The sequence below is a fragment of the Enhygromyxa salina genome (assembly GCF_002994635.1).
GTDB classification, from domain to species: domain Bacteria; phylum Myxococcota_A; class Polyangia; order Nannocystales; family Nannocystaceae; genus Plesiocystis; species Plesiocystis salina_B.
Map to the genome: position 1 here is coordinate 1 of NZ_PVNL01000042.1, position 57,671 is coordinate 57,671.

Consider the following 57,671-nt stretch of genomic DNA (forward strand, 5'->3'; position numbering starts at 1 on the left):
CAGCAAATCACTCGTGATTTGCTGACCGCCTCGTTCCCCAGTCAGCCCGACCTCGAGCCGAGCGAAGCGAGGTGGCGACACGCGCGGAGGCGAAGCCGAGCACGAGTCGCGTCGGGCTGACTGGGGTCTAAAGAGCCCGCATCAGGGGCTGGGTCTTGCGAGCGCCCATCGCGACCTTCTGATCGCCGTCGAGCGCGGCTTGGGCCCATACCATGGCGTCGGCGCGCTCGTTGAAGAACCCATACGGGACCGCGGGCGGCTGCAACGCGTACAGCGCCCGGACTCGCTCGCGCGTCATGGTGCCAGTCACGAACGCGATGCCGCGGTGCAGCTGACCGATCGCCTGGGCGCGGCTGAGCTGCCACCGCTGGTTCGGCACCTCGACGATTCCGAGGTTAGGTGCGCTGCCGTCGATCACCATCGCGAAGGGCTTCCCCCTCGCCAGGTTCGCGTCGAGGCTGCGCAGGTAGCTGGAGAACTCGTCCTCGCCGAGCCGGCCACCGAGCACGAACACAGACACCAAGGGACTCACCGTCGACATGCCGTCATGCATGACATGTTTTACTGAAGGTGTATAGAAAAATTCTCGAGGGCGAATCCACCCCAAACGCCGGCCAAAGGACCGCCCCATGCCGTTTGGGACGGTGGGAGGGTTGGCTACCAATGAGCGTACTAAAGTCCAATTGATGTTATCACCAGTCCCAAAAATAGTGGATATGCCACACCCAAAGTTGGGGACGTTTACGGTGATGACTCATACCGACCACATGTTCCAATGGAGGTTATATATTTACAGGATAGGTGCGCGTTCACGCGGCCTCGCGGGTGGGGCAAATCGCCCCACTGTGATGGGTGTGGGCGTCCCCACCCAAAGATCATTAATCTCATTTGCGCGGAGATCTCCCGCGGCGCGGACGCGCGAAAGATGCGCCGCTTGTTGGCCCGTGGGCAAGGCGATACACCCCGCCGATGCAGCCGTGGGAGACCCTGGCCGAGGCCGACGCGCCCGATGGTGCGCGCCTCGAGCTGCGTCGGCGAGGGCACGAGTACCTGATCCGGGCGGGAGGCTGGGATCTGATGTCGAGCCGCGACGACAGCTCCGCCCGGGCGCTCGCCACGATCGGGTGCGCGGGTCTCACGAGCCGCGCGGGCGTGCGGGTGCTGATCGGCGGCCTGGGCATGGGCTACTCGCTCGCCGCGGCCTGCGAGCTGCTCGGTCCCGACGCGCAGATCGAGGTCGCCGAGTTGGTTCCCGCGATCGTCGAGTGGAACCAGGGCCCGATCGCCGCGCTCGCTGGTCGCCCGCTCGACGATCCCCGCGTCCGCGTCCACCACGGCGACGTCGCCACGCGGATCGAGCAGGTTCGTGATCACTTCGACGCGATCCTGCTCGACGTCGACAACGGCCCCGACCCCCTCGCGCACGATCACAACGCGCGACTGTACGGCGCCGCGGGCCTGCGCGCGGCCCACCTCGCGCTGCGCAGCTCGGGCGTGCACGCGGTGTGGTCGTACTCGAGCGCTGGCAGCTTCGCCCGGACCCTCGAGCGCGCTGGCTTCGAGGCTTCCGTGCATCCGGTCCCCAACCATGGTCGCGATCGCGGCAGCACCCACGCGATCTGGCTGGGCCGCCGCCGCGCGCCCAAGCGACGCTGACCAGTGCGAGTCGCGTTTGCGATGCTGCGTCGCCAGGAACCTGTGCTGATGACCTGCGCCCACTCAGCGCGTGAGCAGCTGCTCGAGGTGCTTCTGGACGTGACCTCGCGTCAAGCGATGCCCATCGAAGCCGGCGAGCACGGGGGCCGTGAGCTCACAGACGAGGCTCGTCAGGGTCGACAGCGACTCGACGGAACTCGCCACGAATTCGACATCGGCGCTGACCGTATCGATTGTCGACTGCCCCTGTGCGTGGTCCCACGCGTCCGGCCAGCCCGTCAACCTGCGACCCCGCAGGCCCGACCATCGCGCGAAAAAATCGACCGTGGCCTCGGGGACGCCGAGCGCGGCGGTGTAGCTCGCGACGTGCAACAGAGCCTCGCCCACACGCCACACGGGCAGGCTCACAGAGAACGCGGTCCCGAGCTCGATCCGATCGGGGTGGCTGTCTTCGTCGTAACCGCGAAGCAAGTACAGATTGCCGTCGTTGGATGTCAGCCAGTAGTCCGAGTGCGCGGGGCTGCGGTCCTGGTTCTCGAACATCCAGCACTCGACCTCCGATAGGCCCGACCCGTGATCTACGATTCGCGGGCGGATCTCGTCGCGGGTCGGGACCCACCACGGCCGCCAGCCGGTATAGCCGTGGATCGCGGCGAGCCGCTCGAGAACCTCGTCACCGGGGAGCCGCGGGTGCGGCGCTTCAAACCGGTAGCCGAGCTCGTAGGTGCCGTGGACGTAGCGGCTGGGGGCGTCGGCGTGCTCATCGAGGCGCGCCTCGAAGCGCTTGCGCATCGCCTCCAGAAACCCGCTTCCGTCGACCTCCCCCCACGGCCGATGCCATTCGACTTGAACGATCGGACCGAGGATCGAGTACGTGTCGGGGGCGAGATCCGCGAAGCGGCGCCCCAGCCAGCTCGGCACGACGAAGACCAGCGCGCCGAGGCCACCCCAGTGGGGCAGGAGATCACGCGAAGCGTTGAGGTCGCGCAGCTGGGCCTCGTGACGCTCGGCCTGCGTTGGCGCAGCCTGGGATAGATCGAGAACCACCAACAACGGCCGTGAGTCCTGCTCCGCACCTGAGCTCCACGCCTTCCGAGCCTCGTCGATGGTCGCGGGCTCGACAGCCAGATCCAGCCACTGGACCCGCCAGGTTGTCCTGGAGTCCAGCAAGACGGTTCCAACGAGACGCTCGACAGCCTCGCGCCCGCGCCGAGGGTCGTCGATGATCACGAGCGCAGTCGTGGGTATCGGAGATGCTGCGAGACCTCGAGCTGCGGCCTCGAGCGTGGCGAGTGGGTCACCCATGGCTCCGCTCTAGCCGAGCTGCGCGCTCAGCTCGGGGTGACGATAAAGGGCAGGGTTGAGGTCCGCCCAGTCGTCGGCGTTTTGATACATCATGATCACGCTGTTGCTGAGCAACACCCCGAAGCGCTGAAGCTGGTCCTCGCTTGGAGGCAGGTGATCCTTGGTCTTGTGAACGTGAACGAGGGTCGGGTAGTCCGCCTGCGAGATTACCCGCGTATACCGAGCTGCGCGCTCACCTAGAGCGGCATCGAAGCGCTTGTCGCTCAGCGGCGTGCCCCAGTCCCGCGCCTGGCGAAGCATCTCTTGCAGCATGGCGACGAGCTCGCGGGGATAGCCGGCGGACGCCTGGATCATCGTCGCTACTCGCCCATCTCGCCGAATATCGTAGCGCTTCACCCGCTCGGTCAGGCCCCGCATCTGTGCCCGAGCCTTCTCGACGAACTCCGTCAGCGAGGACGCGACGTGGGTTCGCATCGCCGCACGAAACGACGGATTGCTGCTGAGTTCGAAGACCAACTTCCCGGCGTCGACACCAACGTCGAACTTCTGAAGCTCGACGCTCGTGCCGTTGAGCCAGTGCCACAACCGCGCCATCACGGACTCGTGTCCCGTGGCGTCCGGATCGAGCGCCTCGAGCTCGAGAACGGCGCGCTCGGTCTCGTACAGGATGACAAACAGAAGATCGACGATGCTCAGCGGTGAGTTGCGATCGATCCGTGACCCCGCATCGATGAGCACGGGGAACAGAGCCGCGCCCGCGGGATCGCGCAGCTTCTCGGCGATCCGCCGCAGCTCCGTCGACTTCCCCGCGCCGGGAACACCCGTGAAGAACAAGATCTTGGTCTGGTCCGCCCCCGCGAATTCGTTGGCGATGCGCCGGGCCCACGCGTGCCGACGCGGCGCCTCGTCGCGCTCGATGCGATCGATATCGACGTAGCGGTCGGCGCCCGGCTCGAGGACCTCGTGAGGGTCGCAGAGACTGATCAGGGCGTAGAGTTCATCCGGGGTCATGCGCGTGACGGCGCGATGGTAGCAAGCGGACGAGCGCGTGCGGAGCACCGAGCTCACTTCTCAGGGCGAGCGGGCCTGAAACCGCCTCACTTCCTGGCGCAGTGCACGCCCCCCGTGCGAGTCCGCGATCGTTGGGCTCAGGCGCAGGCTCGACAACGACCGGACTTCCGGCTTGGCCGCACGCACGCCACCACTCAGCCGACCGGCGGCGGCAGCTCGTCGCAAGAGTCTTGAATGACCGACAGCGCCTGATCGAGCGCCTGCGAGAGATCACCCTGGCAGATGTCCCCCAGCACCCCGTTGGGCGCGAGGTTGGTGAACGCATGCAGGCTCGGCGCCGCGGTGGCGCTGCCGAAGTTCGAATTACAGCTGCCGTTTTGCGGGCCCGCGATCGTCACGATCACATAGCGATCCTCGCCCTGCGCAAATTCGTCGAGGGTGAATTTGGTGTCGGCCGGCGTGGTCGTGGTGTTGTTGGCGTCGTCGTCTTCGTCGGTCAAGATCACGATCACGAACAGCGACTGGTCCCCGCGATAGAACCCTTCGTTGACGCCGCCCGGCCCCGACTTGGCGATGAACTGCTCGATCGTGTCGAGCGGTCGCTCCTTGCCAATGTCGCTGCAGTTGTTGCACGAGCTCTTGGGTAGCGGGGCGGCGCAGCTGAACGTGTCCGAGACGCTGGGCGCGGGGCCGTCGATCCACAGCTTGCCCTGCATGTCGCAGTTGGGCCAGAGTCCGCCGCCGCCCTGACCGTCGTAGAGCGCGCCGTCCAGGCCGAAGGTCGACTGGCCGTCGAGGTTGTTGACGATCGACGAATTGGTCAGGCCCAGCCGGTAGCCCAGCGCGGCGGTCATGGGATCATTGACGTAGTCGTCGAGCACCTGCACGAAGCTGGGAAAATTCGCGTTGAGGTTGGCCTTCTCCTCGCTCATCGACGCCGAGATGTCGACGATGAACAGCACGTCGATGTACTGACACCCCTCGTCACCACCGGGCCCATCGTCGACGCCCGTGTCGGCCGGCAGCACGTCGAGCTTGGGGCCGCCGTCGGTGTCGCCGTCACCGTCTCCGTCTCCAGGATCGCCGTCGCCGTCGCCGTCTCCGTCGCCGTTGGTCGCGCCGGATCCCTGGGTGCCCGACTCGTCCGCGGTCGCGCCAAACGTGACGCCCGCGTCCGCGCTCGTGAACACGCTGCTCTCGTCGTTGGTGTCGGGGGAACAGGCGAGGACGGCGAGGGCACAAGGGAAGATGAGGGTTCGACGTGACATCAGCGGCTCCGATCAGGATATTTGTACGATTCGTTGGCTTGGCGCGGGGGATTGTTGGAATTAATAGCCGTCATTGAGTCTGCAACCTGATCGGCGTGTGTGTGACACTATCCCGATGCGCCAGCCGCACTCCACCTCGATCTCCATTCTCGCGCTCACGCTGGTCTTGGCCGGCTCAGGCTGCAAGAAGAACGAACCGACCGCGGCCCCAGAAGACGACACGTGGGTGCCCGACGAGAGCCTCGAGCCCGCGGCCACCCCCACCGCTGCCGCGCCGGAGCTCTCGGAAGAAGAGCGGCTCGAGCAAGCCAAGGCGCTCTACATCCAGGCCGAACAAAAGGCGGCCGCCGAGGACTGGACCGCGGCGGTCGACCTCTACGAGCAGGCCTACTTCCTGGTCCCCGGCAAGCACGGGTTCGCGTTCAAGGTCGGGGTCGCGGCCGACAAGGCGGGCGACTGCAAGAAGGCGACCCAGTACCTCGAGCACTTTGTCACCTACGCCGAGGCCGACAAGTATGGCGACGATCTGAAGCAGGCCAACAAGACACTGGCCGCCCTCAAAAAACAGGGCTGCAGCGACTGAGCTGCCCCGCGACTCGGGCCGCTACCCCGGCAGGTACTCCGGCGGCCAGAACCGCTCGCACCAGCGCCGAAATTCGATGATCGGCCCGTCTTCGGCCAGCGGCTTGGGGTTTTGCAAGAACTTGCGCCGGGTCCAGATCATCTCGTCGCCGTCGAAGTCCTTGGTGGCGATCGCCAGGAACACCCGGGCCAGCAGATCCTCGAGCCCGCGGCTGATCACCCGTCGCGCGAGCTTGTTGACCGGGTTGTCGATCGTGCGCTTGACCGAGCTGACCACGCGAATGTGGCAATCGGTGGGGCTGACCGGCGTGATCAAGATGATGTTCATGATCTGCAGGTTGCCCTGCTCGGGCCCGAGCGTGGCGAGCGACAGCGCCATGCCCGGACCGAGCACCCGAATGTCGAATTCGAACGGGGTCTTGATCGACTTGCCAAGCCGCTGCAGCAGCGGGCTCGGGCTCTGCGCGCCCAGGGTCCAGGTCACGCGCAGGATCGCCGAGAAGTCGCCGTCCTCGTCCTCGGACGGGTGGCGGTCGATCCCGTCGAGCTGCCAGAAGTGGACGGCGTAGAAGTGCTGAATGTCGACGATGTTCTCGGTCGGGAAGAACACGTTGGTCGGCTTGAGCGGGCGCCCGGCGTTGGTGACCGGCTCGCTCCAGCCGTCGAAGAAGTCAGGCTCGAGGAAGCGCAGCGGCCGGTCCGGATTGGCGCGATCTGCGCCATGCCAGATGAAGATCGAGGCGGCGACCTCGTGGACCGTCCACGGCACCGACTTGACGTGGCGCAAGCTGGTCGCGTCGGCGACGAAGTCTCCCTTGACGCACTGACCGTCGCCGTTGAAGTACAGGCCGTGGAACGGGCAGCGTACGCAGCCGTCGACGACGCGCCCGCCGACACCCCGGTGCGCGCCGAAGTGCGGGCACTGGGCGTCGAGCACGACGACCTTGCCGGCCGCATCGCGAAACGCGATCAGCTCGTTGCCCATGTACGTGAAGTTGGTGATCTTGCCCGCGACCACGTCGCTCGAGCGCAGCGGCGAGAACCAGTCGTGCACGTACTGCGGCGGCGGCCGCATATACCGTTTGGAGGCGTTCTTCGCCGTGGCCATTGCGGCCGCAGGCTACCACGAACCACGCAAGGCATAGACACAGGCCCCTCAGCTGCTAAAAACGCTCCCGCATGGCCAACAAGGTCCTCGTCACCGCCGCGCTCACCTACGCCAACGGGCCCGCCCACCTCGGGCACGTGCTCGAGGCCATCCAGACCGACGTGTACGTACGCGCCCGGCGGATGATGGGCGACGAGGTGATCTTCATGTGGGCCGACGACACCCACGGCACGCCGATCCAGATCCGCGCGCTGCGTGAGGGCATCGATCCCGAGCAGCTGATCGCGCGGGTCTACGACGAGCACGTCAAGGCCTACGACGGGTTCCAGATCGGCTACGACATCTTCTACACCACGCACAGCGAAGAGAACCGCAAGCACGCGGCGGCGATCTTCGAGGCGCTGCGCGAGCGCGGCGACATCGAGGAGCGCGACGTCGAGCAGCTCTACAGCGAGGTCGATCAGATGTTCTTGCCCGACCGCATGGTTCAGGGCACCTGCCCGGTGTGCAAGACGCCGGATCAAGACGGCGACTCGTGTGAGAGCTGCGGCAGCACGTATCGTCCGACGGAGCTGATCGAGCCGCGCTCGGTGATCTCGGGCGACACCCCGGTGCTGCGCAGCTCGGAGCACCTGTTCGTGCCGCTGGCCCGGCACGAGGCGTTCTTGCGCGAGTGGCTGAAACCGGTCTCGGACGGCGGCACCACGATCCTGCAAGACAGCGTGCGCAACTTCGTGCTGAGCTGGGTCGACGGCGGGCTGCGCGACTGGGACATCTCCCGCGAGGCGCCGTACTTCGGCATCGAGATCCCGGGGTACCCCGGCAAGTACTTCTATGTGTGGTTCGACGCGCCGATCGGCTACATCGCGGCGACCGAGAAGTGGTGCGAGCTGCACGGCCAGGATCTGCAGGACTGGTGGAAGGCTCCGCCCGGGCGCGGGGACGGTCAGACCGAGATCGTCCACGTGATCGGCAAGGACATCGTGTACTTCCACTGCCTGTTCTGGCCGGCGATGCTCCACGCCGCCGGCTACACCGTGCCCTCGCGGGTTCAGGTCCACGGCTGGCTCAAGGTCAACGGCGAGAAGATGTCGAAGCGGCGCGGGACCTTCATCCTGGCCAACACCTACCTCGAGCACGCGGATCCGGCGTACCTGCGCTACTACCTGGCCGCGCGGCTGTCGAGCAACCAAGACGACTTCGACCTGGCGATGGACGACTTCGTGGCGCGGGTCAACGCGGACCTGGTCGGCAAGGCCGCCAACCTGGCCAGCCGTAGCATCAAGTTCATCAACTCCAAGCTCGGCGGCACGCTCGGCCCGATCCCCGAGGACGGCGTGCCCGTGATCGACGCCGTGCGCGAGAAGCTGCTCGAGGTCCCGGATCTCTACCGCAACTTCGACAGCGCCAAGGCCCTGCGCCTGGCCATGGAGATGGCCGAGACCTGTGACGCGTACATCAACGAGCACGCGCCCTGGAAGGTGATCAAGACCGACCCCGAGCGCGCGCGGGCGATCCTCACGGTCGGGGTCCAGGTCAGCAAGATGGTCGGCGCGGTGCTGCAGCCCGTGATCCCCGAGTGGGGTGAGAAGATCGGGCGCATGCTGAAGCTCGAGCAGCCGTTGACCTTCGCCAACGCGGCCGAGCCGCTCGCCGAGGGGCTCGAGCTCGGGGCCTACGAGACCCTGGCCGAGCGACTGCAGAGCGCGACCCTCGACGCGCTGATCGAGGCCAGCAAAGCGGACGTCGCGGCCGATCGGGCCGTGGGCGCCGCCCCTGAAGACGCGCCGAGCTTCGCCTACGAGGTCGAGCCGCTCGCTCCGGAGGTCGGCATTGAAGCGCTGGGCCAGATCGATCTGCGGGTCGGCAAGATCGTCGAGTGTGAGCCCGTGCCCAAGGCCAAGAAGCTGCTGCGGCTGACCGTGGATCTCGGTCCGCTCGGGCAGCGCAACGTGTTCTCGGGCATCTCGCAGAGCTACGCGCCCGAGCAGCTGCTGGGCAAGCACGTGGTCATGTTCGCCAACCTCAAACCCCGAACCATGCGCTTTGGCGTGAGCGAGGGCATGATCATGGCCGCCGGTCAGTCCGACGACAAGGTCACCGTGATCGAGCTCGACCCCCGCTCGCTGCCGGGCGACAAGATCAGCTAGCGTTGGGCAAGCCCGCACATCAGTGGGAGACGCGACGGCACCAGGCGCTCCGGGTGCCCGAGCGTCCGTTCGAGGACGACCCGCGGTCCGAGGCGTTCACCCTGGTGTTCCGCGACGGGCACCGGGGCTGGGCCAAGTGTGGGCTCGCGCGCCAGCAGGTCGACGAGCACGGCGCCGCCGACCCCGACATGACCCACGCGATCTCGGCCTGGCTGATCGCCAGGGGCGCCCGTCAGATCGCGCTGTGCGGGCCCGGGGGTGAGGCGCTCGCGGCTGGCCCGATCTCACCCGCTGCCCTCGAGCGGCCTAGCTTGGGTCAGGTCGCTCGGCTGATCTCGATCTGCCCGTCCAACCTCGAGGCGATCGCGGCGCTCGGCTGCTTCGACCGGGTGATCGCCTGCGAGAACAGCTCCGACTATCCACCCGAGGTCACCCAGCTCGAGCGGCTCGGGCCCGACCTTGGTCCCGACCTCGATCGCATCGGGGAGCTCGCGCCCGATCTCGTCGTGTCCTCGCTGACGGTCCCGGGCATGGAGCGCAACGTGACGGGCCTGCGCGCGCGCGGGATTCCGCAGCTGGTGCTCGCGCCGCGCAGCATCGCCGATGTGCTCGCCGAGCTCGAGCTGCTTGGCGCGGCGCTTGGCGTCGAGCGCCGGGCGGCGAAGGTGGTCGCGGACATGCGGGCCCAGATCGCGCAGCTCGAGCGGACGGCGGGTCAGCGGGAGCCCGCGCGGGTCTACCTCGAGTGGTGGCCACGCCCCATGTTCACGCCCGGCTCCGCCTGCTACAGCAACGAGCTGATCGCGCTGGCGGGGGGCGTCAACGTGTTCGGCGATCAACCCGGCTCGAGCGTGGAGATCACCACCGAGCAGCTGACCGCCGCCCAGCCCGAGGTGTGCTTCGTGTCGTGGTGTGGCGTCGCGCTCGCCAACCTCGACACCCGGCGGGTGATCGACCGGCCCGGGCTCGAGCAGCTGCAGGCGGGGCTGCGCGAGCACGTGTATCCACTCGATGAGCGGTTCTCGGGTCGGCCGGGGCCACGCATGCTCGAGGCGGCGCGGATCATGGCGGCTGGCATTCAGCGCGCGCGCGCGACTTGATCGGGCTCGAGCCGCGCGAGCGCGGCCCGACTCGGTTACCCTGCCAGCGTGTTCGTGGACGACATCGACACCGACCCGCGCTGGCTCGTGATCGCGGAGGCCCTCGAGCTGCGTGACCTCGACCGGGCCAGCTCGACGCTCGACGAGCTCGCCGCGCAGATCGGCGAGCGACACCCCCGAATTCTACACGAGCGCGCGCTCGTGGCCTGGGAGCGCGAGGGGCCCGAGTCGGCGATCGCGGTGCTGGATCAGCTCCTGCGCGACGAGCCGACCAACGCCGACGCGCACTACATGCGCGCGATCGCCTGCGAGTCCGCCGATGATCGCGAGGGCATGATCATCCACTTCCTCGAGACCCTGCGGCTCGACACGCTCGCCGACGCCGACCAGGACCATCGCTTCCACGAGCAGGATCTCGACCTGATCGAGGCCTCCGCCGAGCAGGTCATGGCGCAGATCCCCGAGGAGTTCCGCGAGCACCTGCGCAACGTCCCGATCGTGCTCGAGCCTCGCCCCCACCCCGAGGTCGTGCGCGAGGGCTTCGACCCCCGCGCGCTCGGGCTGTTCGAGGGGCTCGAGCAGGGTCGGCTCGCGGCCGGCGAGCCATCCCAGGCTCCCACCCGCATCGTGCTGTTCTACGCCAACCTGCTGGCCGACGCGCCCGACGACGAGACCTTGTTCGACGAGATCGAGATCACGCTGTTGCACGAGATCGGTCACTTCTTTGGGCTCGACGAGGACGACGTCGAGCGGCTCGGCCTCGAATGACACGCCTGACCTGGCTCGTGTTGCTGGGCTGCGTGGGTGGGTGTCACGCCGAGCCTGCTGCCCCCACGCCGCCGCCGCTGGTGGCGACGCCGGCTGCCGATCCGACGCCGGAGCCCACGATTGGCACCTCCGAGACATCGGAGCTCGAGCCGCTGCCGGCGGTCGCGAGCGGGTCGCCCTGCGAGCGGTCGTGCGCCCGGCTGCACGGCTGCGTGATCGCCCAGGGCGAGCGCGGGGTCGCGGCGGCGGCCTCGATCGAGCTCGGCTGCCTCGCGGCCTGCGTCCAAGACCCTGGCCCCGACGCCGGCACCTCGCTGTTTGGCTGCGAGCTACCCCCGGCACCCTCGCAGCCAGACAGCTGCGCGCCCTTTCTCGAGTGTGTCGGTGGTGCGTGGCCGAGCAAGGCTCGTCCCCTGCCCGAGGGCGGTAGCATCCCGCTCATCGAGGCCACGGGCTGCGAGCGCGCCTGCTGGGCGTATGCCCGCTGCGAGGACAAGGCCGACACCGACGAGGACGAACGCAACATCGAGCGGTGCATCGAGAAGTGCGGACAGATCCTCGATGACGAGCAAGAGCTGATCTTGGGCCAGTGCGCCAGCTTGCCCGACTGCCGCGACATCGAGCACTGCGTGCTGTCGACACCCGGCGCCTGAATCCGGCCGAGCAGATTTTTGGGCGTTTTTTGGACGGCCGATGGCGCTGTGCCACCTTGCCCACATGCTGCTCGCCGCCCTCGAGTCCCGGATCGACGACATGGTGTCTGAACTGGCCCAGTTCCACGGTTACCGCACCGTGTGGCTCGGCGACAATGGTCAGCTGTTTCACGCCGAGCCCGACGACATGCTGGAGCTGCGCGGCTTCGTGTGCATTGCGACCGTGCTCCGCCCCACTCGTGAAGAGCTGACCGCCGCCGCGCTCAAGATCGTCACCGTCGAGTTCGACGAGCCGATGCGCCGCGCGATCGCCAGCTGGGAGACGCCGATGACGGCGCTCGAGAGCAACTTGATCCCGGCGATGTAGCCCCCGGCCGCGCTCGCTAGGGCATGAAGAAACGGAGCCCCGGCGACGCCGGAGGCTCCGTTTTTTGCGCGGGCACCCGCAGCTCAGATCGAGATCAGAGAGCTTTGACCGCGGCCTGCACGTCGTCGTAGTTGGGCTCCTGGCCCGGGTTGTCGGCGACCCACGCGAACCGCAGCTTGCCCTGCTTGTCGACCACGAACACCGAGCGCTTGGCCGCCGTGTAGCCAGCCATGCCCGCGAAGTCGGCGTGCTCGATCCCGTAGGCGCGGACGGCCGCGCGCGCGTAGTCGGACAGGATCGGGAAGTTCAGGCCGTTCTTCTCGGCGAAGGCGGCGTTGGAGAAGGGCGCGTCGACGCAGATGCCATAGACGGCGGCGTCGAGCTCGTTGAACGCCGCGAGCGAGTCGCGGAACGTGCACAGCTCCTTCTCGCAGACACCCGTGAACGCGGCCGGGAAGAACGCGAGCACCACGTTCTTGCCGCGCTGCTCGGACAGCGTGACCGCCTCGCGCTTGGTGTTGGGGAGGGTGAAGTCGGGAGCGTCGGAACCGATGTCGGGCATGAGGCGCGCAGGCTAACGCCGACGCAGTTGTCCCTCCACCCACGTGTTGAGCCCGCTCGCCCGAAATCTCTCGCGCCGGAGCTCGGTGCGTGAGCTTTTGCGCGAGAGCCTCATCACGCGAAATGCACGGTCCCGCCCAGTCGGGCGCCGCACCTGTGGCAAGGCGGACGCCTGCATGATAAGTGGGACACGGAGATCAGACATGCCAGAGCTCAAGGGATCCAAGACCGAGGACAACCTCAAAGCCGCCTTCGCGGGCGAGTCACAGGCCAACCGCCGCTACCTCTACTTCGCCAAGATCGCCGACGTCGAGGGGTACCCCGAGGTCGCGGGCAACTTCCGCGACACCGCCGAGGGCGAGACCGGCCACGCGCACGGCCACCTCGACTACCTCAAGCGCTCTGGCGACCCGGCCACCGGCCTGCCGATCGGCGACACCGCCAACAACCTCAAGGCGGGGATCGCTGGCGAGACCCACGAGTACACCGACATGTACCCCGGCATGGCCAAGACCGCGCGCGAAGAGGGCTTCGAGGAGATCGCGGACTGGTTCGAGACCTTGGCCAAGGCCGAGAAGTCCCACGCCGGCCGGTTCGAGAAGCTGCTCGACGAGCACTTCTAGCGGGCTCTGGGCAACCAGTGAGACGAGACGGCCGCCATGAGCGGCCGTTGTCGCGAGATCCCGCCGCGCGAGCATGGCCTTCTGGACGGCCACACCCGCATCCGGCGGGTTGTCGCGCAATTTGCGATTTGCACGACCGATCTCGCCGCGCCGGGGTACCCTCTAATTCAACCTCTGTGCTGTCAGCAAGCGGCGCTCGGCCGCACACCCCAAGCGGAGTCCAAGCTCATGCGCCGCATCCTGTTGTTGTGTCCACTATTGATCGCTGGCGCCACTGGCCTGGCGAGCGCCCGCGCTGACGCGTGCGGCGGCACCTTTTGCGACGGGGGCCAGGTGCCGATGCCCGTCGATCAGACCGGCGAGGACGTCCTGTTCATCCGCGACGGCGCCGAGCTCGAGATCCACGTTCGCATCCAGTACGAGGGCGAGGCCGAGCGGTTCGTGTGGTTGCTGCCGCTGCCCGCGATCCCCGAGGTCAGCGTCGGCTCCGACCCGCTGTTCGTCGCGCTGGCGAACGCGACGATCCCGGTCTGGTCGACCGTGACCAGCTTCGAGGAGCCGCCCAACGACGGCTGCCCGCCAGGCGGCTGCCTCGACCTCGACGGCGGCGGTGATCCGCCGCCGCCCGACGTCGTGTACGAGGAGATCATCGGCGCGTACGAAGTCGTGGTCCTCGACAGCGACAGCGTCGCGTCGATCATCGACTTCTTCGACCAGAACGACTACGCGTACGACCCGGCCGCCACGCCGCTGATCCAGTCCTACCTCGACGACGGCTCGTTGATCACCGCCGTCAAGCTGACCGCGGGCGCCAGCGTCGATCAGATCCACCCGCTCGCGTTTCGCCTGGTCACCGACGAGCCCTGCATCCCGCTGCGGCTCACGGCGGTGGCCGCGACCGACGACCTGAGCGTGCGCGCCTACTTCTTGGGCCAGCAGCGGTGGGCGCCCAGCAACTATCAGCACGTGGTCCTCAACCCGCTCGCGTACGACTGGAGCGGGCAGAGCTTCGGGTCCTACGGCGAGCTGCTGAGCCTCGCCATCGACGAGGCCGGCGGCCACGCGTTCGTCACCGATTACGCCGGCACCAGCGGGACCGTCTCGACCAACGGCGTGTGGCGCGAAGAGTGGGACGCGGACAGCCTCGCGGGCATGGACGCCAACATGGCCCTCGACGCGCTGGTCGACATGCAGCTGATCGTCGCCAGCCAGATCAATCCGCACGTGCTCGCGGCCCTGCGCGAGTTCCTCCCGGTTCACCCCAACTGGGGCGCCCCCGAGCTCGACTTCTGGCTCGACCACGCCCGCCACCCGGCGCTGCTCGACATGATCGACTTCGACGCCGTCGGCTTCGCGGCTCGGCTCGACGAGCGGGTGTTCGCGCCTGGCCTGCACGCCGTCGAGCTGCTCGACGCCTCGCCCTACCTCACGCGCCTCCACACGACCATCTCGCCGGCCGAGATGACCCTCGATCCCACCTTCCACCCGGCGCCGGATCTGCCCGACGTCAGGGAGCGCCGTACAGCGACCGCGCTCGTGCACGCCGACGATGACTGGGCCACTTACGAGGTCCCGTTCGCGGGTGGGCAGGGGGCCGCGACCGCGTCCGTGTGCGTCGATCGTGCCGCGGGTTGGCCGAGCCTCGAGGACCTGCCCATGGCCCTGCGCGTCGAGCAAGTCCCCAGCATGGGGCCGCCGCAGGTGACGGTCGACAATCGAGTCCAGGTCGAGCAGTGGGCCCAGACGAACTACAGCGGGTCTGCCTGCGAGACCAGCGGTGGCGCAGACACGGGCGAGTCCGGCGGCAGCGGCAGCGATGATTCACATAGCGAGTCTGGTGACCCGGGGTTGGGTCCCACGATGGGCGCCAGCTCGACGTGCGCGTGCTCGAGCGATGCTGATGGCGGTGGTTGGGGCGGCCTCGGGCTCGGGTTGTTGGTGTTGGGCGCGGCGGTTCAGCGTCGGCGGAGGTGATTGCTTCTGCGTTTAAATCCAGCTCAGCGACGGTTGAGCGTGAAGCCTGCGTGATTACCGCGCACCGCAGTGACCCGGGTCCGGGTTCACGCGAGCATTAATACGCACGCGAACTGCGGCCGACATGCCGAGCATGCTGTAGGCTTGCGTCCACGCCGGGCACGCGCACGCGCCCGCGCCCTCGAGCTCAGCATCATGTCCAGACTCGCCAATTTGCAGTTCAGCGTCAGCTTCGACAACGACCCCGATGCCAACTGGCAGGTCGTCAACCTCTCGCTCACGGAGTCGATCAACGACCACTACACCGCGAGCATCGAGGTCGAGACCGAAGACGCCCACGCCGACACCAGCGACCTGCTCGGCACCACCTGCGAGGTCTCGATGCAGCGGGGTGAGCATCCGCCGCGCTTCGTCCATGGCGTGGTCGCGCGGGTCGACTACCTCGGCCACCACGAGCACCACGTCCACGCGCGGGTCACCGTGGTCCCCGCGTTCGCGCTGGCCAAGTCGCGGATCAACTCGCGGATCTGGCAGGACATGTCGGTCCAGGACATCGTCCGCGAGGTCCTCGCCAACACCCTCGACGAGTACGGCCGCAGCGTCGAGTTTGGCCACCTGCAGCGCGGGCTCTCGACCCGCGACTACTGCGTGCAGTACCGCGAGAGCGACCACGACTTCGTGTGTCGCCTGCTCGAGGAAGAGGGCATCGCGTGGTTCTTCGTCCACGACGGTGAGCGCGGCCACGAGGTCCTGACGCTGTGCGACGACAACGAGGACTACCCCAAGCACGCCAACGTCGACGGCACGGCCACGCTCCCGATCATCGCGCACAACCCCGACGAGGCCGACATCGAGTCGCTGCAGGCGTTCGAGTGGGCCCAGCAGCTGACGACCACCTCGGTCTCGCTCAGTGAGTTCGACGCGGGCAGCCCCTCCGCGGGCGCGGCCGATCTCCAGGGTGAGGCCGACGCCCGCGGTCGGAGCCGCCAGATCGTCGATCATGGTCAGCGTCGGTTCGGCACCGGTGAGCTCGGCCAGCGCGCCCAGGACATGCAGCAGAGCCTGCGCATGTCCGGCTCGCTCGCCACCTGTGAGAGCAACGCCTCATCGGCTCGGATCGGCCATCGGTTCATGCTCGACGGCGCCAACCATGACGGCACGCCCAGCGAGTGGCTGGTGACCAGCATGCTGCACGACTACGGCGGGGATGGGGCCGGCGGCGCGCAGGTCTATCGCAACACCTTGACCTGTGTCCCTGCCACGGTCGTGATTCGCCCGCGCGAGCTCACCCCCAAGCCGGAGGTCCGCGGCCCGCAGACCGCGACCGTGGTCGGCGGCGGCGAGATCGACGTCGACGCCAGCGGTCGGATCCAGGTTCAATTCCACTGGACCAAGAACCCCGAGCAGCGCGGTGGGTCGGGCGGGACCTCGTGTCGGCTCCGCTGCGCGCAGAGCTGGGCCGGCCCGGGCTGGGGCGCGCAGTTCATTCCGCGGGTCGGCATGGAGGTCGTCGTCGAGTTCCTCGAGGGCAACCCCGACCGGCCGCTCGTGACCGGCTGCGTCTACAACGGCGCCAACGAGCCACCGTTCGCGCTGCCCGGCAACTCGACCCAGAGCGGCTGGCGCAGCAACAGCTCGCCGGGCGGCGGCGGCAGCAACGAGCTGCGCTTCGAGGACGCCGCCGGCTCCGAGGAGATCTACCTCCACGGGCAAAAAGACTGGAACACCGAGATCAAGCACGACAAGGCCCAGACGGTCGGCAACAACGAGTCGCTGCGGGTCGGCAACAACCGCCGCAAGTCCGTGCAGGCCAACGAGACCGAGTCGATCGGGGCCAACAAGAACGTCACCGTCGGCGAGGATCAACTCGAGGTCATCGGCGCCAACATGACGCTGACCGTGGGCGTCAACCAAGCCGTGGAGATCGGCGCAGACCAGAGCGTGACGGTCGGCGCCAGCCGCAGCGAGAGCATCGGCGCCAGCGCGACCCAGACCGTGCTCGTGGCCAAGACCGTGACCGTCGGCGGCATGCTGGCCACGATCGTCGGCGGCGCGATGAACACCTCGGTCGGCGCCGCGCTCCTCGAGGAGGTCGGCGGCATCAAGACAGTCGCCGTGGGCGGCGCGAGCGGAGAGAGCGTGGTCGGGCCCAAGTCCGTCGACGCGGCCTCGATTCAGCACAGCGCCCGCAGTGATCTCAGCGCCACCGCTGGCGCCAACGTCAGCGTCTCAGCCGGCAAGGACATGGCGATCACCGCCAAGGGCGAGCTCTCGATCGCCGGCAAGAAGAAGGGGCTGATCGAGCTCGAGTCCGACCTCACGATCAAGGTCGGCAAGGCCTCGATCACGCTCAGCAAGAACGGCGAGATCAAGCTCGAAGGCACCAAGATCAGCGTGAAGGGCAAAGACTCGATCACGCTCAAGGCCAAGAAGGTCAACCAGAACTGACGACCGCCGCGTGCGCCACGGCGACGTGTTCGGGATCGGGTAGAGTGGGTCCGTGTCCGGTTCAGGCACGGGTTCCCGCATGAGCGCCGCGCAGTACCTCGAGCTCGAGCGCGCCGCCTCGGCCAAGCACGAGCTGTGGCGTGGCGAGGTGTTCGAGGACCATGTTCTGGTCGCCCAGACGCGGATCCTGGTCGAGCACTATGTTCGGCAAAACGACGGCAGCTGGAGGCTGCGAGCGCTGGAAGCTGGGGATCAATTGCACCTCGCGGGCGTCGCCGGGGCGATCCTGATCGACGACATCTATCGCAAAGTTCCGCTCCCGACTGACCGCTGAGTCCCCCGCCCCGCTCGACCAAACCCTGGGTCTGGCAGCCGACTGGAGTGCCACGAACGGTCGCAGCGCCGATATTCGCGAGGTATGATGCCATTCCCATTGGCGGGAGGAGACCGCGTGAAAGTTCGACGAGACGATGCCTGGATGACGTTCAATGCGGCCACGGACGCCGACGACTTCAGCGGCGTGCGGATCAAGGAAGTCCGGGCGTCGCCGCTCGTGCCGGGCGGGCGCACGCACGTCTCGCTGTTCGTCAGCGAAGATGGCGGCCGGCCGCACCCGCGCATGCAATTCGAGATGCCGCCGTGGGACGACCCCAACCCGCCCGCGCAGCTGTTCAATCCAGCGCCCGCGCCAGCCGACGCGGACAGCCTGCGCGACGCGATCACGGCCGCGCTCGCCGACCACGCGCAGCTGCTCGCGGCCAAGGATCCAGAGCTCGACCTCGCCCACCCCAACAGCCGCAAGTACGCGCGCAACAGCGTGCGAACCCAGCGAATCGCCGGCTTGTTCGCCGAGATCCGCAGCTTCGCAGCCAAGGCCGGGCTGGGCGCAGCCGGGGACTATGTGATCACCGAGCTCGAAGACCTGGCCTACGCGACCCGGATGCAATTCGACGACGTCGACACGGGCACCTATCACAGCTACGAGAAAGACGCGCCCTTCGTTCATTATCTGGAGACGATCCTCGCCAGCCTCCCGCCCGAGGGCAGCGAGGCCCTCGCGGTCCTGCCCTCGGGCGAGGCCAACGCGATCATGCTGCAGCGCGAGCAGGCCCAGCACCACCTCGACCACCTGATGCGCCACAAGTATGCCTATGCGGGCATCGCCGAGACCGACATCGAGCGCACGCTCGGCGGCCTGATGATCGATCGTGACACCCGCAAGATCGTGTCGGAGACGCCCGAGACCGCGCAGAGCCTGCTCCCGGCTTACGAGCTGCTGCGCGTCGAGCCGGGCTCCGATCACATCCACGCGGCGGCCTGGGTCTACCGCTCGGGCGCGGGCATCCACCTCCAAGACGGCACCAAGATCCAGGTCAGCGAGGATCAGCTGCGCCGGGTCGCGGTCGCCACCCACAACATCAGCTTCGCCCGGGCCAACGGTGACCCTCGCCTGCGCAAACACATGCGCCTGGACTGGGACAACAACGGCTACGTCGCCAACGGCAAGATCGACTGGGTCAGCTGGGCCGGCCACTGCGACATCAAGGCGATCATGGAGCAGCTCGGTGTCACGCTCGACGACGCCAGCACGGTCACCGAGTACCGCAGCGACACTGGGGCCACGACCGTGTGGACCGAGCCGCTGCTCGTCGAGGCGATCGCCAGCGTGCTCGAGCTCGGCTCGATCTACCAGCGGTTTGACGGCTCGGGCGTGATCAAGCGCGGGATCACCCGATTTGGCGGGGCCCGCAACGACAGCCGCCCCGACCGCATCCAGCTGACCGGGCTCGGCGAGGGCAAGCATGTTCGGTGGCCGCTGACCGGCCGGCAAGACAGCTTCATCGTGACCGGCATGACGATCGACGGCGAGCCTGTCGACCTCGACACCGTGTTTTTTGCGCAGCTCCCCGATCTCGACGCGCTCGAGCTCCACGACAACCCGCGGTTCTTGAAGGTCATTGAGGGCGACTACAACCTCATCGACGTCAGCGGGGCCACGCTCGAGGTCGAGCTCGAGCTCGACAGCATCGACCCACACACCGGGTACCCGGTCCGCAAGCGCGACACCACCACGATCGATCTCGGACCCAGCCCGACCGAGGCGCGCTACTTCATGGGTACTCACGTGCAGGACCCCGCGGCCCGCGAGCTGTACCGGGTCTACCTCGACCGCGAGCACCACCAATTCGTGGCTGAGCTCGACCGCTATGAGAAGCAGGGCCAGGCCTGGGTCGCCGTCCCGCAGCCAGACAAGACCGTCACATTCCCGCTCGCCAAGCCGCTCGGCTGCACGCTCTCGCGCGAGGCCAAGTACGACGATCCGGCCATGTTCCAGTCGCTGATCGAGGTCGCGCTGCGCACGGGCCAGAACATCTGCGCCGACACCGACATGCAGGCCGCGGTCTGGAACGGCGTCGTGCTCGGGCTCAGCAGCGAGCGCACCGGGGTCAACCGCGACAGCCGGGTCGAAGCCTGGAAGGTCGAGGTCGACGCCCGATTTGGCCGGGCTGGGCTCGCGTACCTGGTCGCGCGGGCCGAGGACGGCACGCCCAAGTCCTACTGCCCGGCGCCCCAAAACGGCGGTCTCGAGGCCGTGGACTTCCTGTGGCAGGACTTCCCCGACGTCGGCACCAAGGGCAAGATCGGCGAGGACTGGGTCGTCAACAAGACCATGGTCGAGCGCGGCATCGTCGGCACTCGGGTCGCGCCCAGCTCACCGGGCGGGTTGTTCATCGAGGATCAGCACATCAAGAACCTGTATGAGGTCTTGTTCTGCGCGATGGGGGGCTTCCCGTTCACGATCGTGCACGGCAACAAGCGCTGGGGGTACGAGAGCGAGGCGGCCCACCAGGCCGCGGTCGCCAAGCTCGAGGCGCTGCGCGGGGCGCTGAAGTTCGAAGACGGCGAGCGCGACGTATCAGCCGACGGCGACGGCGATGACGAGTAGCGTCGGGAGCCCGGCCGTCGTCACGCCTCGCGCAACAGCGACCGCCAGTCCGCCTCGGCCTCGAGCGCCGCGAGCAGCGAGTTCATGCCAAACAGGATCCGGCTGAGCAAGACCAGGCCATGGCGCTTGGGCTCGCGCCAGCCGATCTTCAGCAGGTTCTTGGCCACGGTCAGCTTGGCCTCGAGCGTGACCTGGGCCAGCCGCGTGGTGTAGTCGCGGGTGTAGCGGTAGGGCTGTGGTGCGAGCACGGGCTCGAAGCAGTAGCGCACGTAGGACTCGATGATCCCGCGCAGCGGCGCCGAGGTGTCGTCCGGGAACTCGAGCGCGTCGGCGAGCACCGCCCACAGCGAGTCGCCCTCGCGGCCGTCGAGGATCGCCTCGATGACCCGCCCAAACGCGGCGCGCGAGTCCTCGTCGAAGTACTGCACACACCCAAAGTCGAGGAACACCACGCGCGCGTCGCCAGGAAACAAAAAATTGCCTGGGTGCGGGTCGGCGTTGAACATGCCGTGGCGCAGCAGCGAGCGAAACACGAACCGAAACAGCACCTCGCCGATCGCCGTGCGCCGCGCGTCGTCGGCCGTGGCCACGACCTCGTCGAGGTGCTGCCCGGCCATCAGCTCGGTGACCAACACCCGCTCGGTGCACAGCGGCTCGTACACGGCGGGGATCAGCACGCGCTCGTCGTCGGCCCAGCGCGCGGCGAAGGTCGCCATGTTCGCAGCCTCGCGCCGGTAGTCGCACTCCTCGCCGATCCGCTCGAGAAAGTCCTGGACCATCACGCCGGTCTGCACATTGGGCACGATCGCCTGGATGGTCCGGGCGATCGAGCCGGCGTTGCGAAGATCGCTGGTCACCGCCTTGCCGATGTCCGGGTACTGGATCTTGACCGCGACCGCGCGACCATCGGGCAGTCGCGCTCGGTAGACCTGGCCGATCGAGGCCGCGGCGATCGGCTCGGTCTCGAAGCTCGCAAACGCCTCGGTGTACGGGCGCCCGAGCTCGGCCTCGAGCAGCGCGCGCATCGGATCCCACCCCAGCGGCTGGGCGTTGACCTGCAAGCGCGAGAGCAGCTCGGCGTAGATGCCCTGGTACTCCGGCGGCACGACCCCGTCCATGAACGAGAGGATCTGCCCCACCTTCATCGGCAGGCCCTTCATCTCACCCATCGTCTCGAACAGCTGCTCCGCCGTGCGCCGATGCAGGGCCTCGAGCGCGGCGTCCCTTCCACTCGAGATCCGCGTACCCAGGGCGCTGGCGGCCGCGCCCCCGACCCGCGCTGCGAGCCCGCCAAGTCGCGCCAACCGACCTGCGCGGCCAGTCCGAAACCCGCTCATGCGCCGATGGTGCCACACTCGCGCGCCGACGGCTGGGTCACCTGGGGCCGCGAGGCCGGACTCGGGTTGGGGCGCGGGTTGGGGCCCGGTTGGGGGTTGGCTGGGCGCGGGGACCGTCGTGTACGATCGACGCAGCCATGGTCGAGCTGAGGCCACAAAACCTGACGCTGACCGGCGCGCTGCCGCGGGATCGCCCGACCGACGCGCGAGCCCATCGCGTCTATGTTGCGACCACCAACCACTGCAATCGGGCGTGCCCATGGTGCAGCACCTGCTCATCGCCGCGCGGGAACAGCTTCATCTCGCTCCCGGACTACGCCGCCAGCTTCCCCAGCGAAGGTCCGTTCGAGGTCCAGCTCGAGGGCGGTGAGCCGACGATCCATCCGCAGTTCTCCGAGCTCGTGCGCCTGGCTCGGGCCGAGCCCCGGTGCGCGCGTGTGGTGATCGTCACCAACGGCGTGGTGCTGCCGCGCACGCGTGCACCGCTGCGCGCGTGGCTGCTCGAGCTCGGCGCGCCGCTGACGATCAAGCTGTCGATCAATCACCACCTGCTCGCCCAGGACGACCAGCTGCTCGCGCTCGCGGCCTTGCTGCACGACGAGCTGGCCTCGCTCGGAGCCGAGCGCGAGCTGGTGCTCAACGTGCGCCTGCGCCCCGACGCCCCCGGACAGGACGTGTGGGTGCGCGAGGCCGTCGCCCAAGCTGGCCTGCTCGAGCTCGCCAACGTGTTTCACCTGCAGGCCTACGGCTTCGCCAGCGAGCGAGCCGGCTGGGCGGCGCCGTTCGTGGTCGGGACCAACTTCACGCTGGTCAACCCCGACGGCCGCACCCACGGCCCCGATCTCGTCGGGCGGTCCGAGGCCATGCGGGTGCTGCCGTGAGCGAGGTCGTCGATCCACGCGGGTTCGTCTCGCAGTGGCGGCGACGCAAGAGCGCCGCGTTCGACCTCCGCGCCAACAGCACGGCCGGTGCCGCGGTCGACCTCGAGCTGTGGGGCCGCGCGGTCTCGGTGTATGGCAACGCCAACTTCTCGGTCTACAGCGCGCAGGTCTGCAACGCCCGCTGCCGGTTTTGCGTCGAGGAGCTGCGCCCCGCCTCACGCGGGCACGAGCTGGCGCGCCAGCGCACGGTCGAGTCCGACGACGCAGCCTACTTCGCCGCGCTCGAGGCCTCGCTCGAGGCCCTGCGCCCGCTCGCCCCGACGATCTCGATCACCGGGGGCGAGCCCAGCAAGGATCCCCGCCTGCCCCAGATCCTGGCGCTGTGCAGCCGCTACCCGTCCAAGCGGCGCTCGCTGACCACCAACGGGTCGGGCCTGCTCGACGTCCACGCAGGCGCGCCGCTGATCCAGCACATCGTGAACGCGGGGGTCGAGCACCTCAACATCAGCCGCGCGCACCCAGATCACGATCACAACGCCCGGCTCATGGTGTTTCGCGAGGGCTTGCAGCTCGAGCAGCTGCGCGAGGTCGTGGCTTTCGCCAGCGCCGGGGGCTGCCGCACGCGCTTGTCGTGTGTGTTGGTCGAGCGGGCGATCGACTCGCTCGCGGGCATCCGCGCGTACCTGGACTTCGCCGCCGAGCTCGGGGTCGACAACGTGATCTTTCGCCAGCTGATGCACGTCGATCGTGAGTCGGTCGCGCAGAACTTCGTCGTCGCGTTCAGCGATCGCATGCGGACCCAGCTCGAGCCGCTGCTCGATCAGATCAGCGACGCGCCCGACTTCGAATTTCAGCGGCAGATCGTTGGCTATTATTACTACGTGGAGGTCTGGCGGTATCGGGGCATCGACGTGGTGTTCGAAGAGGCCGACCTCGCCCAGCTCGAGCGCACCAAGCAGACCATGCCGGGGGTGATCCACGAGCTGATCTTTCACCCCAACGCCAAGCTCGCCTCGACCTGGCAGCCCTGGGACGGCGTGCTCGGCCCGCCAGCGCGGGTGCCTGCGTGAGCCTGGTCCGGGCGGCCCTGCCCTATCTCGGCGACAACCTGCTGCTGCTCGCTGATCTGTGCAGCGCGCTCGAGTCCGACATGCGCGGGCGGGTGCTGCTGCGGGCCAGCGAGTCGAACAAGCTCGAGCGGATCCTCGCCCACGGGACCGACCGCGGCGGGTACCCGGGCGATCGACGCTGGCGCCACGATCCCAGCGTCGCCCACGAAGACGTGATCTTCGCGACCACGCCAGCGCACAACCAGGCCGCCGAGGCCGACCCTGCCCGCTCGAGCTCGCTGAAGAAGTTCGCGGGCATCGACGAGCCGCTGCTGCTGATCTACGAGGCCGACGCGCTCGAGCAGCTGCGACCGACCGAATTTCGGTTTCGCCACGCATACGCCAAGCTCGCGGCCCTGCGCGCGGTGGTGCCGGTCACCAAGCTCGCGCTGCCCGACGGGTGGTTTCGTGCGGCCGAAGGCATGGCGTATCGAGATCTGGTCGAGCGCGCGCTGACGGGGCCAAGCCGCGGCCAGATCGTCGAGGTCGGCTGCTGGCTCGGACGCAGCACCTCGTACATCGCAGGGCTATGCCGCGCGCGCAAGGCCAGGCTCAGCTGCGTCGACACCTGGTCTGGATCCAGCGATCGCTTCGACCTCGGGTACCGCGAGCGCCTGGCCACCCGCGACATCGAGGCCGAGTTTCGCCAGCACCTCACCGCGCTCGGAGTCGACGCCGAATGCATCCGACGGCCCTCGGTCGCGGCCGCGGCCAGGTTCGAGCCGGGCGCGGTCGATCTCGTGTTCCTCGACGCATCCCACGACCGAGCGGCCGTGAGCGCGGACATTCACGCGTGGCTGCCCTGCCTGCGCAGCGGGGGGATCCTCGCCGGTCACGACTTCGCCGAGGATCACCCGGGCGTGGTCGCGGCCGTCGAGCAGGCCGCGGCCACGCTCGAATGTCCGATCCAGCGCGGCCCCGGCAGCTTGTGGTGGGTGCAGGCATGACCGAGGCCACGCCCTGCGTGTACATCGCGACGGGCGCGTTCGACTGCGGCAAGACCACGACCCTCGAGTGGCTGCAGACCCACCGCACGATCACCATCCACGCCGAGGCCCACCTGCGCGCGCTGGCTTCACTGGGGACGCGCAGCGCCGGTCACCCGCCCAACACCGCGTTCACGCCGATCGAAGATCCCGACCACCTGTGTCCGATGTGCTGCCCGTGGCGGTTTGCCGAGCTGACCCTCGACCACCAGCGAGACATCGAGCGCGCCGCCCAGACCGGTCACGTGCTCGAGCGCGGCTACCTCGATCCAATCGAGATGTTGCTGCGCAACACCAACGCAGCCGACGACGCGCCACGGCCCGCGTGGACGCCGATCACCCGCTACGCCAAGGTGTTCTTGTTCGAGGTCATGCCACAGCTGCAGCGGCCCCGCTGGGGCAAGAGCGCGGCCCAGCGCGCGGCAGAGGCGGTCGCGATCAATCGACGGCTCGAGCGGCTGTATCTGCACGCGGGCCATGACGTGACCCGGATCGCGCCCGCGAGCGTCGAGGTCCGCGCGAGCGTGTTGCTGGCGGTGATGCGCAACGAGATCGGCCCCGCGTCACGACAGGCGTGAGGCGGAGCCGAGGCTGATCGACCCCCGAGGAGCGAAGCGATCCTCGTGGGGTCACATGCCGGCTAGGGCAGCTGGCCGCCGGCGGTGGTGATGTCGTCGATCCACACGGTGTCGGAGTTCTCGTCGACGCTGCCGTCCTTGTCGTAGGTCCAGCGCAGCGTGTGCTGGCCGGCCGCGATCGGGTAGGTCTGCTCGGTCCACGGGATCACGCCTGACCACTCGTCTTGCAGGACATCGTCAATGAAGAACTGCAGGTAATCCCAGTCCTCCTCCGTGCTCACGCGGTGCCAGAAGGTGACGCTGCCGGCATTTTGGAAGTCCAGCGTGACCTCCATGTGGGACAGCTGGTTGTGATTGATGTTGCCGGACTCCGCGTTGAACATGCCCGCGTGCGGCATGGTCTGGCTGCCGAACCAGTTCGCGGTGCCGGTCAGGACCCACTCATTGCCGAGCTGGGCGCCACCTTCGAAGTCGTCGCCCCACCCGTCTTGGGTGCAGGCCGACGTGTCGAAGCCGTCGCAGCTCATGGCGCAGCCGAGCTCGCCACCATCGAAGCCCTGGGTCTCGCAGGTCTCGCCGTCCAGCTCGGCGCCGTCGCAGACTTCCATGCCCTCGATCATGTCGTTGCCGCAGCTGGTGCACATGCCGATGTCCCACGTGCAGTCGACGGTGCAGCCAAGCTCGCCACCGTCGTAGCCGACGTCGACGCAGCTCATGCCGCCGAGGTCAGCGCCGTCGCACTCCTCGGGGCCCTCGATCATGTCATTGCCGCACTCGGCCATGTAGCAGCCGCTCTCGTCGATGACGCAGTCGTCGCCGCAGGCCAGCTCGCCGCCGGTGTAGCCAAGCGACTCGCAGGTGTCCTCGCCGAAGTCAGCCATGTCGCAGGCTTCGCCGCCGGCCTTTATCCCGTCGCCACAGACCGCGTCGAAGCAGCCGGTGGTGTCGAAGCTGCAGTCGCCGCCACACACGAGATCGCCGCCGGCGTAACCCAGGTCGACGCAGGTCGCTCCATTGAGGTCGTCGCCCTCACAGTCTTCGCTCGCACCAATGACCGCGTCGCCACAGACGTCACCGTCGCCGTCGCCGTCGCCGCTTGGGTCGCCATCGCCGTCGCCGCTTGGATCGCCGTCACCGTCGCCAGGATCACCGTCGCCGTCACCAGTCGGGTCGCCGTCGCCGTCACCGCTTGGATCGCCGTCGCCGTCGCCGTCGCCGTCGCCGTCGCCCGTGGTGCTGGTGTCGTCATCGGTTCCGCCAGCGTCGGAGACATCGTCAGCGGGGCAGCCCGTGGAGAGGATCAGGGGCACGCAAAGCAGGCCAGTGAGAACATGAAGTTGTTTACGTTGCATGTGATCTATTCAGACGCGCACTGTACATGGGTCGCGTGGCTTAGACCAGAATTGCGAGCCAATGCAACTGATTCGTGTGGCGTTGGGCCTTTCGAGGTTTGGTCCGTCGCCAAGATGCAATGAATCCCACAAACTGGGCCGGACCGTGCATGCTCACGTCGCGTGAAGCACGCTAGCCGCAGTGGTTCCCATGCTCAGCGCCGCGTGGCTCGCTCACTGCGCGCGCTCGAAATTTCGGTGTAGCTTCGCCCCGATGCGGAGGATCTTGCGTTGAACGAGTCCCTGACCGACCCCGACATTCTGGGGCTCTCCGACGCGGACAAGCGAGCCGCGAGCGCGGCACTGCTCGCTCGGATCGAACGCGAGAGCGGGCGCACGCCCAATCTGAGCTCGCTCGACACCTGGATGCGAACGGCAGCCCACGCGTGTCGGGCCGAGCTCGCCGAGCGCATGAACCAGTGCCTGCGCGCCGATCGCCAGGCCAAGGCCAAGCGCGTTCACTACCTCTCGATGGAGTTCTTGATGGGTCGGGCGCTGAGCAACGCGCTGGCGGCCCTCGGGCTCGAGACAGCCTTTCGCGAGGCAGCGTGCGCCGCCGGCCGAGATCCCGGCGCGGTGCTCGAGCGCGAGCCGGACGCGGCGCTTGGAAACGGTGGCCTCGGTCGCCTCGCCGCCTGCTTCTTGGACTCGATGGCGACCCTCGGCCTGCCCGCATTTGGCTACGGGCTTCGCTACGAATACGGGATGTTCGCCCAGCGCATCCACGACGGCTGCCAGACCGAGGAGCCCGACGACTGGCTGCGCGACGGCAACCCGTGGGAGCTGCATCGCCCGGAGCTGCGCTACCGCGTGGGGTTTGGGGGCCGGGTCGTCAGCGACGGCCCCGGACGCCGCTGGGTCCCCAATGAGCAGCTCCACGCGACCGCCTACGACTTCATCGTCCCGGGCCACGGCACCCGTCGGGTCGCGGTCTTGCGGCAGTGGCAGGCAGCCCCCAGTGAGCCGATCGACTACGCCGCGTTCTCGCGCGGGGATCATGCCGCGGCCGGAGCCGCCAAGCAGGCGGCCGAGCGGATCAACTGGGTGCTGTACCCCGACGACTCCACGCCCGCGGGCCGGCAGCTGCGACTGCGCCAGGAGTATGTGCTGGTCAGCGCGTCGCTGCAGGATCTGATCGCCCGCCACCTCGCTGACCACGGCCGGCTCACGTCGCTCGGTGACAAGGCCGCGATCCACCTCAACGACACTCACCCCGCCCTGGCCGTGCCCGAGCTGCTGCGCCTGCTGATCGACGAGCACGGCATGAGCTGGGACGCCGCGCTGGCCCAGTGCCGACAGGCGCTCAGCTACACCAACCACACCTTGATGCCCGAGGCGCTCGAGACCTGGCCGCTGAGCATGCTCGAGGAGCTGCTGCCGCGTCACCTGGAGCTGATCTTTCAGCTCAACGCGTGGTTCCTCAACACCGTGCGTCGCAGCCATCCCAACGACGACGCCTTCGTGGCTCGCGTCTCGGTCATCGACGAACGCGGCGAGCGTCGGGTTCGGATGGCGCCGCTGTCGATCATCGCCTCGCACCGGGTCAACGGGGTCTCGCAGCTGCACTCGGAGCTCATGGTCGAGACCATCTTCGCCGACTTCGCGCAGATCCTCCCGCGCCGGTTCTGCAACGTGACCAACGGCGTGACCCCGCGGCGCTGGCTGGCCCAGGCCAACCCGTCGCTGGCCAGCCTGCTCGACCAGCGCCTGGGCACCTCCCCCAACTGGCGCACCCACCTCGAGCGCCTGTCCGAGCTGGCCCCGCTCGCCAACGACGAGCGGCTGCGGGCCGAGGTGCTCGCCGCCAAGCTCCACAACAAGCAGCGCCTGGCCGAGCTGGTCCGCCGCGAGCTCGGCCTGCCGATCGACCCCCACAGCCTGTTCGACGTCCACATCAAGCGAATCCACGAGTACAAGCGACAGCTGCTCAACGTGCTCCACGTGGTCGCGCGCTTCCAGGCGATCTGCGCCGCGCCCGAGGCCGACTGGGTCCCGCGCACGGTCGTGTTCGCGGGCAAGGCCGCCTCGGCGTACGTGATCGCCAAGACGATCATTCGGCTGATCCACGACGTCGCGCGGGTCGTCAACAGCGATCCTCGGGTCGACGGCCGCCTGCGCGTGGTGTTCTTGCCCAACTACGGCGTTTCGCTTGGCGAGGTGCTGTTCCCTGCCGCCGACCTCTCGCAGCAGATCTCCACCGCCGGCACCGAGGCGTCGGGCACGGGCAACATGAAGTTCGCGCTCAACGGCGCCCTGACGATCGGGACCTGGGACGGCGCCACGATCGAGATGGCCCAGGCCGTCGGCCGCGAGCACTTCTTCATCTTTGGGCTCGACGCCAATCAGGTCAGCGAGCTGCGAACCAACGGCTACGAGCCGCGAGCCCACTACGAGAACGAGCCCAAGCTCAAAGCCGTGCTCGACGCGATCGCAGAGGGCAGCTTCTCGCCCAACGAGACCGATCGCTACCGCGGCCTGGTCAACACCCTGCTCAACCGCGACGCGTACCTGCTGCTGGCTGACTTTGCGGACTACCTCGCGGCCCAGGAGCGGGTCGACACGTTGTTCCGGCAGCCCGACGAGTGGGCCCGGCACGCGATCCTCAACATCGCCGGAATGGGCGGATTCTCCTCGGATCGCACGATTCGCGAGTATGCGCGGACGATCTGGAACATGCCTGTGCACGGCTGAACCCGTGTCTCGCCTGCAGTCAGCCGCGAAGGGTTTCGCGCAGACGCGCGCTCGTGTATGAGGCCCCCATGCTGAACCGACTCTCCGCCTCCCTGCTGCTCGCCGTGCTCACCCTCGCCGCCTGTGGCCCGTCTGCCGAAGACGAGGTCAAGATGAAGGAGAAGATGGCCCTCGAGTCAGCCCGCGCCGAGCTCATGCTCACCGCCACCGACTGCGAGGCGCTCGAGGTCAGCCTCACGGAGTTCAAGTCGACCAACGCCGACAGGCTCACGGCGCTCGACACCTGGTGGGTCGCCCTCGGCGATGGCGCGAAGGACAAGCTGATCGAGGCCCACCAGACCGAGTGGGACGCCCAGACTGGCGCCATGATCAAAGCTTCGGCCTGCGCCGAAGCCATCAAAGCCGGATTCTGAGCCTGCCCGAGCTCGTGTAGGCGCCGTCCCCTGGATCCGGATCGACATCCGAGATCCAGGGGACCGCTGAGCTCGAGGCTACTGCCAGGTGATCGTGATTGTGCCGTCGCCGTTTTGGACGCCAGGTGAGGTCATTCCGTTGTTGACACCGCCGATGTACGACGAGCCGCCACCACCGTGGCCGTCCTGACCGCCGCTGCCACCGCCGAAGTAGCCGCCACCACCGGTGCCAGCGTGCAGCGTGGTGTTCGAGCCGCCACCGACACCGAGCGCACCGGGGCTGCCTGCGGGGTTGTTCCCACCAGCCGCGCCGCCTGCGTTCTGCGTGCCGCCCTGGCCGTCCGCTGCGGGACTGTCACCGCCCGAACCCGCGCTGCCAGTCAGGCCGCCACCGTCGCCGCCGCCGAGCCCACCGCAAGACCACTCCGCACCACCACCGCCGCCGCCGACGATGACCCGATCGGCGAGCTCCTGACCACCCAGGCGAACGTCAGACGCACCGCCACCGCCGCTGCAGGTCGTGGCTTGCAGGCACTGGTTGACCGGGCCCCCGCCGTTCCAGCCAGCCACCGCCGGGGCGCCAGCGCCACCGACGTAGACAAACAGGGTGTCGCCGGGATCGACGTCCAGATCGCCCTCGGCCATGCCACCGAGGCCGCCCAGGTCACCGTTTCCGCCGCAGTTGTTGAGGCTGTTGGTCGGGGTCCCACCTTCGGCACCAGCGACGACGATGTGGACCGAGACCACCCCGTTGGGCACCACGAACTGTTCGAACTCCCCGGTGAACTCGAACGTGACCTCGCCGGGGTTGAGGGTGCACGCGTTGGCGCAGGCGTCGTCATCGATCATGTTGCCGTCGTCGCAGTCCTCGACACCGGCCTCGACGAACCCATCGCCGCAGGTTGCGACGAGGCATCCGGCCACGCAGCTGTCGCTGTCGTCCATGTTGCCGTCGTCGCAGTCCTCGACGCCCGCTTGCAGGAACCCGTCGCCACAAGCGGCGGGCTGACACATCGAGGTACAGTCGTCGGTGTCGTCGACGTTGCCGTCATCGCAACCTTCGACCATGTCTTGAATGAAGCCGTCGCCGCACGCGGCCGCGACGCAGAGGCTGGTGCACGCATCGGTGTCGACGTCGTTGCCGTCGTCACAGTCCTCGCCATCGTCCACGACTCCGTCGCCGCAGGTCTCCATCTCGCAGGTCGAGGAGCAGCCGTCGCCGCTCTCGACGTTGCCGTCGTCGCAACCTTCGACGCCACTTTGCGTGAAGCCGTCGCCACATGTCGCGTTGAGGCAGCTGCTGGTGCACGCGTCGGTGTCGTCGGGGTTGCCGTCGTCACACTCTTCACCGTCGTCGACGACTCCGTCGCCACAGATCGGGTTGGGATCGCCATCTCCGTCGCCAGGATCGCCGTCGCCGTCTCCGTCGCCGTCTCCGTCGCCGTCGCCGTCGCCGGTGTCAGTCGTCTCGTCGCCGTCTCCGTCTCCGTCGCCGTCCCCGGTCGTGTCGCCGGTCGTGTCGCCGGCGTCGGTCGAGGGCACATCGTCCGCACACGCGAAGCTCGCAGTCATCGTCAAGATCGTGATTGAAGTCAGTATTTGCTTGCGCACACGGATGTCTACTCTCGATTCAACTCGCCCGCGAGCCATCGAGCCATGACAGAACGACGCGTCACACGTCGACCGACAGTGTATGAGACCGCGAAGTCAGATAGGCTCACGCGCCCCAGCATGCTCACGCAAGCCGAGATCACCGCGCTCGTCCGCGCCGAGCATGACGACCCGTTCGCGGTGCTTGGGCCACACCCATCGAGCGATGGGCTGTGGATCCGCGCGCTGCTGCCGGGCGCGCAGGCTGTCGAGCTGCTCGACACCGACGGCACGGTCATCTCGCAGCTGACTTCAATCCACCCCGACGGCCTGTTCGAGCTGCTGCTGACCACTCACCCGCCTGCGCAGACCTGGGCCTACCAGCTCCAGGCTCACTACCCGCACGGCCACACCGAGCGCATCCACGATCCCTACCGATTCGGCTCGACGCTCGGCGAGCTCGATCGTCACCTGCTCGGCGAGGGCTCGCACCTGCGCCCGTGGCAGGTGTTCGGCGCCCACGTGTGCGAGCAGCAGGGCGTGGCCGGAGTCCGCTTCGTGGTCTGGGCGCCCAACGCCGCTCGGGTCGCGGTGATCGGCGACTTCAACCAGTGGGAGCCCCGTCGCCACCCGATGCGCCTGCACCCCAGCGTCGGCGTGTGGGAGCTGTTCGTGCCCGGCGTGCGCGCGGGCGCCACGTACAAGTATGAGCTGCGCACCCGCGACGGCCGGGTGCTGCCGGGCAAGGCCGACCCCTACGCGTTCGGCTCGGAGCTGCGCCCGGCCAGCGCCAGCGTGGTCAGGCCCGAGCCGCGCGCGAAGCCGCTGCCAGACTCACGCCGACGCGCCAACGCCCGCACCGCGCCGGTCTCGATCTACGAGGTCCACCTCGGCTCGTGGCGGCGCGGCCCCGACAACAGCTTCCCCACCTGGGAGTCGCTCGCCGAGCAGCTGCCCGCGTACGTCGCCAAGCTCGGCTTCACCCACATCGAGCTGCTGCCGATCGCCGAGCACCCCTTCGATGGCTCGTGGGGCTATCAGGTCACCGGGATGTTCGCGCCGACCAGCCGGTTTGGCGATCCGGCCGGGCTCGCCAAGCTGATCGACGCCTGCCACGCGAGCGGACTCGGCGTGATCTTGGATTGGGTGCCCGCGCACTTTCCCAACGACGCCTACTCTCTGGTCCATTTCGACGGGACCGAGCTGTACGAGTACGCCGATCCGCGCGAGGGCTTCCACAAGGACTGGGACACGCTGATCTATAATTTTGGCCGGACCGAGGTCCGCAATTTTTTGGTCGGCAGCGCTCTATATTGGCTCGAGTGCTGGGGTCTCGACGGCCTGCGCGTCGACGCGGTCGCGTCGATGCTGTACCGCGATTACTCGCGCGAGCCGGGCGAGTGGGTGCCCAACATCCACGGCGGACGCGAGAACCTCGAGGCGATCTCGCTGGTGCGCCGCGTCAATGAGGTGATCGGCGCCGAGGCGCCCGGTCGGGTCACCGTCGCCGAAGAGTCCACCTCGTGGCCCGGGGTCTCGCGCCCAACCGACAGCGGCGGCCTGGGCTTCAACTACAAGTGGAACCTCGGCTGGATGCACGACACGCTCGGCTACTTCGCCAACGACCCGCTGTACCGCAAGCACCACCACGACAAGCTGACCTTCAGCATCATGTACGCGTTCGACGAGAGCTTCGTGCTGCCGCTGTCCCACGACGAGGTCGTGCACGGCAAGCGCTCGCTGATCGACAAGATGCCCGGTGATCGCTGGCAGATGTTCGCCAACCTGCGGGCGTTCTTCGGGTACATGTGGACCCACCCCGGCAAGAAGCTATTGTTCATGGGCGGCGAGTTCGCCCAGCGGCGCGAGTGGAACCACGATCGCGCGCTCGACTGGGAGCTGCTCGACGCCAGCACCGAAGGCAGCGCCGAGCACCGCGGCGTGCAGGCGCTGATCACTGATCTCAACCAGCTGTACCGGACCCGGGCGGCCCTCCACGAGCTCGACTGCGAGCCCGAGGGCTTCGAGTGGATCGTCGTCGACGACACCGTTCGCTCGGTCCTGGTGTTCGTGCGCAAGGCTGGCGCGGGCGAGTGCGTGATGGTGGCCTGCAACTTCACGCCCGTGCCGCGGCCCGACTACCGGATCGGCGTGGCCGTGCCCGGCAATTGGCGGGTCTCGCTCAGCACCGACGCCAGCCGCTATGCCGGCAGTGACTATCCGTGCACGGGCAAGCGACCCGGCGCCAAACCCAAGCCGATCACCAGCAAGCCGATCGCCGCGCACGGACACACGCAGTCGATCACGCTCAATCTGCCGCCGCTGGCCACGGTGATCCTCGAGCCCAACACATGACGAGCCGCTTCGATCCAGCGCGGGGCCTGCCCTACCCGCTCGGCGCGACGATCCGCGACGGAGGGGTCAACTTCGCGGTGATGTCCGAGCACGCCACGAAGATCGAGCTGTGTATGTTCGAACCCGACAATGGCGAGCGCCGCCTGACGCTGCCCGGCCGCGCCCACGGCGTTCACTTTGGGTTTCTGCCGGGTGCGGGCGCGGGCATGGTCTACGGTCTGCGCGCCCACGGCCCCGATGCGCCGCAAGACGGCCACCGCTTCAATCCCCACAAGCTATTGCTCGATCCCTACGCGCGCGAGATCGTCGGCCAATTCGAGTGGTCGGAGCTGCACTTTGGCTACCAGCGCGACGGCACGCTCGACCCCCGAGACAACGCCGCCCGCATGCTCGCGGCCCGCGTCGCCGCCCCGCTCGCGCCAGCCAGGCGCGCGTCTGCCCCGGTTCCCATTGCCGACACCATCCTCTACGAGCTCCACGTCAAGGGCTTCTCCAAGCTGAACCCGGCGATCCCGGAGCCGCTGCGGGGCACCTACGCTGGGCTCGCGCATCCGGCCAGCGTCGCGTACCTGCGCGAGCTCGGGGTCACCACGCTCTCGCTGCTGCCGGTTCACTATTGCGTGTCCGAGCAGCACCTGAGCCGGCTCGGGCTCGTCAACTATTGGGGCTACAACACGCTCGGTTGGTTCTGCCCGGATCCGCGTTGGTCGAGCACGCCAGCTGATCCCACAGCGACCCGCGCAGAGTTCCGCGCGATGGTTCAGACCCTGCATGAGGCCGGCCTCGAGGTCGTGCTCGATGTCGTGTTCAACCACAGCGCCGAGGCCGACGAGCGCGGCCCAACCCTGAGCCTGCGCGGCCTCGACAACTCGCTGTACTATCGCCGGCAGGACTTCAGCGGCTGCGGCAACAGCCTGGATCTCGGCCACCCACGCGTGACCCAGCTGGTGCTCGACTCGCTCCGCTACTGGGTCGAGCAGATGGGCGTCGACGGGTTTCGCTTCGATCTCGCGACCACGCTCGGGCGCGCGCGCACGGCCTATGATCCGCGCGCGCCCTTGCTCGTCGCGTTAGAGCAGGACCCGGTGCTGGCCGGCGCCAAGCTGATCGCCGAGCCGTGGGATCTGGGCCCCGACGGGTACCAGCTCGGCCGGTTCCCGGGTCGCTTCCTCGAGTGGAACGATCGCTACCGCGACGGCATGCGCCGGGCGTGGCTGCGTCGGGACGGGCACCGCGGCGAGCTCGCGCGGCGGCTCGCGGGCTCGAGCGATCGCTTTCATCACGGCCTGCGCACGCCCAGCGCCAGCGTCAATTTCATCACCGCCCACGACGGCTTCACGCTCGCGGATCTGGTCAGCTACGCCCGCAAGCACAATCTCGCCAACGGCGAGAACAACCGCGACGGCCACGATCACAACCTCAGCGACAACTGCGGCGTCGAGGGTCCCAGCAGCGATCCGGCGATCCTCGCCCAGCGTCGGCGCCTGGTCCGGGCGATGCTCACCTGCCTGTTCGTGTCGCAGGGCACCCCGATGCTGCTGGCCGGCGACGAGCTCGGGCGCAGCCAGGGCGGCAACAACAACGCCTACTGTCAGGACGGCCCGAGCACCTGGCTGGACTGGGCCAACGTTGACCTCGAGCTGCTCGCGTTCGTTCGCAAGCTGATCGCGCTGCGCCGCGAACACGCCATGCTGGGCTGCGATCGCTGGCTCACCGACCACCCGGGCCAGGCCGGAGTCGACGTCGACGCGATGGTCGAGTCAGGCGTGGCGGACTCGAGCGGACCGCCCGTGCAGTGGCGCCGCCCCGACGGCCCGCTCATGCAGGTCGCCGACTGGGACGCGACCGCTCACCATGCCTTGAGCGTGCGCCTGGGCCAGGGCACCGACGAACTCCTCTTGTTGTTCAATCCCTCGCTCGAGCCGGTCCTGTTCTCGCTGCCGCCCGGCCCGTGGGCGATCGCGCTGTGCAGCGACGAGCTCGGCGCTCACGCCAACCGTCGGCCCGGCACGCTGCGGGTTGGGGCCCAGTCCGTCATCGTGCTCGCCCACCCTCACCACGACATCAAACCATGACCAATCAACGCGCCTCTGGAGTCTTGCTGCACCCAACCTCGCTCCCCGGCCCCCACGGGATCGGCGACCTCGGTCCATCCGCGCGGCACTTCGTCGAGTGGTTGGTCAGCGCCGGGCAGCGGCTGTGGCAGGTGCTGCCGCTCAACCCGGTCGGGGCCGGCAACTCGCCCTACGCCAGCGTCTCGGTGTTCGCTGGGAGCCCGCTGCTGGTCGCGCTCGAGCCTCTGATCGAAGCGGGCTGGCTGGCGCCGCCGCACCACGACGAGCTCGCGCAGTTCAACCCGCACCGGGTCGACTTCGAGCGCGTGATCCCGTGGCGCATGGCCAAGCTGCGCGAGGCCGCGGCCGGCTTCTTCGCCCACGCCAGCCCCGAGCAGCGCGCCGCGTTCGCGGCCTATGCCGAGGCCGAGGCCAGCTGGCTCGACGACTACGCCCTGTTCATGACCCTCGACGGGCTTCACCAGCCCACGGATGGCACGTTCGTCGCGTGGACCGACTGGCCGCCCGCGCTGGCCCGGCGCGAGGCCGCGGCGCTGGCCGCCGCCCGCGAGCAACACCGCGATGAAGTGACGTTTTGGTGCTTCGTGCAGTATTGCTTCGACCAGCAGTGGCGCGAGCTCAAGCGCTACGCCAACGAGCGAGACGTGCAGATCATCGGTGATCTGCCGATCTTCGTCGCGGGTCACGGCGCCGATTGTTGGAGCCGACCGGATCTCTACCTGCTCGCAGAAGATCTCACCCCCCGGGTCGTCGCGGGCGTCCCCCCCGACTTCTTCTCGAAGACGGGTCAGCGCTGGGGCAACCCGCTGTACGACTGGGACGCGATGGCGCGCGATGGCTATGCCTGGTGGGTCGCCCGCGCGCGGCGGCAGCTCGCGCTCGCGGATCTGATCCGGGTCGACCATTTCCGTGGGTTCGCCAGCTACTGGGAGATCCCCGCGAGCAGCCCGCTCGCAACCGACGGCCACTGGGTCCCCGGGCCCGGCGCAGCCCTGTTCGAGGCCCTCGAGGCCGCGCTCGGCGAGCTGCCCGTGATCGCCGAAGACCTGGGCGTGATCACCAAGGACGTGGAGACCCTGCGCGACCAGCTTGGGCTGCCCGGCATGAAGGTGCTGCAATTCGCGTTCTTCGACGACGCCACCCACCCGTTCTTGCCCCACAACTATCCCGAGAATTGCGTGGTCTATACCGGGACTCACGACAATGACACGGTGCGGGGCTGGTATGAGGGCGCGCTGCCGCGGGATCAAGCGTTCGCGCGGGCGTACCTGGGGTGCGGCGGTCACGATCTACATTGGGCGATGATCCGCGCCGCGTCGGCGTCACCCGCCAGGCTCGCGATCTATCAATTCCAGGACGTCCTCGGCCTCGATGGTGCGCACCGCATGAACGTGCCGGGCCAGACCGAGTGCTGGACCTGGCGGTTTGGCTGGGAGACGATCGGGGGCGAGCCCGCGTGGCGGCTGCTGCAGCTCAGCGCCGCGCACGGCCGCGCCCCCCTCGAGCGCCTCAGCCATTCCTGACCCCGACCGCGCCTGAGTGGGTATACAATCCACCGGCCGGTCGCGGGACTCGGTTGCGACTTCCGGACCTCGCATCTGAAGCGGATACTTCGCTGTCGCTCCACATCGCCCCGACCGGCGCTTCTCCCTCCGTTCGACTCGAGCCTGACCATGACAGCCCGCGAGTCGATGTCTGCACGCTTACTCGAGCTCGAGCGCGAGGACCTCTTGTCGTTCATCAACGCTGCGCTCGCGTGCACGGGCCAGGACGAGTTCTATGGCGACGCGACCGGCCAGGCGCTGTCGATCGGCTTCTTTCACGAGTACGTGCTCGGCAACTACCGGCGGATGTACGCCCACTGCCTGGCCGCGGGCATCAACGACTTCAATCGCACCAAGATCATCTTCAACTTGCTGACGACGAGCGCGGGTGTGTCGGCGCCAGATCGCCACGAAGAGGGCCAACTGATCGCGGCCGCGCTGCCCGAGCTGCCGCCGCCGCGCGTGTATCGACTGTTCGAGGCGTTGGTTCACCGCCGCGTCAACAACCGGCGGACCCGCAAGATCGTCTCGGACTACCTGGCGGGCCGACGCGATCCGCAGCTGCACGCGCTCAAGTATCGGCGGCGCGTCGCCAAGATCGCTGCCCACTTTCACCTGCGACTCGACGCCGAGCAGTCGGCGGTGCTGTTCGACATCGGCCGGCTGCGCAGGTACGAGACCCCGCTGTTCGAGACCTTTCGCCGCGCGCACTACGAAAAGCGAGCGATCTACGAGCTGCCCTACACGGTCGCCGAGGGGCTCGCGGCGCGCCACCGGATCCCCCGCGAGACCTTTGTGCGTGGCATCGCGCCGCGAATGACCACCCGCGAGCGCCTGCGCCTGCAGTCCAGCGCGGCCGCGCTCGGGGTCGACGCGGTCGCCGAGACCGAGCTCTCGCGGCACAGTCTCACGCGCCTCGCGATCTACTTCTTGTCGCTCCCGATCCGCGAGCGCACGAATCGGTTCGAGCAGCTCGACGCGGCCATGACCGCAGCCGCGCGTCACATCCTGCGCCACGCAACCGCCAAGCTCGGCCGCGTGGCCCTGGTCGCCGACAACAGCTACTCCGCGACCGGGTCCGGTCAAAAGCGCAGGCGCCCGCTCGCGCTGGCCCTGGCGACCCACTACTTGCTCAGCGCGGCGGCGACCGAGCTGACCACCCACTGGACCTCGCCGATCACCTCGCTGGCCGAGCTGCGACCGCGGGGCCACACCGATCTGGCCACCCCGATCCTCGACGCGCTCGCGCAGCGCCCCGATCTGTTGATCGCGGTGTCCGACGGCTACGACAACGACCCACCAGGAGCCGCCGCCGAGGTCGTGCGGGTGTTTCGAGCGCGCCTGGACCCCGAGGGCGCCGTCACCATGATCCACCTCAGCCCCTCGTACGACGCCGGCTCCTACGCGGTCAAATCGATCCACCCGGCGATGCACAGCCTGGGGATCCGCGACGTCGAGGGCGTCCCGACGCTGCTGAGCTTCGTGCGCTTCGCGTCTGGCAGCGCCAAGCTGCATGAGCTGCAGGCCTACCTCGAGGCCTGCGCCCACGACTTGCTCACCCGCGAGGCTCGAGCCCGATGAGCGCGCCCACGTCATCGTCGCGAGCGACGATCACCCTGAACGGGCTGTCGCTCGGCGCCTCGCAGCTGTGGGGGTCCGTGCGCCTGGTCCCGCTGCTGCGCGACCAGCCCATCGAGGATCTGCGCCTGAGCCCGCAGTGCTGGGGTGGGCCCACCGCGGTCTCGCTGCCGGATCACACCACCTACTCGGCCTTCATTCCGCACGCCTTCGTCGCGTCGTGGTCGCACGACAACACCCCGGTGGCCTCGCTCGGCACCCAGCTCGCCCACGCCTCCACGAGCAAGACCAACAACCAGCACTTCCAGGTTCGGCTCGCCCACCGCATGGCCAAGCGTGAGCGCCAACGTGGGGTCGCCGTGCCGCGCCTGCGCTTCTTGCCGCTGCACACCGCGTTCGAGGCCTACCTCGCGCTGCACTTCGCCGGGCCCGACGTGCTGCGCCGCGAGTACTCGGCGCAGGTGCTGTCGAGCGGGCTCAGCCCGCGCGTGGAGATGGTCACCCCAGGCGCGTGGCTGCCAGGTCTCGAAGAGGCGCTGCGGGTGTTCGAGATCCGCGACGGTCAAGTCGGGGTGCTGCTGTTCGTGGCCGACGCGTTCGCGGGCGCGTTCGTGGTGCCGCACCCGGAAGACTACCGACGGCTGCATCGCACGCTGCTCACCGACTGCTACGGCGAGCTGGTCTACTGCTATGCGTGTCTGTACGACGGGGCCGCGGCGCTGGTGCGACCGTTTCGCGCCGAGAACATCGGCTCGATCGCGGATCTGCGAGTCGAGCTCGCCCGCGCCCGCGCCGACTGGACAGCCCAGTTGCACAACATGGCCGGCGGGTTGTTCGAGCAGGAGGTTCACATGCAGCACGTGTACCGACTCGGCAAGCACTATCGGCTGCACCGGTTCTTGCCCGAGTTTCGGCTCAAGACGGAGAACCATATCGGCGAGCTGATCAGCGGCCGCGACGGGGAGACCGCGTACTTGAAGACCTTCCGCCTGTCCGAGGCGCAGGTTCGCCGCGGCTACCTGCTGAGCGTGCTCGCCCGCCACGACTGGGACCTCGACGCCGCGGCCAAAGCCATGAACACCGACAAGCTAGAGCTGTGCAAGCGACTCGAGCGCGCGGGGTTTGGCGAGCTGCTGCGCGCCCACCTGCGCCGCGCTGTCAGCTGACAACCCTCCGAGCGAGCCAACCCCGAGGACAGGCGCTGGTCGCTGTCCGGCTTTCCACCTACCATGCTGAGCCCAATGGACGATCCCACCCAGGCTGCCGCCGAGGGCGACGCGATCACCGAACAAGCCTCGGCGGACGCGACCCTCGAAGAGCTCCTCGAGCGACCTGTCGCGCGGCGTGAGCCCCCGGCAGCGCAGCGTTCCACGTGCTTGGTCGGCGAGTGCGTCGACGACCGCCACCCCAGCTTGCAAGGCCGGATCCGCGTGCGGCTCAGCGATCCAGACCCGCGCGAGCGCTGGGTCCCGCGGCTGCAGGGCCTGGCGGTCCGCGTGGGCGATCGGGTCTTGATGATCCGCCCCGACAACAGCGCGGCGTGGGGCGAAGAGACGGGCGACGAGTGGATCGTCACCGGCGTCGTCGACGGCTTCGCCAAGCGGCCCAGGGTCGAGAAGCAAGCGGCCGCCAACATCGAGCTACAGCCCGACGAGGCCGTCCGCGTGGTCTCGCGCGAGGGTCAGGCGTTGCTCGAGCTGTCGCACGACCAAGATGGTCCCGTCGTGCGCCTGCTCGAGCCCGATGTCCGGGTCGAGCTCGCGGGCAAGCTGGCGATCAAGGCCAATCAGATCGAGCTCGAGGCCGAGCAGGGCGAGGTCTCGATCAAGGCTAGCGCCGACGTGGTCGTTCGCGGCGAGGTCGTACGTTTGAATTGAGTGTGAGTGAACGCGCGACCATTGCCCCCAATCAATCGACGTTGTCATCCTTGACTTCGCCAATGTGCTCGACTACATAGTCCCAGCACTCGCCGTTGTTGCGGCCTGAGCATCAACCCCGACCCAAGAAAGGAGCCAAGCGAATGAACGTGACGTATCGAGCTTATTTGCCGCTCCGTGGGTTGTGCGGGCTGATCTCGGGCTAGAACCGCCGAGAGCGAACCTGGCAGACCTCGCGGAGCGACACCCTCGTTCCCGGTCGATAATTGCGTGGTCAGACAGCGTGGTGACACCCGCCTGACCGCCCAACTCATCGACCGGCCCGCTGGCGGGAACAGCCAAGGTGGCGAAGCGGACTGTAAATCCGCAGCGCGTCGCGCACGGTGGGTTCGATTCCCACCCCGCCAACTACTGCAATTGATTGCGGACACAACAGCTCCGCCAACCATTCACAATATGAGCAGAAAGTAGACGCAACAGTCCAATGTCCATCAAGCAGCACCTCAACGTCGGCACGATCGGCCACGTCGATCACGGAAAGACCACCCTCACCGCGGCGATCACCAAGGTCGCCGCGCAGAAGTTCGGCGGGACCGCCAAGGCCTTCGATCAGATCGACAACGCCAAGGAGGAGAAAGAGCGCGGCATCACGATCATGGCCTCGCACGTCGAGTACGAGTCCGACAGCCGCCACTATGCGCACATCGACTGCCCCGGTCACGCCGACTACATCAAGAACATGATCACGGGCGCGTCGCAGATGGACGGGGCGATCCTGCTCGTCGACGGCAGCCAGGGACCTCAGCACCAGACGCGTGAGCACATCTTGCTCGCCCGCCAGGTCGGGGTGGCGCAGATGGTCGTGTTCGTCAACAAGGTGGACATCGCCGACCCCGAGATGCTCGAGCTCGTCGAGCTCGAGGTCACGGAGATGCTCGAATCCCAGGGATTCGAGGGCTCGCCCTTCATTCGGGGCTCCGCCCTGTTGGCGCTCCAGGGTGACGACACGCAGTGTGTCGTCGCGCTGCTCGACGCGATGGATCAACACCTCACGGTCCCCGTTCGGGATCTGCAGGCGCCGTTCCTGATGCCGATCGAGGGCGTGTGCACCATCGCTGGCCGCGGGACCGTCGTGACGGGTCGCGTCGAGCGTGGCACGGCCAAGCTGGGTGATAAGGTCCAGATCGTCGGCCGCAGCGACAGCAAGCCGATCGAGGCCGTGATCACCGGCATCCAGGCGTTTCACAAGGACATCCCGTCCGCAGACGCCGGGCTCAACGTGGGCCTGCTCCTGCGCGGCGTCGAGCGCGACGCCGTGGAGCGAGGACAGGTTGCGATCGCGCCCAACTCGATCCAGCCACACAAGCTCGGGAAGGCGGAGATCTTCACGCTCACCGAGAAGGAGGGCGGTCGTCACACTGGCTTCGGCACCGGATACAGCCCGCAGTTCTTCTTTGGTGCGGGCGACGTGACCGCGATCGTCGATGTCGGCGCGGTGGGATCGGTCAACCCGGGCGACCGGGCCGAGATCAGCTTCTCGCTCAAAAAGCCGGTCGCCTGTGAGGCCGGAATGCGGTTTGCGATCCGCGAGGGTGGCAAGACCGTGGGTGCAGGGGTCGTGTTGGAGGTGACCCCTTGACGTCGAAGGCCCCGGGGAGACAACCCCGGGGCCTTCGGTTTTTCTGGAGTCACGGCTCGATCTAGCGGGTGCGCCGTCGCCTCCGACTCGCACCCAGCACTGCGAGGATCGGCCCGGGGCTGCGCCCGCGCATCGCAGCTGGTATAGTCGCCGCCCGTCATGGCTCGAGCCCACGACATGCTCAGCGCCCTGCGGATCGCACTCGTGTGGATCCTGGTGCTGATCGTGGTGCCGCTCGGCGGCTCGCCGTTCGAGCAACCCGCGGAGGGCTGTGAGTCGTCGTGTCCATGCGACGAGGCCGAGCATGTCGCCGACGCCGAGGCTGGCGAGACCCACGCCGACGAAGAGCTCCCGTGCGAAGACGACTGCGCCGAAGACTGCTCCGGGTGCTGCGACGCACGCGTGGCGGTTGCGCTGGTCAGCCTCACGGGGCTCCCAAGCATGTATCTGGGCGCCGCCGCGAGCTGCGAGCTGCCGCCACTCGACGCGCCCGGCTGTCGCGTCGCAATCGGCGTGTTTCGGCCGCCCCGCTCCCTGACCTGAGTCCGTCCGTATTCGGTCTTAGTGAGTCGGCGAGCTCGCGCTGCGGCGCGGCCTCGCGTTCCCGGGGAGAATTAAAATGGTTCGAACGAGGCTCATGGGCCTGGCTGTCTGCGTGTTGCTGTGGGCATCGCCCGCTCACGCAGGCGAGCCGGCACCACCCATCATGGAGATCACCTACGAGCAGGCGCTGACGCTCGCTCGTGGGCAGGCGCCCTCGCTGGCAGTTGCGCGCGCGCGAGTCGGCGAGGCCGAGGGCCAGGTCGACGCCGCGGAGGTCTGGCGGCTCAACCCGCAGATCATGGCGAGCGCGGGCCCGCGGTTCGGCGCAAACCAGACCAACGTCGACGTGTCCGTGCGGGCGACGCAGTGGCTCGAGGTCGGCGGCCAGCGCGGGCATCGGATCGACGCGGCGCGGGCCGGGGTCGACGCCAGCCAGGCGCGCAGCGAGGACACGCGGCGGCTGCTCCTGCGGGACGTGAGCCTCGCGTTCGTCGCCGCCCTGTACTGGCAACGACGGGTCGAGATCGCCGAGGAGAACCTCGAGCTGGCGAGCGCGGTCGAGGCCGTCGCGCGACGCAGGCACGAGCTCGGCGACGTCGGCGGACTCGAGGAGTCGAGCGCGGCGCTGGCGGTCGCTGACGCCCGGGTCGACGTCGAGCGTGCTCATGCGGCGGTTGATCGAGCCGAGGGTCAGCTCGCGGCGCTGCTCGGCGTCGAGGCCGAGACCGAGCTGGTCACCGTCGGCGACCTGCGCGAGCTGGCGATCCCCGGTGGTCCGATCGACGCCAATATCGACATCGACATCGACGAGCGCCCGGACCTGCGCGCGCTCGAGGCCGATGCCCGCGAGGCTCGGGCTGCGGGCGCGCTCGGTCGCTCCAACCGCGCGCCGAACATCGCCGTTGGTGTGGGCTACGTGCTCGAGGAGTCCGAGCACGTCATGCTCGGGACCGTCGGCATCACGCTTCCGGTGTTCGATCGTGGCCAGGGCAGCGTCGCCGTGGCCGAGGCCCGCGGCGCGCGGGCCCGCGTGGAGCTCGAAACGACGCGCTACGCGGCCTCGATCGCAGCCAAGACCGCAGACGCGGTCGTGCGACGCACCACCGACGTCGCGCTGCAGTTCGAGCGAGACGGCCTCGCGCAGCTCGAGCGAACCGAGCAGCTCGTGACCGTGAGCTATGAAAAGGGCGCGGTCGCGTATGACGAAGTGCTCGTCGTTCGGCTCGGGCTCGTCGCCGCCAAGCTCAACTACGCGGGCTTGCTGCTCGAAGCAGCGACCGGCCGCGTCGAGCTGAGCGCAGCCACGGGGGCGTTCCAATGAGCCGTCGAAACCACGGGTCAACGCTCCGCGCGACGCTGGCTGGCCTGGCGCTGGTCCTGCTCTCGCTGCTCGGCTGTGACGCCGAGCGGCCCGCCGCCGAAGCTGAACCCTCGCCACGCGAGGCCAAGACCGCGCGAGCGCCAGCCGAGCCCCCCGCCGTCGACGACTGGTGCGCCGGGCACGGGCTTCCCGAGTCCAAGTGCACGAAATGCAACCCCGAGCTCACCGCCCAGTTCAAGGCCGCGGGCGACTGGTGTGACGAGCACGGCTTCCCCGAGTCCGCGTGTCCGACCTGCAGCCCCCAGACGGAGCCCACCGTCGCCGTCGACTGGTGCGCCGGACATGGACTCCCCGAGTCCAAGTGCACGAAATGCAACCCCGAGCTCATCGCCGACTTCAAGGCCGCGGGCGACTGGTGTGACGAGCACGGCTTCCCCGAGTCCGCGTGTCCGACCTGCAGCCCCCAGGCGGAGCCAGCCGTCACCGGCGACTGGTGCCTCGAGCACGCCCTCCCCGAGTCGACGTGCACCAAGTGCAACCCCGAGCTCATCGCCCAGTTCAAGGCCGCGGGCGACTGGTGTGACGAGCACGGCTTCCCCGAGTCCGTGTGTCCGTCGTGCAACCCCGCGACGCCGCCGCCTAACGCCGAGCAGGCCGCGCTCGAGGCTCGGATCGTCCGACTGCGTGCGCCGGAGCTCGAGGCCGCCGCAGGGCTCCGCACCACGGCGGCGCGCCGGATGGCCGCGGCCACGTTCGTGAGTTGCACGGCCCACCTCGAGTTCCACGCCGATCGCCTCGCAGACATTCGCGCGATCGTCCCGGGCCTCGTCCGTGGCCTTCGCACGGAGGTCGGCGATCGGGTCGAGCCGGGCGACCCGCTGTTCGAGCTCGAGAGCACGGACATCGGCGCGATCCAAGCCGCGCTGCAGACCGCCCGCGAGCGGGTCCGAGCGGCGCAGGCCAACCTGGATCGGCAGCTCGACCTCCGCCAATCCGACATCGCCTCGGCCCGCCAGGTCGAGCTCGCGCAGCAGGAGCTCGCAACCGCGAAGGCGGAAGGTCGCGCGGCTCGGGCTGCGCTCGACATGGCCGGGGCCGGGGGCTCGAGCCGGGTGGGTCGCTACACGATCGTCGCCCCGATCGCCGGAACCGTGCTGCGCCGACCGGCAGTGCTCGGGATGATCGCTGGCGACGACGCCTCGCTCGCGACGATCGGCGACACCTCGGTGATGTGGGCGCTGTGCGAGGTGCCCGAGACCTTCGCCGATCGGATCGCGCTTGGTCAGACCCTGCGTGTCTCGGCCGACTCGAACCCGGAGCTGAGCTTCGAGGGGCCGATCACCTGGATCGCCGCCGAGGTCGACCCGCGGACCCGCACCGTCACGGCCCGCGCGGAGATCCCAAACCCCGACGGCAACCTGCGCGCCAACCAGTTCATGCGCGGACAGATCACCACGAGCCCGAGTCAGGCCGTCGTCGCGGTCCCGCGCGCGGCGGTTCAGCGCGTCGGCGCCCGCGAGCTGGTGTTCGTCCGCACCGACGTCGGCGTCTACGAGCCGCGCGTGGTTCGTCGGCTCAGCGGCGGCGACCTGGTCCAGATCGAAGGTCGGGTAGCGGTCGGCGACGAGATCGTGACCACGGGCGCCGTGCTGCTGCGGACCGAGATCATGCCCGGCAGCATCGGCGCCGGGTGCTGTGAGGTCGAAGCACCAGGGGGTGAGTGATGTTGACCCGACTCATCGACCTGTGCCTCCGGCACCGACCGGTCGTGCTGCTCGCAACCGCGATCCTGATCGCCTGGGGCCTCGCCAGCTTTCGCCGGCTGCCCTTCGACGCGTTCCCCGACACCACCCCCGTCCAGGTCCAGATCAACACGAGCGCGCCTGCGCTGGCGCCCCTCGAGGTCGAGCGCCAGCTCAGCTTCCCCGTCGAGCAAGCGATCTCGGGTCTGCCGGGCCTGGTCGAGGTCCGCTCGATCTCGAAGTTCGGGTTCTCGCAGGTCACCGCGATCTTCGACGACGACACCGACATCTACCTCGCCCGCCAGGTGGTCAACGAGCGGCTCGCGCTCGCGGACCTACCTGAGGGGATCGAGGGCCCGGCTCTGGGCCCGGTAGCGACCGGCCTCGGCGAAGTGTTTCAGTACATCGTCCGCGCCGACGACATGTCGCCGGCCGAGCTCCGCACGCTGCACCACTGGGTGATTCGCCCGCAGATGCTCCAGACCCCCGGCGTCGCCGAGATCAACACCTGGGGCGGCCACCAAAAGCAGTATCACGTCGTCGTCGATCCCTACCGGCTCGTGAAGCACGAGCTCACGCTCGAGGACGTCGCCCGAGTCGTGCGCCAGGACAACCGCAACGTCGGCGGTGGCGTGCTCGACGTCGGCGGCGAGGCCCAGCTGATCCAGGGCCTGGGCCTGGTCACCGGTATCGAGGATCTCGAGGCCATGGTCGTCGCCGAGGTCGACGGCACGCTCGTCCACCTCGACGACATCGCCGACGTTCGTGAGGACCACGAGCTCCGGCGCGGCGCGGTCACGGCCGAGGGGCGCGGCGAAGCGGTGCTCGGGCTCGGGTTCATGCTCATGGGCGAGAACAGCCGCGAGGTCACCCGCGCGCTCGAGGCTCGGCTCGAGCAGGTTCGCCCGAGCCTGCCCGAGGGCGTCGAGCTCACCCCCGTCTACAGCCGCTCCGCGCTGGTCGACGAGGTCTTGCACACGGTCCGCAACAACCTGCTCGAGGGCGCGCTGCTGGTCGTCGCCGTGCTGTTCGTGTTGCTCGGCAACCTCCGCGCCGGGTTGATCGTCGCCCTCGCGATTCCGCTGTCGATGCTGTTCGCGTTCAACGCGATGCTGTGGGTCGGGATCGCCGGAAGCTTGATGAGCCTCGGCGCGATCGACTTTGGTCTCGTCGTCGACAGCTCGGTGATCGTCGTCGAGAACGCGGCGCGGCGGCTCGACGAAGACATGTCCGGGCGCAGCGTGCGAGAGATCGTCCGCGACGCCGCGGTCGAGGTCCGCAGGCCGACGCTGTTCGGCGAGCTCATCATTGCGATCGTCTACCTGCCGGTCCTGACGCTCGAGGGCGTCGAGGGCAAGCTGTTTCGGCCGATGGCGCTGACGGTGATCTTCGCGCTCGCCGGCTCGATGCTGATCTCGCTGACCTTGATGCCGGTCCTGGCCAGCTACGCGCTCGAGTCGGGCCGCCGCAAGACCGCGAAGCGACGGGTGGTCGCGGCGCTCGAGGCTGGCTACCGCTGGGTGCTCGAGCGCGCCCTGGATCAGCGCAAGCTGGTGCTCGCGCTCGCAACCGCGGCTGTGCTTGGCGGTGGATTCGTGGCCACCGGGCTGGGATCCGAATTCGTGCCGCGGCTCAACGAGCAGGCCGTCGTCATCAACACCGTGCGCGTCGCTGGCATCTCGCTCGACGAGTCGGTCCGCTACGGGACCCAGATCGAGCGCCGCTTGCTCGAGCGCTTTCCCGACGAGATCGAGCACGTCTGGACGCGGACGGGGACCGCCGAGGTCGCCACCGATCCCATGGGGCTCGAGGTCTCGGACGTGTTCATCACCCTCACGCCGCGCGAGCAGTGGACGCGGGGCGCGACTCAGGCCGAGCTCACGGCCGCTATCGCGACCGAGCTCGAGGGCATGCCCGGCATGCGCAGCGTGTTCACCCAGCCGATCGAGATGCGGGTCAACGAGATGATCGCGGGGATCCGAGCCGACGTCGGCATCAAGCTGTTCGGCGACGACTTCGCGGTCTTGCAGGACGAGGCTGACGTCATTCGTCGGGCGATCGAGACGATCCCGGGCGCGGCCGACGTGACGGTCGAGCAGCTGACCGGGCAGGCGATGCTGACGATCGAGGTCGACCGCGACGCCGCCGGACGCCATGGGATCGCGGTTGCTGAGGTCCTCGATGTCGTCGAGTCGCTCGGCACCCGCAAGCTCGGCGAGGTCGTCGAGGGCCAGCGGCGGTTTGACCTCGTGCTGCGTCTCGACGACGAGGTTCGACGGTCGGCCGAGCGAATCGGCGAGCTCCTGGTTCACACCCGTGAGGGCGGACGCGTGCCCTTGTCCGCGCTCGCGCGGATCGAAGTCGTCGAGGGTCCGTCGACGATCCAGCGTGAGTGGGCGAAGCGTCGGGTGAACGTGCAAGCGAACGTTCGTGGCCGGGATCTCGGCTCGTTCGTCGCTGATGTCCGTCGTGTGCTCGACGAGCAGATCGAGCTTCCGCCCGGCTACTACACCAAGCTCGGCGGCCAGTTCGAGCAGCTCGAGCGCGCCCAGCGACGGCTCATGATCGTCGTGCCGCTCGCGCTCGCGCTCGTGTTTGGGCTGCTGTATCTGACCTACGGGCGGGTGAGCGACGCCATTCGTGTGTTCACCGGGGTGCCATTCGGCGCTGTCGGGGGGGTGCTCGCGCTGTCGCTGCGAGACATGCCGTTCTCGGTCTCGGCTGGGGTCGGCTTCATCGCGCTGTCGGGCGTCGCCGTGCTCGGCGACATCGTGTTGGTGTCGCGGGCCAAGCAGCTGCTCGCTAGCGGTCTGGCGCAGCGCGAGGCGATCGTCGCCGCAGCGCAGAGTCGGTTGCGGCCGGTCCTGCTGACGTCGCTGGTTGCCGCGCTCGGGTTCGTGCCGATGGCGTTCAACCTCGGCGTTGGTGCGGAGGTTCAGCGACCGCTCGCCACCGTGGTGGTGGGCGGGATGATCAGCTCTACGCTCGCGACCTTGCTCGTGCTTCCGGTGCTGTACATGAGCTTCGCCAGGCGCCGCCGGGCGAAGACGGAAGGCTAGGCGAGCCGGGGCCGCGCGGCATTCGCCTGGCACTGGTCATTTGTCAACCTGTGCAAATATAGAGGTACAGGACCTTCGGGCAGGGACCACCCCGGGCAGGTTTTTAGCACTCCGACGGTCCGCACTCGCCGACTCGCGGCGCCGCGTTGCCGGCCCCCATCGCGCACCACTCCGGAAACGGCGAAGGCAGCTCCGCAAAGTCCTGATACGGCGAGTACCCGTCCTCGAGCCAGTACGGGTGAGCCAACATGAACTCCCACACCATCCCGAACACCGGCAGATCCGGCTGGTCCACAGGCGGCTCCAGCGGCGGCGTCGCGTGGGCGCAATTATGAATGCACTCCATCACCGGATGCCCGGCGCTCTCGAGCTCTTGCTCGAGATCCTGCGACCCGATCTGAAAGTCGATCGCAATGCAAAAGTCAGTGGGCCCGCCCCACAGCACCATCGCTGGCATGATGTTGCCGCCCGTCTGCCAGTTCTTGACCAGCCCACCGACGCCGCCCGACAGCGAGAGCATGCTCGCCAACCGATCCCCGTGCCGGCTCGCCAGCATGCTGGTGAACAGCGCCCCCGCGCTGACGCCCATGGACGACACACACTCCTTGTCCACGTTGTACTGCTCGGCCGTACACGCGAGCAGATCGTCGAACATCTGAAAGTCCTGATCCATCAAGAAGTCGAGGTCGGTCACCGCGAACGGCCACTTGAACGGCACGAATTCATCAATGTCGCGCCCGTTGGGGATCACGGCCAAGAACCGGTAATGATCGACGGCGTCTTGAACGTCGGCCTTGTCATAGACCGCGTTGGCGCTGCCACCCAGCCAGTGCCACAAGAAGATGACCGGGAGCTGCTCATCCTCTTCCACATCCGTGGGCGCGACGAAGATGAAGCTGCGATCACCACCACCGGTCGCGATGACGTTCTGCATGCCCGACTCCAGCACGGGACAGGTGCCGCTGTAGGTCGGCAGCGGCGGCGCGAGCTCGGCCCCATCGGGTGGCGTGGTGCCGCACAGCGGGACCATCGGCGGGGGATCGCCGTCGCCATCCCCATCCCCATCGCCATCCCCATCGCCATCCCCGTCACCTGGATCGCCATCGCCGTCGCCGTCACCTGGATCGCCGTCGCCGTCGCCCGAATCCCCGTCGCCGTCGCCATCTCCAGCGTCGCCGTCCCCGTCCCCGCTGGTTTCGGTGGTGCTCGTGTCGCTGGTGCTGCCCTCGCTGAACTCGCCATCGTCGGCGCAACCAGAAGCAACCAGGCACGCGCCCAGACTGAGAGAGCGCCACAACTCGAGTCGAAGACGGTCCATGACTGGACCGGATGATATCAACTCACGTCGCGAAAGTGCACGGCCACGCACCACGAGTCGCCCAGCCCAGCCGCTCATGCGCAGGCACCACGTTGACGGGGCCGCCTGGTCCCGTGAGAGTACCGCCCATGCCGATCCGCGCGGTTCATCGAGGGGCGCTCGGACGGCGCTACATGGGTCGACGTCGCGGCTCCCTGTTTGCGCTGCTCCCGGCTCCCGTGGACGCGGACGCGTGCCTGGCCGAGGCCGGCTTCGCCGACTTCGCTGACTCCGAGGACGCATGGGACGACGAGCTCGAGGCCCTGATCTCGACGACCGTGACGACCATGACTGTCCGGTTTGGCGACCCCGACGTCACCGTTCACGAGCCACCGACCCACCCGCCGTGGCTGCAGCGCCTCGACAGCTTCCTGGGAGGTCTGCTGCTGTGGCGATCTCGACCCAAGCCGACTGCGCGCACACCGACGCTGGCGCTCCAAACTGCGGCCCAAGACGATCAGCCACCGGCGTTCGCCCATGTTGGGTTTGGCGCGGCCGCGCATCGTCACGGCGAGCCGCATCGGGCGGGCGTGTTCACCTCCGACGGCCACCCAATCATCTGGGTTTGGCTCGAGGACTCGGTCGCCGATGCGTGGCCAGACATCGCGCGAGAGATCGCGGGCCCGCTGCCGTGCAGCGAGATCGACCTGGCGTGGGAGCGACTGTTGCCGAGCTTTCCGCTGCTCTCGCGCGAGCCTTCGCGCGTGGCGGTGCATCGAGGCGACGCCGCGACCTGGACCGACGGCGACCGGGTGCTGGGCTTCCAGGCTGGGCTCGGCGTCACGCCACCGCAGGTCTACCTGCCGCCCGAGTCGCAGTGGCGCACCCACGCGCCAAGCTGGGCGGCGACGCTGCGACCGGCGATCGTGCGCGACCTGCAGACCTTCGGGCTTCGGGTCGTCGAGCTTCGGGATGCCACCGCGTTCGAGCGGGATCGATGACATCCCGCAGGCGATCAACCGCTCGGTGAGCCGACGTTGCTCAGCGCATAGCCGGTCATGTCCGAGTAGGTGTACGCACCAACCAGACCGTTGTAGGTCCAGAATTGCCCGGTCACGGGATCGATCTTGCTGACGTTGCTGCCGTACGCGACGGTCCAGACGTAGCCCTCGAAGTCGATGCTGACGCCGTACGAGCCGGCGGCGTTCCACTGCTTCTCGACCTGCAAGGTGTCGCGGTTGACCCCGATCACGCCCTGCCCGTCCGACATCCACAGCAGGCCGTCTTCAGCGGCGTCGGCCATGCAACCGGTGTAGCCGCCGACCGCAGCCGTCTGCCAGGTCTCGGTCGCGGGATCGAAGCGACCAACGTGATCGCTGCACAGCCACACGTAGCCCTCGGAGTCGACGGTCATGCCGTACCACGAGCCGTTTTGCGGGGACTGCCAGATGTCGTAGGTCATGTCGCTGCGGTTGACCCGAACGAGCTTGCCCCAGCCCAGCTGCGAGCCCCAGAAGTCGCCGTTGCCGTCGACCGCGGCCCCGTAGATGCCAAAGTACTCCGGCGCGATCCCCTGCAGCGTGATCATCTCTTTGGTCGACCCATCGTCACCATCGAGCACGTACACGTCGATTGTCCCGCCGTTGGTCGCGGCGGTCCACAGCTCCTCGTTCTCCCACTGACAGCTGCCCTCGTTGAACTCGCCGGGGCCCCACGCAACCGGCCGCTGCGACTGATACTGCATGGGCTTGTACCAGGCAATGCACTCCTCCGTGCCCCAGGGCAGGAACTGGTTGCTGTTGGAGGTCTGGATGCCCGGCACCCCGTTCGACTCCTCGCAAAATTGCTCGTCGGCGTAGATCTTGGTCACGCCACCATCGCGGTTGGCGACCGCGACGTGACCCGAGAGGCTGACCGAGGTCCGCGAGGGCGAGCCGTTGCTGTCGGGCCGGACAATATAGCGACCGATCTCCGTGACGGTCTTTGTGTCGATCTTGCTGATCGTCCCTTGCTGGCTGTTCGCCGCCCACAAGAACGAGAACTCTGGGTCTTCGTTGCCACCGCTGCCGCAGTTGAACGCTGCGTCCGGCACGGTCAGCGTGTCAAATTTTTGATTGCTGCCACCTTCCGCGTCCCCTTCGCCGGGGTCGCCATCGCCATCGCCGGGATCTCCGTCACCGTCGCCGGGATCTCCATCACCAGGATCGTCGTCGCCGTTGGTCTCGGCGCCTTCCGCACTGTTGCTGTTGCTGTTGCTATTGCTATCGCTATTGCCCGTCTCGTCACCGACGCCAGATTTCGATTCGGCCCCGGTGTTACCACCGCATCCACCTAGCGCAACGCCCAGGCCCATGACACATACGATCGCGGCTGTCTTCATGTTGGTAATCCGGCAGGCATTTTATGCCGACACTGCTGACGCGGTAGCCCCCTCCAGCGCGGCTGCGACGTGCGGTCACACTCACTGCGACCATGAAACACGCTCCGTCACGAACACCCCAACAAGAAGTTGAGCAATTCCGAGAAGATGCCGAGCGAGTCCAACTGCCGGCTCACGCTTCCCCCTATCCGACCGGGTCCGGCGGCGCCGCGCGTCGGTCCCCAGTAGGCGCCTGACCCGCTGCTCGGATGGGAGCGCCAGGTCAGCCGCTACCCTGATGGAACCGCCACGGTCACCGCTTCGGCTGCAGCAGCCCGCGTCCAGCGAGGTAGTACTCGAGCGCGACCATCGACTCACGATCGACGCTGATATTCCACGCCCGCCGCTTGGCCCCTACCCGCCATCCGCTATCCGCCCAGTGCTGTCCCAGCCCTGCGGCCTTCGATGCGCCCACCGTGATCGCCGTCCCGCCGCTGACGAGCCGCAGGTACCTGCCCACGCGCTTGTCTTCGGCCACCATGTTGCTGCTCAGGTTGGTCAGCGAGCTGTCCTTGCGCTCGATCAAGCTGCCAACCTCGAGCTCGACCGGCAGCCGCAGCGAGCGCGACATCAGCCCAAAGCCACAGCGCAGCTTCAGTTGATCGTGCTCGAGCCGCAGCTGCGCCTTGAACACACCCAACAGCGCCAGCAACAAGATCGTGAACACCACGAGCAGCGACGCCCCGACGCCGGCCATGAGCTGATTGCTGAGCTGCACCTTCACCGTAAACACGCCCGTGACGACCACCGCCCACCCGACCAACAGCCCGATCGCAGGTCGCACGATCCAGCGATCCGCGCCGCGCAGGGTCACGCTTGCCGGCTCGCCAGTTGTCTGCAACAGCGGCGCATGGAGCTTGGTCAGGTGCCGCTCGAGATTTTGGCCCTTCACGCTCGCCGCACACCCCGGACACGGCAAGCTTGCCTGTGGGTGAGCACCCGCGAGCCTGCGGGCGGTGGCGACAGCTTGTGCGAGCTCGACCATGACTGACTGACTCACTGACTGACCGATCCTACTTGGGCCCCGCCTGCCCGGGTGACCCGGCCTCGACCTGCGAGCGCAGCGTGGGTGGACACAGATACGGGACCGTGTGCTGGTCGTCGATCATCAGCGCCAGCGGGATGTTGGCGTGGATCCCCGGCACGAACACCCGCGGTAGATCGAAGTGGCGGGCCACGTAGGTCAGTGAGGCGCGGCCGAGATCTGGCTGGACCAACACACAGGTCAGCTGTGCCTGCGCGGGGAACAGCTTGCCCTCTATATAAAAGTCTAGCTTTGGCGCGCGTGGCAAGTGAAAGCCAACGTGCGGCCGGTCCGGGTGCATGCCTTCGACGATGATCGGCGTGCCCGGCTCGAGCGGCGGGAACACCAGCCCGATCGGACCCTCTTGCAAGACCGGCGGTGGCAGGGGATCGGGCGGCGCGACGACCGGGAGCTCGTGCCAGTTGGTCGGCAGCGCGCTGAGCAAGACCTCGCGCAGCGGGGCGTCGCTCGGCGGGTGGAACCACGCCTCGATGCCCAGCCACGCGCTGCGTGGGAACATCATCGCGTTGGTGAATTCATAGCAGGCCGGGAGCGGCTGCAGATACCAGCGACGCGGATCACCCGTGATCAGCGACTCCGGTCGCAGCAGCTGCTGCGGGTCCTCGAGGTTGGGCAAGCTCAGGCCCTGCGCTGGCTCGTCGACGACCACGTAGCCCTTGCCAAACGGGTTGCGCGGGTACACGCCCGGGTGGTCGAACTCCAGCCGCGCGCGCATGGCCACGGTCATCTCGTCGGCGCCGACCGGGACCCGCGGATCAAACCCACCATACGCGTTGCCCCACACGATCGGCATCTGGGTGTAGGGCTCGGGCGCGCCAAACCGGACATCCCCGCGCGCCGGCCACTCGACGGCGCGATCACCAAATACCGCGATCAGCTTTTGTTGCCCGCTCACGGTCACGCGGATCATCTGCGAGCGGACCGGGCTTCCACCTGGCGCGAACGCGCTGCCTCGCACGATCACGTCGGTCTGCATCTTCATCGGCCAAAAGTCGCTGCCCGGCGACCAGCGCGGCTCGGTCTCCGGCAGGCGAATGTCGTGATAGAGCGGCTCGACCTTGGCCGGGATCGCCTGCTCACCGATCAGATCATAGCTGAGCTTGACGAGCCCGTAGACCATGTCCGGCATCGACTCGGGCGGGTAGAAGTCGACGATCGCGTCGTAGGCCTCGGCGATCGGCTCACGCCCGCCCGATTCACTCGCTTCACTCATAGCGGATTACTGACCGAGGACGGGCGGGTGTCGGACACCGACGTGGTCCCGTCGGGTCCCGTGGTCGTGGTGCGATTGTGAAAGCCACCGAATGGATCACTGATGTCGGTGCTGGTCGACGTCGTGCCCTTCTCCCAGCTGTGTGATGTGCTCTCGGAGCCGAGCCCGAGCGGGTGATTGCCCGCGATCCCTGCCCCGTTGGTGTCGAGGTTTCCGGTGATCGGACCCGCGTTGCCGCTGGCCCCGCCCTTGCCCGACCAGCCCGTGGCACTGCTGTAGGTGGCCGAGACCCCCAACTTGAGCCCCAGGAACGGCCCGCCGATCGTGTGGCTGATGCCGATCTCGCCCTCCCCGGTCGCCGCGATCCGCACGGCGCCGGTCAAGATCCCGACGCCCTGCTTGATCGCCCACTTGGTCGCGTCGGTGGTGATGCTGCCAATGAACTTGCTGGCGAGGATCTGATACACGTACTGGCCCGCGCGGCTCTGGGCGATCATCTTGCCCGCGCCCTGGCCAAAGCCCTTGGTCCCGCCGCCCATCCTGAACATCAACCAGTCGAGCAGCATCCCCGCGGCGATCGCAAACGCGCCCGCGAACCAATCTCCAAATGTCATGCCCACGGTCACCGAATTGAGATGACTCGTGGGCGCGCTCGCAAGCGGCATCTTGATGGGGTTGGAGCAGTAGGTCATGGGCGTCGGGGGCCAGCCGATCATGGTCATGCACGCGGTCTGCTTGCCGTTCATCTTGACGGTGCTCGCGCTGAAGTTGGCCTTGCGCGAGGACAGCGGGATGTGCAGGAGCGTCAGGGTATTGTTGGGCGCCGGGGCGACCTGCACGTGGGGGATGAACTTGCCGCAGTCATGGCCCATCTGGCAGATCGTCATGCCGCAGTGGACCACGCTGGTCGTGAACTTGTTGCCGCCCAGCGCGTAGCCTGGCGGCCACCAGGCGTTGACCGGCGACTCGATCGCGCACGCCGTGAGGGCCAGGGGCGCGGCAGGCATCGGCGGCGGCACCGGTGGAAACGGCGGGAGCGGGATGAAGTCGTGAGTCGCGGTCAGCGGCACCACCATGTTCAGGCAGATGTCGCGTTGGATCGTCACTTTGGTCATGGCTGAAACCAACCTTCGGCGAGGCGGAGGCGAAACGAGCGGCTCATGTCGGGGGTGACCTCGTCGATCGTGAAGAAGTGGCGATACACCACATAGAAGCGAGACTGCTCGGGCAGCAACATGAGCAGCTGCGGCTCGAGCTCGCGGGTGCCCGTGCGATCGCCGAGCTCGTAGTCGGCGAGCACCCGCAAGCGCGGGATCCGAAACGCCCAGCGCGCGCTCGCGGTCATGCCCCGCAAGATCACCACCGCGTCCTGCGGCGGAATGTCGATGATCCAGTCCGGGTGCGCGCGGTGGTAGGCCATGCGCAGCATGTCGGCCTGCGCCAGCGGCTGACCGGTCTGGTGCATGTGATCGTGGGCCCGCTGCACGTGCGTGCCGATGTCGGTGGGGATCGTCGCCCAGCAGTACGGCCGCGGCTCGTCGTCCCAGCGCTGGATCTGCGCCTGGGGGTGCTCGAGGTTGGGCAGCAGGCGGAAGTGATCGGGGGCCAGCCGCGGAAACCCAGCCGGGGCGGAGAAGGCTTTGCCAACGTCGACCGCGAGCTTGTGGGCGTCGAAGCCACGCCCGTACTTGTTCATGCCGTGGTCGAGATCGATCACGCTCTCGGCGTCGATCCAGCACTCGGCGGAGCCCCCGTAGGCCCGATCCCAGGTCAGCGGCAGCGTGTCGAACGGCTTGGGCTCGGAGATCCGCGCGCTGCCAGCGTGCTGGGCCCACCAGCGATCACCCGAGACCAGCAGCGCGCGGTGGTGGCTGCCGACCGCCATGTCGACCATCATCTGCGCGCGGCCAGCCCGGCAGTGAGCGCCGTACGCGTTGGCCAGGGCGATGACCTCGAACACGCGATCTTGGCGCGGCACGCCGTCGCCGGGGAGCAGCCCCAGCTCGGTCGGTTCGTCGGCCTCGAACAGCGGCACGGGTGCCTGGGTGTCGAGCGCCGTGCTGCCATCGGGCGCGACGGTGAAGGTCGCCTTGGCGGTCAGCAGGCCGTAGCGATGCCGGGTCCCGTCGAGGGTCGCCACGCGAACGTCGGCGACGACGGGGGTCTGATTGATGAGGTCCATGAGCCTGCGATCACGCGAACGGATCAAGCGCCACGCGCCCGCGGCCGCGCGAGCATAGCAAGGAGTGTGACGCCGCGTCCCCGCCCGCGCGGTCAGGAACCTGTGAGAGCATGCGGTCATGATCGGCGCTCGCTGTCGCTCGCTCGTCGCCACGCTCGCGCTCGCGCTGGCAACCACAGCGCTCGCCTGCGATCGCGCGCCAACGCCAAGGCCCCACGCACCGGTCCCGGCAGCTGCGGACCCTGCCCCCGCGCCCGCACCTGCGCCCGCGCAGCCCGAGCTCGA

Annotated in this window: 46 protein-coding genes and 1 tRNA gene (1 of these 47 running past the window's edge); 32 read left to right on the forward strand and 15 right to left on the reverse strand. The window is 68.1% G+C overall.

What is annotated here, in order from left to right; genetic code table 11:
* Positions 1 to 127: 127 nt before the first annotated feature.
* Positions 128 to 541 (reverse strand): hypothetical protein, encoded by a 414-nt coding sequence (locus tag ENSA7_RS09425; RefSeq protein ID WP_146157513.1) that lies wholly within the window; start codon positions 539 to 541, stop codon positions 128 to 130.
* Between the two features lie 428 nt (positions 542 to 969).
* Between ENSA7_RS09425 and ENSA7_RS09430 the strand changes: the two genes are divergently transcribed.
* Positions 970 to 1,656, forward strand: a complete 687-nt coding sequence (locus ENSA7_RS09430; protein WP_106088894.1) for an MnmC family methyltransferase — start codon at positions 970 to 972, stop codon at positions 1,654 to 1,656.
* Between the two features lie 63 nt (positions 1,657 to 1,719).
* Here ENSA7_RS09430 and ENSA7_RS09435 read toward each other — a convergent pair whose 3' ends face one another.
* From ENSA7_RS09435 to ENSA7_RS09445, 3 genes are all read right to left on the reverse strand, one after another.
* Complete coding sequence (locus tag ENSA7_RS09435; protein ID WP_146157514.1) at positions 1,720 to 2,961, reverse strand: hypothetical protein; 1,242 nt, start codon at positions 2,959 to 2,961, stop codon at positions 1,720 to 1,722.
* Positions 2,962 to 2,970: 9 nt separating this feature from the next.
* The gene (locus ENSA7_RS09440) at positions 2,971 to 3,972 is read right to left on the reverse strand and encodes a hypothetical protein (protein ID WP_146157515.1); all 1,002 of its coding nucleotides are present in this window, start codon (positions 3,970 to 3,972) and stop codon (positions 2,971 to 2,973) included.
* Positions 3,973 to 4,166: 194 nt separating this feature from the next.
* A complete protein-coding gene (locus tag ENSA7_RS09445; protein ID WP_106088897.1) occupies positions 4,167 to 5,240 on the reverse strand; it encodes a hypothetical protein in 1,074 nt (357 codons plus the stop codon).
* Between the two features lie 115 nt (positions 5,241 to 5,355).
* On the opposite strand from ENSA7_RS09445, the gene ENSA7_RS09450 reads away from it, so the two are divergent.
* Positions 5,356 to 5,823, forward strand: a complete 468-nt coding sequence (locus ENSA7_RS09450) for a hypothetical protein (RefSeq protein ID WP_106088898.1) — start codon at positions 5,356 to 5,358, stop codon at positions 5,821 to 5,823.
* Between the two features lie 21 nt (positions 5,824 to 5,844).
* On the opposite strand, the gene ENSA7_RS09455 is transcribed toward ENSA7_RS09450, so the two are convergent.
* Positions 5,845 to 6,930, reverse strand: a complete 1,086-nt coding sequence (locus tag ENSA7_RS09455) for a Rieske 2Fe-2S domain-containing protein (protein ID WP_106088899.1) — start codon at positions 6,928 to 6,930, stop codon at positions 5,845 to 5,847.
* Between the two features lie 71 nt (positions 6,931 to 7,001).
* Here ENSA7_RS09455 and metG point away from each other — a divergent pair, with 71 nt between their 5' ends.
* The 5 genes from metG to ENSA7_RS09480 all read left to right on the forward strand — a co-directional run bounded on the left by metG (position 7,002) and on the right by ENSA7_RS09480 (position 11,968).
* Complete coding sequence (gene metG, locus ENSA7_RS09460) at positions 7,002 to 9,080, forward strand: methionine--tRNA ligase (protein WP_106088900.1); 2,079 nt, start codon at positions 7,002 to 7,004, stop codon at positions 9,078 to 9,080.
* A 2-nt stretch (positions 9,081 to 9,082) separates the two neighbouring features.
* On the forward strand, positions 9,083 to 10,180 hold the full coding sequence (locus ENSA7_RS09465; RefSeq protein WP_106088901.1) for a cobalamin-binding protein: 1,098 nt from the start codon (positions 9,083 to 9,085) through the stop codon (positions 10,178 to 10,180).
* Between the two features lie 48 nt (positions 10,181 to 10,228).
* The gene (locus ENSA7_RS09470) at positions 10,229 to 10,948 is read left to right on the forward strand and encodes a metallopeptidase family protein (RefSeq protein WP_106088902.1); all 720 of its coding nucleotides are present in this window, start codon (positions 10,229 to 10,231) and stop codon (positions 10,946 to 10,948) included.
* Positions 10,945 to 11,601 carry a hypothetical protein gene (locus ENSA7_RS09475; protein WP_106088903.1) on the forward strand — a complete coding sequence of 219 codons (657 nt, stop codon included), beginning with the start codon at positions 10,945 to 10,947 and terminating at the stop codon, positions 11,599 to 11,601. The genes ENSA7_RS09470 and ENSA7_RS09475 overlap by 4 nt, the downstream gene beginning before the upstream one ends.
* Before the next feature lie 64 nt (positions 11,602 to 11,665).
* On the forward strand, positions 11,666 to 11,968 hold the full coding sequence (locus ENSA7_RS09480) for a hypothetical protein (RefSeq protein ID WP_146157516.1): 303 nt from the start codon (positions 11,666 to 11,668) through the stop codon (positions 11,966 to 11,968).
* 94 nt (positions 11,969 to 12,062) lie between these two features.
* Here ENSA7_RS09480 and ENSA7_RS09485 read toward each other — a convergent pair whose 3' ends face one another.
* The gene (locus tag ENSA7_RS09485; RefSeq protein WP_106088905.1) at positions 12,063 to 12,530 is read right to left on the reverse strand and encodes a peroxiredoxin; all 468 of its coding nucleotides are present in this window, start codon (positions 12,528 to 12,530) and stop codon (positions 12,063 to 12,065) included.
* Positions 12,531 to 12,732: 202 nt separating this feature from the next.
* Here ENSA7_RS09485 and ENSA7_RS09490 point away from each other — a divergent pair, with 202 nt between their 5' ends.
* The 5 genes from ENSA7_RS09490 (at position 12,733) to ENSA7_RS09510 (ending at position 20,521) form a co-directional block, all read left to right on the forward strand.
* Entirely contained in the window at positions 12,733 to 13,152 is a 420-nt protein-coding gene (locus tag ENSA7_RS09490) for a rubrerythrin family protein (protein WP_106088906.1), read from the forward strand.
* A gap of 228 nt (positions 13,153 to 13,380) precedes the next feature.
* Positions 13,381 to 15,126, forward strand: coding sequence for a DUF2330 domain-containing protein (locus tag ENSA7_RS09495; RefSeq protein WP_106088907.1), 1,746 nt, complete (start codon positions 13,381 to 13,383; stop codon positions 15,124 to 15,126).
* Positions 15,127 to 15,321: 195 nt separating this feature from the next.
* Entirely contained in the window at positions 15,322 to 17,574 is a 2,253-nt protein-coding gene (locus tag ENSA7_RS09500) for a type VI secretion system Vgr family protein (protein ID WP_106088908.1), read from the forward strand.
* Between the two features lie 52 nt (positions 17,575 to 17,626).
* Entirely contained in the window at positions 17,627 to 17,908 is a 282-nt protein-coding gene (locus tag ENSA7_RS09505) for a hypothetical protein (protein ID WP_146157517.1), read from the forward strand.
* 144 nt (positions 17,909 to 18,052) lie between these two features.
* Entirely contained in the window at positions 18,053 to 20,521 is a 2,469-nt protein-coding gene (locus ENSA7_RS09510) for a hypothetical protein (RefSeq protein WP_106088910.1), read from the forward strand.
* 20 nt (positions 20,522 to 20,541) lie between these two features.
* On the opposite strand, the gene ENSA7_RS09515 is transcribed toward ENSA7_RS09510, so the two are convergent.
* Positions 20,542 to 21,858: an ABC1 kinase family protein gene (locus tag ENSA7_RS09515; RefSeq protein ID WP_181233543.1), complete on the reverse strand. Its 1,317-nt coding sequence runs from the start codon at positions 21,856 to 21,858 to the stop codon at positions 20,542 to 20,544.
* A gap of 137 nt (positions 21,859 to 21,995) precedes the next feature.
* Here ENSA7_RS09515 and ENSA7_RS09520 point away from each other — a divergent pair, with 137 nt between their 5' ends.
* From ENSA7_RS09520 to ENSA7_RS09535, 4 genes are read left to right on the forward strand one after another with little or no spacing between them, the layout of a single operon-like run.
* The gene (locus ENSA7_RS09520) at positions 21,996 to 22,739 is read left to right on the forward strand and encodes a radical SAM protein (RefSeq protein ID WP_106089051.1); all 744 of its coding nucleotides are present in this window, start codon (positions 21,996 to 21,998) and stop codon (positions 22,737 to 22,739) included.
* The gene (locus tag ENSA7_RS09525) at positions 22,736 to 23,809 is read left to right on the forward strand and encodes a radical SAM protein (protein WP_106088912.1); all 1,074 of its coding nucleotides are present in this window, start codon (positions 22,736 to 22,738) and stop codon (positions 23,807 to 23,809) included. Before ENSA7_RS09520 ends, ENSA7_RS09525 begins: the two co-directional genes overlap by 4 nt.
* Entirely contained in the window at positions 23,806 to 24,795 is a 990-nt protein-coding gene (locus ENSA7_RS09530) for a class I SAM-dependent methyltransferase (protein ID WP_106088913.1), read from the forward strand. Before ENSA7_RS09525 ends, ENSA7_RS09530 begins: the two co-directional genes overlap by 4 nt.
* Positions 24,792 to 25,412, forward strand: a complete 621-nt coding sequence (locus ENSA7_RS09535; RefSeq protein WP_106089052.1) for an AAA family ATPase — start codon at positions 24,792 to 24,794, stop codon at positions 25,410 to 25,412. Before ENSA7_RS09530 ends, ENSA7_RS09535 begins: the two co-directional genes overlap by 4 nt.
* A 62-nt stretch (positions 25,413 to 25,474) precedes the next feature.
* Here the strand turns inward: ENSA7_RS09535 and ENSA7_RS09540 are convergent, their stop codons facing one another.
* Complete coding sequence (locus tag ENSA7_RS09540) at positions 25,475 to 26,722, reverse strand: hypothetical protein (protein ID WP_181233545.1); 1,248 nt, start codon at positions 26,720 to 26,722, stop codon at positions 25,475 to 25,477.
* Between the two features lie 312 nt (positions 26,723 to 27,034).
* On the opposite strand from ENSA7_RS09540, the gene ENSA7_RS09550 reads away from it, so the two are divergent.
* Complete coding sequence (locus ENSA7_RS09550; RefSeq protein ID WP_244923761.1) at positions 27,035 to 29,494, forward strand: glycogen/starch/alpha-glucan phosphorylase; 2,460 nt, start codon at positions 27,035 to 27,037, stop codon at positions 29,492 to 29,494.
* A 68-nt stretch (positions 29,495 to 29,562) separates the two neighbouring features.
* Positions 29,563 to 29,907: a hypothetical protein gene (locus ENSA7_RS09555; RefSeq protein WP_106088915.1), complete on the forward strand. Its 345-nt coding sequence runs from the start codon at positions 29,563 to 29,565 to the stop codon at positions 29,905 to 29,907.
* A 78-nt stretch (positions 29,908 to 29,985) separates the two neighbouring features.
* Here the strand turns inward: ENSA7_RS09555 and ENSA7_RS09560 are convergent, their stop codons facing one another.
* Complete coding sequence (locus ENSA7_RS09560; protein WP_181233547.1) at positions 29,986 to 31,479, reverse strand: DUF4215 domain-containing protein; 1,494 nt, start codon at positions 31,477 to 31,479, stop codon at positions 29,986 to 29,988.
* 159 nt (positions 31,480 to 31,638) lie between these two features.
* On the opposite strand from ENSA7_RS09560, the gene glgB reads away from it, so the two are divergent.
* The 12 genes from glgB (at position 31,639) to ENSA7_RS09615 (ending at position 49,230) form a co-directional block, all read left to right on the forward strand.
* Entirely contained in the window at positions 31,639 to 33,852 is a 2,214-nt protein-coding gene (glgB, locus tag ENSA7_RS09565) for a 1,4-alpha-glucan branching protein GlgB (protein WP_106088917.1), read from the forward strand.
* Positions 33,849 to 35,927 carry a glycogen debranching protein GlgX gene (gene glgX, locus ENSA7_RS09570; protein WP_106088918.1) on the forward strand — a complete coding sequence of 693 codons (2,079 nt, stop codon included), beginning with the start codon at positions 33,849 to 33,851 and terminating at the stop codon, positions 35,925 to 35,927. The genes glgB and glgX overlap by 4 nt, the downstream gene beginning before the upstream one ends.
* Positions 35,924 to 37,450, forward strand: coding sequence for a 4-alpha-glucanotransferase (gene malQ, locus ENSA7_RS09575; RefSeq protein WP_106088919.1), 1,527 nt, complete (start codon positions 35,924 to 35,926; stop codon positions 37,448 to 37,450). Before glgX ends, malQ begins: the two co-directional genes overlap by 4 nt.
* Positions 37,451 to 37,618: 168 nt before the next feature.
* Complete coding sequence (locus tag ENSA7_RS09580) at positions 37,619 to 39,052, forward strand: hypothetical protein (protein WP_219907936.1); 1,434 nt, start codon at positions 37,619 to 37,621, stop codon at positions 39,050 to 39,052.
* On the forward strand, positions 39,049 to 40,215 hold the full coding sequence (locus ENSA7_RS09585; protein WP_106088921.1) for an ARPP-2 domain-containing protein: 1,167 nt from the start codon (positions 39,049 to 39,051) through the stop codon (positions 40,213 to 40,215). Before ENSA7_RS09580 ends, ENSA7_RS09585 begins: the two co-directional genes overlap by 4 nt.
* Before the next feature lie 75 nt (positions 40,216 to 40,290).
* Positions 40,291 to 40,926 (forward strand): hypothetical protein, encoded by a 636-nt coding sequence (locus ENSA7_RS09590; RefSeq protein WP_106088922.1) that lies wholly within the window; start codon positions 40,291 to 40,293, stop codon positions 40,924 to 40,926.
* A 326-nt stretch (positions 40,927 to 41,252) separates the two neighbouring features.
* Positions 41,253 to 41,334, forward strand: a tRNA-OTHER gene (locus ENSA7_RS43430).
* 76 nt (positions 41,335 to 41,410) lie between these two features.
* Positions 41,411 to 42,565, forward strand: coding sequence for an elongation factor Tu (gene tuf, locus ENSA7_RS09595; RefSeq protein WP_106088923.1), 1,155 nt, complete (start codon positions 41,411 to 41,413; stop codon positions 42,563 to 42,565).
* 159 nt (positions 42,566 to 42,724) lie between these two features.
* Complete coding sequence (locus ENSA7_RS09600) at positions 42,725 to 43,108, forward strand: hypothetical protein (protein ID WP_106088924.1); 384 nt, start codon at positions 42,725 to 42,727, stop codon at positions 43,106 to 43,108.
* A gap of 76 nt (positions 43,109 to 43,184) precedes the next feature.
* The gene (locus tag ENSA7_RS09605) at positions 43,185 to 44,429 is read left to right on the forward strand and encodes a TolC family protein (protein WP_106088925.1); all 1,245 of its coding nucleotides are present in this window, start codon (positions 43,185 to 43,187) and stop codon (positions 44,427 to 44,429) included.
* Positions 44,426 to 46,153 (forward strand): efflux RND transporter periplasmic adaptor subunit, encoded by a 1,728-nt coding sequence (locus ENSA7_RS09610; protein WP_244923762.1) that lies wholly within the window; start codon positions 44,426 to 44,428, stop codon positions 46,151 to 46,153. Before ENSA7_RS09605 ends, ENSA7_RS09610 begins: the two co-directional genes overlap by 4 nt.
* Entirely contained in the window at positions 46,153 to 49,230 is a 3,078-nt protein-coding gene (locus tag ENSA7_RS09615; RefSeq protein WP_106088926.1) for an efflux RND transporter permease subunit, read from the forward strand. The genes ENSA7_RS09610 and ENSA7_RS09615 overlap by 1 nt, the downstream gene beginning before the upstream one ends.
* A 103-nt stretch (positions 49,231 to 49,333) precedes the next feature.
* Here ENSA7_RS09615 and ENSA7_RS09620 read toward each other — a convergent pair whose 3' ends face one another.
* Positions 49,334 to 50,548, reverse strand: coding sequence for an alpha/beta hydrolase family protein (locus ENSA7_RS09620; RefSeq protein WP_106088927.1), 1,215 nt, complete (start codon positions 50,546 to 50,548; stop codon positions 49,334 to 49,336).
* Positions 50,549 to 50,676: 128 nt separating this feature from the next.
* Between ENSA7_RS09620 and ENSA7_RS09625 the strand changes: the two genes are divergently transcribed.
* Positions 50,677 to 51,528, forward strand: coding sequence for a hypothetical protein (locus ENSA7_RS09625; protein ID WP_146157518.1), 852 nt, complete (start codon positions 50,677 to 50,679; stop codon positions 51,526 to 51,528).
* A 14-nt stretch (positions 51,529 to 51,542) separates the two neighbouring features.
* Here ENSA7_RS09625 and ENSA7_RS09630 read toward each other — a convergent pair whose 3' ends face one another.
* The 5 genes from ENSA7_RS09630 to ENSA7_RS09650 all read right to left on the reverse strand — a co-directional run bounded on the left by ENSA7_RS09630 (position 51,543) and on the right by ENSA7_RS09650 (position 57,386).
* Complete coding sequence (locus ENSA7_RS09630) at positions 51,543 to 52,907, reverse strand: Vgb family protein (RefSeq protein ID WP_146157519.1); 1,365 nt, start codon at positions 52,905 to 52,907, stop codon at positions 51,543 to 51,545.
* Positions 52,908 to 53,199: 292 nt separating this feature from the next.
* Positions 53,200 to 53,838: a hypothetical protein gene (locus ENSA7_RS09635; protein WP_106088930.1), complete on the reverse strand. Its 639-nt coding sequence runs from the start codon at positions 53,836 to 53,838 to the stop codon at positions 53,200 to 53,202.
* Positions 53,839 to 53,959: 121 nt separating this feature from the next.
* On the reverse strand, positions 53,960 to 55,204 hold the full coding sequence (locus ENSA7_RS09640) for a DUF2169 domain-containing protein (protein ID WP_106088931.1): 1,245 nt from the start codon (positions 55,202 to 55,204) through the stop codon (positions 53,960 to 53,962).
* The gene (locus tag ENSA7_RS09645; protein WP_106088932.1) at positions 55,201 to 56,319 is read right to left on the reverse strand and encodes a hypothetical protein; all 1,119 of its coding nucleotides are present in this window, start codon (positions 56,317 to 56,319) and stop codon (positions 55,201 to 55,203) included. The genes ENSA7_RS09640 and ENSA7_RS09645 overlap by 4 nt, the downstream gene beginning before the upstream one ends.
* Positions 56,316 to 57,386, reverse strand: a complete 1,071-nt coding sequence (locus ENSA7_RS09650; RefSeq protein ID WP_181233549.1) for a DUF2169 domain-containing protein — start codon at positions 57,384 to 57,386, stop codon at positions 56,316 to 56,318. The genes ENSA7_RS09645 and ENSA7_RS09650 overlap by 4 nt, the downstream gene beginning before the upstream one ends.
* A gap of 118 nt (positions 57,387 to 57,504) precedes the next feature.
* Here ENSA7_RS09650 and ENSA7_RS09655 point away from each other — a divergent pair, with 118 nt between their 5' ends.
* Positions 57,505 to 57,671: the 5' portion of an alpha/beta hydrolase gene (locus ENSA7_RS09655; RefSeq protein WP_106088934.1), read on the forward strand. 787 nt of this gene lie beyond the right edge of the window; 167 of the gene's 954 nt are visible here — the first part of the coding sequence; its start codon is at positions 57,505 to 57,507; its stop codon lies off the right edge, out of view.

What these genes read in the sequence shown, in the direction of transcription:
- tuf (WP_106088923.1), top strand. Translation starts at nt 41,411, where the DNA reads ATGTCCATCAAGCAGCACCTCAACGTCGGCACGATCGGCCACGTCGAT.
- ENSA7_RS09435 (WP_146157514.1), bottom strand. Translation starts at nt 2,961, where the DNA reads ATGGGTGACCCACTCGCCACGCTCGAGGCCGCAGCTCGAGGTCTCGCA.
- ENSA7_RS09425 (WP_146157513.1), bottom strand. Translation starts at nt 541, where the DNA reads ATGTCGACGGTGAGTCCCTTGGTGTCTGTGTTCGTGCTCGGTGGCCGG.
- ENSA7_RS09650 (WP_181233549.1), bottom strand. Translation starts at nt 57,386, where the DNA reads ATGGACCTCATCAATCAGACCCCCGTCGTCGCCGACGTTCGCGTGGCG.
- glgB (WP_106088917.1), top strand. Translation starts at nt 31,639, where the DNA reads ATGCTCACGCAAGCCGAGATCACCGCGCTCGTCCGCGCCGAGCATGAC.
- ENSA7_RS09440 (WP_146157515.1), bottom strand. Translation starts at nt 3,972, where the DNA reads ATGACCCCGGATGAACTCTACGCCCTGATCAGTCTCTGCGACCCTCAC.
- metG (WP_106088900.1), top strand. Translation starts at nt 7,002, where the DNA reads ATGGCCAACAAGGTCCTCGTCACCGCCGCGCTCACCTACGCCAACGGG.
- ENSA7_RS09580 (WP_219907936.1), top strand. Translation starts at nt 37,619, where the DNA reads ATGTCTGCACGCTTACTCGAGCTCGAGCGCGAGGACCTCTTGTCGTTC.
- ENSA7_RS09620 (WP_106088927.1), bottom strand. Translation starts at nt 50,548, where the DNA reads ATGGACCGTCTTCGACTCGAGTTGTGGCGCTCTCTCAGTCTGGGCGCG.
- ENSA7_RS09455 (WP_106088899.1), bottom strand. Translation starts at nt 6,930, where the DNA reads ATGGCCACGGCGAAGAACGCCTCCAAACGGTATATGCGGCCGCCGCCG.
- ENSA7_RS09510 (WP_106088910.1), top strand. Translation starts at nt 18,053, where the DNA reads ATGACGTTCAATGCGGCCACGGACGCCGACGACTTCAGCGGCGTGCGG.
- ENSA7_RS09560 (WP_181233547.1), bottom strand. Translation starts at nt 31,479, where the DNA reads ATGACTGCGAGCTTCGCGTGTGCGGACGATGTGCCCTCGACCGACGCC.
- ENSA7_RS09485 (WP_106088905.1), bottom strand. Translation starts at nt 12,530, where the DNA reads ATGCCCGACATCGGTTCCGACGCTCCCGACTTCACCCTCCCCAACACC.
- ENSA7_RS09600 (WP_106088924.1), top strand. Translation starts at nt 42,725, where the DNA reads ATGGCTCGAGCCCACGACATGCTCAGCGCCCTGCGGATCGCACTCGTG.
- ENSA7_RS09475 (WP_106088903.1), top strand. Translation starts at nt 10,945, where the DNA reads ATGACACGCCTGACCTGGCTCGTGTTGCTGGGCTGCGTGGGTGGGTGT.
- ENSA7_RS09640 (WP_106088931.1), bottom strand. Translation starts at nt 55,204, where the DNA reads ATGAGTGAAGCGAGTGAATCGGGCGGGCGTGAGCCGATCGCCGAGGCC.
- ENSA7_RS09480 (WP_146157516.1), top strand. Translation starts at nt 11,666, where the DNA reads ATGCTGCTCGCCGCCCTCGAGTCCCGGATCGACGACATGGTGTCTGAA.
- ENSA7_RS09515 (WP_181233543.1), bottom strand. Translation starts at nt 21,858, where the DNA reads ATGAGCGGGTTTCGGACTGGCCGCGCAGGTCGGTTGGCGCGACTTGGC.
- ENSA7_RS09555 (WP_106088915.1), top strand. Translation starts at nt 29,563, where the DNA reads ATGCTGAACCGACTCTCCGCCTCCCTGCTGCTCGCCGTGCTCACCCTC.
- ENSA7_RS09495 (WP_106088907.1), top strand. Translation starts at nt 13,381, where the DNA reads ATGCGCCGCATCCTGTTGTTGTGTCCACTATTGATCGCTGGCGCCACT.
- ENSA7_RS09445 (WP_106088897.1), bottom strand. Translation starts at nt 5,240, where the DNA reads ATGTCACGTCGAACCCTCATCTTCCCTTGTGCCCTCGCCGTCCTCGCC.
- ENSA7_RS09520 (WP_106089051.1), top strand. Translation starts at nt 21,996, where the DNA reads ATGGTCGAGCTGAGGCCACAAAACCTGACGCTGACCGGCGCGCTGCCG.
- glgX (WP_106088918.1), top strand. Translation starts at nt 33,849, where the DNA reads ATGACGAGCCGCTTCGATCCAGCGCGGGGCCTGCCCTACCCGCTCGGC.
- ENSA7_RS09450 (WP_106088898.1), top strand. Translation starts at nt 5,356, where the DNA reads ATGCGCCAGCCGCACTCCACCTCGATCTCCATTCTCGCGCTCACGCTG.
- malQ (WP_106088919.1), top strand. Translation starts at nt 35,924, where the DNA reads ATGACCAATCAACGCGCCTCTGGAGTCTTGCTGCACCCAACCTCGCTC.
- ENSA7_RS09500 (WP_106088908.1), top strand. Translation starts at nt 15,322, where the DNA reads ATGTCCAGACTCGCCAATTTGCAGTTCAGCGTCAGCTTCGACAACGAC.
- ENSA7_RS09605 (WP_106088925.1), top strand. Translation starts at nt 43,185, where the DNA reads ATGGTTCGAACGAGGCTCATGGGCCTGGCTGTCTGCGTGTTGCTGTGG.
- ENSA7_RS09630 (WP_146157519.1), bottom strand. Translation starts at nt 52,907, where the DNA reads ATGAAGACAGCCGCGATCGTATGTGTCATGGGCCTGGGCGTTGCGCTA.
- ENSA7_RS09535 (WP_106089052.1), top strand. Translation starts at nt 24,792, where the DNA reads ATGACCGAGGCCACGCCCTGCGTGTACATCGCGACGGGCGCGTTCGAC.
- ENSA7_RS09625 (WP_146157518.1), top strand. Translation starts at nt 50,677, where the DNA reads ATGCCGATCCGCGCGGTTCATCGAGGGGCGCTCGGACGGCGCTACATG.
- ENSA7_RS09615 (WP_106088926.1), top strand. Translation starts at nt 46,153, where the DNA reads ATGTTGACCCGACTCATCGACCTGTGCCTCCGGCACCGACCGGTCGTG.
- ENSA7_RS09585 (WP_106088921.1), top strand. Translation starts at nt 39,049, where the DNA reads ATGAGCGCGCCCACGTCATCGTCGCGAGCGACGATCACCCTGAACGGG.
- ENSA7_RS09490 (WP_106088906.1), top strand. Translation starts at nt 12,733, where the DNA reads ATGCCAGAGCTCAAGGGATCCAAGACCGAGGACAACCTCAAAGCCGCC.
- ENSA7_RS09590 (WP_106088922.1), top strand. Translation starts at nt 40,291, where the DNA reads ATGGACGATCCCACCCAGGCTGCCGCCGAGGGCGACGCGATCACCGAA.
- ENSA7_RS09610 (WP_244923762.1), top strand. Translation starts at nt 44,426, where the DNA reads ATGAGCCGTCGAAACCACGGGTCAACGCTCCGCGCGACGCTGGCTGGC.
- ENSA7_RS09645 (WP_106088932.1), bottom strand. Translation starts at nt 56,319, where the DNA reads ATGACCAAAGTGACGATCCAACGCGACATCTGCCTGAACATGGTGGTG.
- ENSA7_RS09430 (WP_106088894.1), top strand. Translation starts at nt 970, where the DNA reads ATGCAGCCGTGGGAGACCCTGGCCGAGGCCGACGCGCCCGATGGTGCG.